This window comes from Pandoraea sp. LA3, from assembly GCF_022696215.1.
Taxonomy (GTDB): domain Bacteria; phylum Pseudomonadota; class Gammaproteobacteria; order Burkholderiales; family Burkholderiaceae; genus Pandoraea; species Pandoraea capi.
Genome location: NZ_PTPY01000041.1, coordinates 228,388 through 284,374 on the forward strand (window position 1 = coordinate 228,388; position 55,987 = coordinate 284,374).

The following is a 55,987-nucleotide window of genomic DNA, read 5'->3' on the forward strand; positions in this document are numbered from 1 at the left end:
TCGTTCACTTGCGATGCGGGGATGATCAGCACGCCGTCGTCGTCGGCGACCACGAGATCGCCCGTGGCCACGGGCGCGCCGCCAAACTGAATTGGTGCACCGATGGACGGCACGCTCGCCTTGATCGTGCCGCGCATGGAAATGCCGCGCGTGAAGACGGGAAAGCGATGCGCGGTGAGTGCCGCGATATCGCGCACGCCGCCGTCGATCACCAGACCGGCCACGCCGGCAGCCATGGCCGCCACCGTCAGCACTTCGCCCCAGTAGCCGGCCACGAAGCCGCCGGTCGATACCACGAGCACACTGCCGCGCGGCACCTTCTCCATGGCGAGGTGGATGGCGAGGTTGTCGCCGGGGGAGCATTCCAGCGGGAAGGCCGGGCCCGCCACCGACGCGCCGGGCCAGACGGTGCGGATCTGCGCATCGACCGCGCTCGTCGACAGCCCCGAGGCTTCGAAGAGGGTCGACGTGCCGAGCTTGCGGGCCTGTTCGAGTTGCGCGGCGTCGTAAGTCGTGGTGCTCATCATGCTTTCCTTTGCAGCGTGTGGTAGCTAAAGGCGGTGCGGGCTTCGCCCAGCGTTGCGCCGCCGGCAATGCGTTCGCGAATGGCGCCTTCGATGACTTCGATGTCGTGCGCGATCTTCGCCACTTCGCGGGCGCGGGCACGCGGCACGATGACGACGCCGTTGGCGTCGGCGATCACGATGTCGCGCGACGCGACACGCACGGTGCCGACGGACACCGTCGAGTTGACGGACTCGACTTGCACGCGGTCCTTGCCAGTGCGCATGAAGCGTCCGGCCGTGAACATCGGGTAGTGGTCGCCGAGCGCCTTGCTGACGTCGCGGCAAACGCCGTCGATGACCGTCGCGGCGATGCCGCGCAGCCCTGCGTACTGGGTCATGATGTCGCCCCAGACGGTGCAATCGGTGCGCCCGTCGTTATCGAGCACGATGACGTCGCCCTCGGCCACATCATCGATAAAGTCGCCCACGGTGCCGGCGGGGACCGTTGCCGGCACGTACTTCACCGTGAACGCCGGGCCGACGACAGGCTTCGAATAGTTCGCGAGCGGCGAGATGCCGAGCGCCTGGCCGTGCAGTCCGAGCCGGTCGAGGGCGTCGGAAACGCCCGGGGTATCGAGGCCTTCGAAGAGGGCAACCAGTTCGCGGTCTTCCGTGCTGGCCTGGCGAGCTTGCGTCATAGGGGAATCTCCTTGGCGTGTTGAGCGTGTCAAGTGTGCTGAACGAGGTGAAGGGTTAATGCGCTTGCGATGCGTGAATGGCGTCGAATTCCTTGTCGTGCATGACGTCGGCGACCGGACGGCCAGCGCGTACGGCGGCCACCATGCCGTCCTGGCGGCGGGCGATGCGCTCGCCGAGATCGAGCACTTCACCGATGCGCGCGGCGGGCACGAACACCGTGCCGCAGCGGTCGGCGATCACGTAGTCGTCTTCATGCACCGTTACACCGGCCATCGTCACGGGTGTGCCCGAGTCGACCTGAACGACGCGATTGCGCGCGCTGATCATCGTGATGCCGCGTCCGAAGACCGGATAGCCGACCGATTCGCTGCCTTCGATATCGCGGCTCAGGCCGTCGATGATCGAACCGCGCACGCCACGTGCCGTGGCGGCGTTGGCGAGGATGTCGCCCCAGCAGGAAACGCCGTCCTTGCCCCCGGCGATGACCAGCACGCGGTCGTCGGTGGTCACGGCATCGATGACCGGCGAGATCAGATGGACGGTCGGCTTGGCTTCCGTCTTGGGGCCGAGCTGAATGGTGCTGGCGCGGCCGACGATCTTGGGGCATTCCCAGAGCGGGCGCAGGCCGTAGGTCGCGCCGGGCAGGCCGAGGAAGTCGAGGGCGTCGGAGACGGTGTTGGTGTCGAGCGCGGCAAGGCGATCGAGGATCGAAGGCTGGGACATCGCGATGAGGACTCCTGTGAACGTGCAGTCATCGTCACGCGTCGTCTCTGATATGTAAATTTTGATCTGAGTATCTTAGTGATACGATTTTCGGAATACTGAATCTGCGCGCGCTGCGCCAATATCCCCATGAGCACCATCGACTTTCGCCTGATCCGGCAGCTCTGGATGTTCCTCGCAGTCGCCGAGGAACAGCATTTCGGGCGCGCTGCTGCCCGGCTGGGCATGTCGCAGCCGCCGCTCACCGAGCAGATCAAGGTGCTTGAACACTCGTTGAAGCTGCAACTGTTCGAGCGCTCGCGACAGGGCACCCATCTGAGCCCGGCGGGCGCGGCGATCCTGCCGGCGGTGCGGCAGTTCGCCAGTCAGGTCGAGCAACTGGAGCGCATCGTCAGGGAGGTCGCCGCCGGCCAGTCAGGCGTGCTGCATGTGGGGGCGATCACCTCTGCGATGCTCGAAACGGTGCCGCCCATCATCGATCGTCTCAAGGCGACCCATCCGCATCTCACCGTGTTCGTGCGGGAAATCGACAGCGTCGAAGCCGTGCCGGGGCTGGAGGTGGGCGAGCTGGACCTGGCGTTCGTACGGCTCGATGGCGACATCGGCAGCGGGATCGCGACACTGCCGCTGTCGGAGGATCGGCTGGCGGTCGCGCTGCCGATGGGCCATCCGTTGGCGGCGCTGCCGCGCGTGCGTCTGCAATCGCTGGCAGCCGAGCATCTGGTGATGTCGGCGCGGCAGGTCAGTCCGGTGTATTTCGACATGCTCACGGCGGTGTGTCGCGCGCATGGCTTCGCACCGCGCGTGCTGCACGAGGTGCGCTCCGTGACGTCGCAGATCGCCTATGTGAGCTGCGGGCAGGGCGTGGCGCTGGTGCCGGCGTCGATGCGCAAGCTCGCCCCTGCCAATGTGGTGATTCGTCCGCTCAAGGAGAAGGTGACGGTGGTGACGGCGGCGCTGGCGTGGAACGCCAACCGGCATCACCCGATGGTCGACGCCGTAGTGGCGTGGCTCAGGCAGCGGCCGGCCCGCTCAGGCCGCTCGTCAAGCTCGGCGAGTTCAGCGACTTCATATAGTGATCCGCCTCCTGACACGCCAGCTCCGCCACGAAGCGGATCGCGTCGGACGCGCGATTCTCGACGTAGCTGACGACCAGCCCCTGCAAGGGCAGCGGGTGCTCGCTCGCAATGACGCGAAGCTCCCCGGCGTCGATCTCGCGCAGCACGGGCGGCAGCGGAATCATCGCGTTACCGAAGCCCGAGCGGACCAGTTGGATGATGGCGGCGATCGAACTCACACAATGCACCTTCCCCAGCGGCATGCCCGCACGACGGTACAGATCCTTGAGCACCAGATAAGGCTGTGAGCCCTTGCTCAGCGTGATCGTGGGCTGACTCAGAATGAGCGGGAGATTGCTGTCCAGCGTGCGTGACGACTGCGCGGCCCCGACCCATCCCATCGGCATCGGCAGACAGGCCTTGCTGACGATACCCTCGCCGATCATCTGGTCGGTCTGAAGTGCGATATCGACGTCGCCGTCGCGCAGGCTGCGATGCAGCCTGCTGGTCGATTCCGAGCTGAACTGCAATTCGATGCCGGGATACGTGGCGTGCAGATGCTGCATGAAGCCGACAAGCCAGGTGTGCACCACGCTTTCGATGGCGCCGATCCGCACGCTGCCCAGCAAATGCCGATCCGTGCGGCCGAGCTGCATCATCTCGCGTTGCAGTTCCAGCATGCGCTCGCCGTAGCTGATCAGGCGCAGCCCGACCGGCGTCAGGCGGATCTCGCCCGGTCCCCGGTCGAACACTCGCGCGCCCAATTCCTCTTCGAGCGACGCAATACGGTTCGAAATCGCCGCCTGCGTGACGTGCAGGCGTTCGGCTGCCGCGCGGAAACTCCCCAGCTCCACGGCCAGCAGAAAACTCTCGAGGAAGCGGGTGTTCATGATGGTCTCCGTATTCCACTATTCGAGCATTCGACGATTCGACGCCCGGTCGAGGTATTCGATGTGTTCTACGAGCACTCTCGAACGCCGAAATTTCCCCGTCAATTCTGAAGTCCGTAACGGCCTGATATGCCGGGGCTATCAGCCGGGCGTTTTCCGAAGACGCTGACTCACAAGAAAAATCTATCGGGCCCCCGCAGAAAAACCCGTTTGCGACCGGTTTATTGGCTACTGACGATAGCGTCACCCTAGCGAAACGACAGAGGCGCATATGAACCCGGTAACACAGCAAGGCATGTTGTTCGTGGCTTCGGACATTCTCGAAGCCGATGAAGCGGATTTCAACGCGTGGTATGACCGAGAGCACGTCGAGGAGCGTGTGCGCATGCGCGGCGTGATCTCGGCGGCGCGATATGTCGCGTTGCAGGGACGTCCCAAGTATCTGAGTCTGTACTGGGCCGAGTCCATTGGGGTGTTCGCCTCGCCGGCGTATGCGCATGCCTTCCAGCATCAGACAGCGTGGTCGCAGCGCACGTTGCCGAAGATGGTGGCGCCCACGCGTCGCATCGGCGACGTCAGTGCGAGCGTAGGGCTGGGCAGCGGCGCCTACGTGGCGACCCTGTCGCTGAACCTGCCGGACGATCCGCAGGCACTCGCCGAGCGCTGTGCCGAAGTCGGCGCGCGCCTGTCGGAGGACCCCGGCTTCGTGCGTGCTTACCTGCTCAGCCCGAACGACGAGCTAAGCCGTCCGCTGCCGCAGGAAGACCTTGCCACGCGCCGCATGTACCCGATCTTCATCGTGGAGAGCAGCAGCGAAGTGTCCAACACCCACGCGGCCGACTTTGCCGCGCAGGCGCTCGACAGCCGCCCCGGCGAAGTTGCGCGTTACTGCCTGACGTGGAAACTCTCGGCAACGGAGCTGACGTGATGGAAAACACTGGAACGATCATTCAATCCGCGCCGGAAGTGCAGACGTCCGGCGGCCATCGTCCCCGCATGGGACGCCTCGCTGCCGCGAGTTCCATCGGCACGACGCTGGAGTGGTACGACTTTACCGTCTACAACCTGATGGCGGCGCTGGTCTTCAACGCTGTCTTCTTCCCCTCGTTCGACCCGCTCTCGGGCACCATCCTCGCGTTCTCGACGTACGCCGTGGGGTACCTGTCGCGTCCGTTCGGCGGCTTCCTCTTCGGGCATCTCGGCGACAAGCTTGGCCGCCGCTTCGTGCTGGTCGCGACGCTCGTGTTGATGGGAGCGGCCACCGGACTCATGGGGCTGCTGCCCGGTTACAACACATGGGGCGTGTGGAGCCCGGTCCTGCTGGTGTTGCTGCGCTTCTTCCAGGGCGCGGCCATCGGCGGCGAATGGGCCGGGGCCGTGTTGTTGTCGATGGAGCATGGCAAACCGGATCAGCGCGGCAGAAACGCGTCGTTTGCGCAGATGGGCCCGGCGTGCGGCACGTTGCTCGGTGCGGGTTTCATTGCCGTGGCGACCATCAGCATGTCTGCCGAGGCGTTCCAGAGCTGGGGCTGGCGCATTCCGCTGTTGTCCAGCGCGGTGCTGGTGGCCTTCGGTCTGTGGCTGCGTCGCGGCGTGGACGAGACGCCCATGTTCAAGGCGCTGGAGCGCAGCAATCACAAGTCGGACATGCCGATCAAGGAAGTCTTCTCCGGCTATTGGCGGCGTTTGCTCATCGCGGGCGGCGTGCGTATCGGGTCCGACATCGTCTACGGCCTGCTCGTGGTGTTCACGCTGACGTATGTGACGGAAGTGCTGCACCTGCCGCGCTCGCTCGCACTGCTCGCCACCATGTCGGGCGCGGCGATCCATGCCGTGTGCGTGCCGCTGTTCGGCGCGTTGTGCGACAAGCTCGGGCGACGCGTCGTCTACGGCGCGGGCACGCTCGGCTCCATCGTGTGGGCATTCGCGTACTTCGCGCTGATGGACACCCGTGAAGCGGTGTGGATCGTGCTGGCGGTCGTCGTCGGCATGTTCTTCCAGGCCATGATGTATGGCCCGCAGGCATCGTTCGTCACGGAGCAGTTCCCGACGCGCGTGCGCTATGCCGGGGCGTCGCTGGCGGCCACACTGGGCGGCATTCTAGGCGGCAGCTTTGCCCCGCTCATCTTCACCTCGCTCTACAAAGCCTTTCACGACTGGACGTACATCGCGCTTTACATCACGGCAGGTCTCGTCGTCACGCTCGTCGCGTTGATGGCGGCGCGCGAAACGGCCGGCAAACCGTTGGAAGAGTGAGTCATGAGCGTACTGACGGTTGAACGCACGGCGCCGCAGACGGCGGCGCCGCAAGCCAGACAGCGTGACGATGTGACGCGTGCGGGTCCTGCCATCGACGCGGCCGGGGAGGGGGCGCTGCTTTTCAATCCGGCCAGCGGCGAATTCGACGCCGTGATGCAGCGCCGTCTTCAGGCGCTCGCCAGACGCGTCATGGCGCAGTGCGAGGGCGACGCCACGGCGGAAGTCGTGCTTGGTGTGAACAACGTGATGTTTCTGTTCGATCCATTGCGGCTGCATCCGGACGCGGCAACGGCCGCATTGCTGCGCCTGTGGGAGACGACGGAGCCGGGGCCGTTGTCGGACCGTCTCATCGAGATTCCCGTCGTCTATGGCGGCGAAGCGGGAGAGGATCTGATCACGCTCGCCTCGGCGCTGGGGCTGGAGGTGCGCGAGTACGTGCGTCGCCACAGTGATGCGTCGTACGAGGTGGCGTGCATCGGGTCGATGCCGGGCTTCGCCTATATGACCGGCCTGCCTGCGGAAATGGCAGTGCCGCGTCGCAGCGTGCCGCGCATGAAGACGGCGGCGGGCACGGTCATCATCGGCGGCGCGCAGGCCGGTGTCATGCCGTGTACCGCGCCGTCCGGCTGGCATTTGCTCGGGCGTACCGACGCACAACTCTTCGATCCCGTGCGCTCGCCGCCGTGCCTCATGGCGCCCGGCGACCGGGTTCGATTTACGGTAGCGGGGATTGCATCGTGATCGAGATTCTTTCCAACGGCGCGCCTAACCTCGTTCAGGACGCGGGACGCCAAGGGCATCTGGGTTTCGGCGTGAGCCGTTCGGGCGCGATGGATGCGCTCGCCCTCGCGCTCGGCAACGCGCTGACCGGCAACGATACGAACGACGCGGCCGTCGAGATCAGCCTGTTTCCGTTTCGCGTCCGGTTCCAGCGCGACATGTCGTTTGCCGTGACGGGCGCCGATTGCGTCGTGCGACTGGACGACGTGGCGCTGCCGCCCTGGTGGAGCCGCACCGCGCGCGCCGGACAGACGCTGGTGATCGAGCGTCCGAAGCGTGGCGGCCGGGCGTATCTGAGTCTGGCGGGGGGCGTCGACGTCGAACCGGTGATGGGATCGAGATCGACAGACCTTAAGGGGGCTTTCGGCGGCTTCGAGGGACGTGGCTTGCGACGTGGCGACGTACTTGCCGTGCGCGAGGCCGCCGAGCGTCCCGTGCATGCGACGGGACTGGGTGTGGTGCCGGCTGAATTGCCTGCCTTCTGGCAGGCACTCGGCGAAGGGCTGGTGACGGTGCATGCGGTCGCGGCGGCCGAATACCGGCACTTCACCGAAGGGGCACGGCAAGCGTTCACTGGCGAGGCGTACGAGATCACGCCGGAGGCGAACCGCGTGGGTTACCGCCTGAGCGGCCCAGCGCTGACGCTCGCCGCGCCGCTCGAACTGTTCTCGCACGGCATCGTGCCTGGCACCGTGCAGGTGCCGCCGTCCGGCCAACCGATCGTACAGCTCGCGGAAGCCAACACCTGCGGTGGCTACCCGAAGATCGCAACCGTCATCGAGACGGACCTGTGGAAGCTTGCGCAAGCCCCGGTGGGATGCCGGATTCGCTTCGCGCTGGTCGACCTCGACGAGGCGCTCGAACGGCGCCGCGCACGCACCCGTGAAATCGAAAAATTCCAGCAGACACTCGCGCTCATGTCCTCGCGCGGCTGAGCCGACGCGTGTGCACGAGAGAAATATCCCTACCAAAGGACACCGACAATGAACACCTACCACCAAGCGTCGCAAGTGCAGCCGTCGTTGCAGATCGATCTGAACTCCGACATGGGCGAGGGTTACGGCGCCTATCGCATGGGCGACGACGAAGCCATTCTGGACATCGTGTCGTCCGCCAACGTGGCGTGCGGCATGCACGCGGGTGACCCCGAGATCATGGCCCGGACGTTCGGCATGGCCAAGGCGCGCGGCGTGGCCGTGGGCGCGCATCCGGGCTTCCCCGACCTGTGGGGCTTCGGCCGACGCATCATCCCGTTCACGCCGGGCGAGATCGAGCGTCTCGTCGCTTATCAGATCGGCGCCGCACAGGCGCTCTCGGCCTATGCCGGTCATCCGATCACGTACGTGAAGGCGCACGGCGCGATGGGCAATCTGACGCAGACCGAGCACGACATCGCCACCGCGATTGCGCGGGCGATCAAGGCCGTCGATCCCGAACTCGTCTGCGTGACGTTCGCCGGGGCGCTGATGCAGACGGTGGCGAGCGAGATGGGCCTGCGCGTCAAGTGCGAGGTGTTTGCGGACCGCGCTTACGACGAAGCGGGGCATCTGGTGCACCGGAAACTGCCGGGTGCCGTGCTGCACGACACCACGTTTGCCGCCGAGCGCATGCTGCGCATGGTCAAGGCCGGCGCCATCGAAACCGTCTCCGGCAATCTGCTGCCGGTGCAGATCGACACGATCTGCGTGCACAGCGACACCCCCGGGGCGATCGAGATGGCTGCGAAGGTGCGTCAGGTCCTGGAAAGCAACGGCGTGGCGATCCGGTCGTTCGCCTGATACACCAGCCACAGAGGCGTCACAGAGGCGACAAAGAGTGAAAAAGAGGTGAAACCCGCATGAATCACGAAGCACTGGCGCCGTTGCTGCGGCTGCTCGAAGGCACGTCCGTCAGCGAGATCGAGCATGACGACGGGCGCACCCGCATCCGACTGACTCGGCAGGTAAGAGGGGGCATCGCGGCGCGTGCGCCTGTCGTTGCCACTGCCGCCCCCATCGAATCCGTCCCCACCGAAGGTTCTCAGGCCCGGCCAATGACGCCGCCACCGGTGCCTGCCGCAACCCGGCACACCGTCACGGCGGGCCTCGTCGGTACGTTCTATCGTGCCTCTGCGCCCGACCAGCCGCCATTCGTATCGGTCGGCGATGTCGTTCAGGAAGGACAGACGCTCGCCATCGTCGAAGCGATGAAGTTGCTCAACAGCATCGATGCGGATCGCGCGGGTCGTCTGGTGGAGATCGCCGCAGACGATGGGACCGCCGTGACACCGGACACGGTGTTGTTCGTCATCGAACCGCTGGAGACCGAGCATGTTTGATACGGTACTGATCGCGAATCGCGGTGAGATCGCGTTGCGGGTGCTGCGCGCCTGCAAGACGCTGGGCCTGAAGACCGTTGCCGTGTATTCGGAGGCGGACGCATCGCTGCGGCACGTGCAACTGGCCGACCGCGCCATCTGCATCGGCCCTGCACCGTCGCCGAAAAGCTATCTCGCGAAAAGCGAAATCATTCTTGCGGCGAAGCTCGCCGGCGCAGGGGCGATCCATCCGGGCTATGGGTTCCTGTCGGAGAACGCCGATTTTGCCGCGATGGTCGAGCGCGCCGGACTGACCTTCGTCGGCCCGAGTTCGTCGGCCATTCGCATGATGGGCGACAAGGTCAGCGCCAAGCAGGCGATGACGCGCTCAGGCGTACCGTGCGTGCCCGGCTCCGAGGGCGCGCTGCCGGACGGCAAGGACGCCGGCGCGGCCATCACCGCAATGGGCGCGCAGGTCGGCTATCCGTTGATCGTGAAGGCGGCCGGTGGGGGCGGCGGGCGCGGCATGCGCATCGTGCGCGCACCGGAAGACCTGCTGAACGCGGTGGCGATGACGCGCGAAGAAGCCGGACGCGCCTTCGGCAATCCCGAGGTCTATCTCGAACGCTTCCTCGAAGGCCCGCGTCATATCGAGATTCAGGTGCTGGCGGACCGTCACGGCAACGCTGTGTGGCTGGGTGAGCGTGACTGCTCGATGCAGCGACGCAACCAGAAGATCATCGAGGAGTCCCCGGCTCCCGGCATCGACCGGGCCGAGATCGCGCGTATCGGCGCGCTGTGCGCCAAGGCCTGTCGCGACGTGGGCTACACCGGCGCAGGCACTTTCGAATTCCTGTACGAAGCCGGTGCGTTCTACTTCATCGAGATGAACACCCGGGTGCAGGTCGAGCATCCCGTGACGGAACTGGTGACGGGCATCGACATCGTGGCGGAGCAACTGCGCGTGGCGGCGGGTGAGCCACTGTCCGTGCGGCAGGAGGACATCCGATTGACGGGGCACGCCATCGAGTGCCGGTTGAACGCGGAGCATCCGTGGACGTTCCTGCCATCGCCGGGGACCGTGACACAGTGGCTCGCACCGGGTGGGCCGGGGGTGCGCGTGGAATCGCATCTGTACCCGGGCTACACGATTCCGCCGAACTACGATTCGCTCATCGGCAAGCTGCTCACGCACGGCGCTACGCGCGAGCAGGCCATCGCGCGCATGAAGGTCGCGCTCGGCGAGATCGGTATCGGCGGTGTCGAGACCACCGTGCCGCTGCACCGCGTGCTGATGGACGAGCCGGGCTTTCGTCAGGGCGGTTTCGACATCCATCACCTTGAGCGCCTGATCGAGAGCGGCGCGCTCGCACCGGAGCGACAAGCATGACACTGGACGACATCGGGCAGATCCTCGCCACGCTCGAAGCGAGCGACGTCACCGAATGCGAAATGACGAGCGGCGCGCATTCCCTGCGGGTTCGCTTCGACAGAGCCCTGCCGCCGATGGCGGCGGGTGACGGCAGCATCGGCAGCACGGGCATTGCGACGTCTGCGAATGCCGTTGCCGAAGCTGTGCACGCGTCAGGGCTGCCAACGACACCTATCAAGGCGACAGCGACCGGCGTGCTGCGTCTCACACATCCGCTCGCAGACACGCCACTGGCGACGGGCGCGAACGTCAACGCCGGGCAGCGCGTGGCCTATCTCGACGTCGATGGCGTGCTCAGCCCGGTCGTGTCTCCGGTCGACGGGGTGATTTTGTCAGTACCGGCGGCCGACGGCGATTGGGTGGCGTACGGCACACCGATCGCCGACGTGCATTCCTGAGCCGCCTCGCTGCGCCGCGCGTATGAGCTCAGATGTGACGCAGACGCCGGGAGTACGACAGCCCGTATGACGGCGAGCGGAACAGCAGGATCGGATCGTCGCTCGGTTCGATGCCGTCGGCCATCACCAGCGGATCGAAGTTGATGCCGTAGCTCGGGGCATGTTCCTGCGGCTGGGCGGCGTTCAGCGTCAGCGTACCGGCGACGAACTCCTGACGCTCCTTCGGCCAGAGCACGGTCGGGTCGATGACGGGATCGCCCGGCTCGCCGATCGCCACTCGCATGTCCCACTTCGCCGGCCCCTTGTGCAGGCGCTCCATGAGCCGTGCGTGCAGGAAGTCGCGGGGCGCGTTGGCGAGTTCGTCGTCGCTCAGCGAGCGTTCGCCGTCACGCGGCACGAAGCGCCACCGGACCATCGTCACCTTGCCCTTGGCATTGACGAACTTGAACGTGTGAATGCCGTAATAAGCCGCGCTTGCGTAGCTCCACGGCGGGTTCACCGTGCCCAGGAAGTGGGCCTGCGACGCGTGGTCCGGGTGCGTGGCGAGGAACTGCTTGAAGACTTCCGGATTCGGCTTGCCGGTGGCGGCATCGGGCGTCAGCGCGAAGAACTTGTCGATGAAGGTCTTCGGCATCGTGGCGAAGAACATCGGCGTGTGCAGCATCGTGATGTGATGCAGGCTGCCGTCCGGCAAGCGGAACTGAAGTCCGAGACCGCGCGTGCTGCGCTCGGCGTCTTCGGCTTCCGGATTACCGCCGGCGATGGAGAAGCGTCCGACCACATCGATAGCCTTGCCGGAGAACAGGAGCGAGCGCGAGTAGGGCGAGGCGGCTGCCGGGTTGCCCACGAACGTGCCCGTCACGCCGATGCCCTTGGTGTGATTGCGTCGCTCGCCGGGGTGTACGCCGAACGCACTCTCGAGCGCGTCGAGCGCGTGCTGCGAGGTTGCTTCGTTGTACTCGTTGCCCATGCCTTCGCTGGCGGGCGCCGGCGTGTCGGCGTTCGCCGTACCGGGCACCGCAGCGGGCAGGCCGACGACGGCGCCGGCCATCGTCAGACGGGTGGCCGTGGAAAGGAAGGAACGGCGGCTGTTGTTGGCTTCGTTGCTGCTCATCTTGCGTGACTCCATTGAGGGGGTTCAATGGAGCAAACACGTCCGTTGCGTGCTTAATCCCGGTTTTTGCCGTGTATTCCGGGAGAATTTTGTAATGGTTTATGTTGGAATGTGTTGCCGCGGAACTTCGCTGCACGCGCGCGAATGGCTTGACCGGATGGGCGGCTCGGCGAGCCAGCATTGCATTCCCGATGTGCGCGCATAAGCTTCGCATAAACAATTGCTTAGCCGGTGCCGGACGCAGTCGTAGGATCGGATCTTTCCCTCGGTTCCTACCGCGCCCGCATGTGAAGGCCGTCATCATGGCAAATTCGTTCCGTCTCCCGCAGTGGTTTTCCTCCCTTGCTTCCTCCCAAACTCAGCCTCATCCGTCTCAAGGTCCGCGCCTGCTGCCCAACCGGTTGCCGCGCAAGCTCCTGACGCTTGGCGCGGCACTGGCCGTGGCGGCTGTCGCGTTGCATCTGCGCCCGGCGCTTGCCGCGCCTGCGTCCGGCGATCCCGTCTGGGTCGGGGTGTCGGGACCGGTGACGGGGCAGAACGCGCAGTACGGTTTGCAATGGAAGCGCGGGTTCGACCTCGCGCTGGACGACATCAACGGTGACGGCGGCATCAAGGGGCATCCGCTCAGCCTCGACTTCCAGGACAGTCAGAGCGATCCGCGTCAGGCGGTTGCCATCGCCCAGAAGTTCGTGGGCGATCCGCGCATTCTCGTGGAACTGGGCGACTTCTCCAGCCCCGCGTCGATGGCGGCCTCGCCGATCTATCAGCGCGGCAAGCTGATTCAGTTTGGCTTCACCAACTCGCATCCCGACTTCACCAAGGGCGGGGACTACATGTGGAGTACGTCGATCAGTCAGGCAGAAGAACAGCCGCTGCTGGCTGACTTCGTGGTGCGTCAGCTCGGGCTCAAACGCGTGGCCGTGCTGTACCTGAACACGGACTGGGGACGCACGAGCAAGGATCTGTTCACGAAGGCTGCCGAGCAATACGGCGCGAAGGTCGTGGCGGCCGAGGGCTATCAGCCTGACGAAAAGGATTACCGCTCGACGCTGGTGCGCGTGCGCGATGCCAAGCCCGATAGTCTGGTGCTCATCTCTTACGCGCCGGATGGCGCGCAGATCGTGCGTCAGGCGCGTCAGGCCGGGGTGACGCTGCCGACCATCGGCGCAAGCTCGCTGTATTCGCCCAAGTTCCTCGAACTCGGTGGTGCGGCGGCGGAAGGCGTGCATCTCGATTCGAACTTCTTCCCTAACGATCCGCGCCCCGAAGTGCAGCGCTTTGTGACCCGCTATCGCGCGAAGTACCAGCAGGAGCCGGACGCCTTCGCGGCACGCGCCTACGACGCCCTGCTCGTGACGGCCACCGTGTTGCGCGAATTCGGCGCCTCACGCGAGGCGGCCCGCAAAGGCTTTGCGCAGGTCAAGGATGCGCCGAGCGTCGTCTTCGGCAAGGTCGCCTTCGATCCGCAGACCCGTCGCGTGGCGCAGGCGAAGAACGTTCACCTGATCGTCAGGCAAGGTCAGTTCGTGGTGTGGCAGGGCGATGCGCCCAAGGTCGCGGCGAAGTGAAGTCGACGAAGACAAGTTCGACGAAAGCGAGCACGACGAAGTCGCAACGGCTCACGTCGCAAAGTTCTGGATGATGTCATGGGTTCATGGTTCGACTACACGATCAACGGGTTGATCGTCGGTAACATTTACGCGCTGCTGGCGGTAGGTCTTGCGTTGATCTTCGGGGTGTCGCATCTGATCAACTTCGCCCACGGCTCCGTCTACTCGGTCGGCGCCTTTCTGGGATGGGGGACGATTACCTATCTGCACATGCCGCTGCTGGCGACGCTCGCCATCGTGGTGATCGGGTGTGCGTTGCTCGGTGCCGCGATCGAACGGCTCGCGTTGCGTCCGTTGCAGAACGCACCGCGCATCGCGCCGCTGCTCGCCACCATCGGCGTGTCCATCGTGATCGATCAGTGCGTGCAACTCGGCTTCGGCGCCGATCCGCGCGCGCTGCCGAATCCGCTGCCGGACTGGCGGTTGTCCATCGGCGGGGGCAGCATCGGCGCGCTGGATCTGCTGATTGCCGGCGTGGGGATCGGTACGGCGGCCATTCTCTTCGGCTTTCTGCGCTTCACGCGACTGGGCTGGGCGGTGCGCGCCACCGCCCAGGACCGCGACGCCGCCCGACAGATGGGCGTGGACGTCGATGTCGTCAACAGCACCGTATTCGCGATTGCCGGTGCGCTCGGCGGTGTGGCCGGTGTGCTCGTCGGCATGTACTACAACAGCATCGATCCGTCGATGAGCTATCAGGCCACGCTCAAGGGCGTGGTGGCGCAGGTGATCGGTGGCGTGGGCAACGTGCCCGGCGCGATTGCCGGCAGCCTGCTGCTGGGCGTGATCGAGAGTTGGGGCGTGGGATTGCTCGGATCGAGCTATCGGAATCTGTTCGCGTACGTGTTGCTCATCATCGTGCTCGTGTGGCGTCCGAACGGGTTGTTCTCGCGTGCGGCGGCGCGTCCGCCCGAGCCGCTCACGGGCACCTTCATTGCACCGAGTCGTCCGGTGGTGATCCGCCCGCGCTGGTGGGTGCTGGCGTTCGTCGTGGCGGCGCTGTTGCCGCTCGCACCGACTGCGGTGGTCGGCGACTACCTGCTGCGCACGTTGACGAATGCATGGCTGTACGGCCTGCTGGCGCTGTCGCTCACGGTGGTGGCCGGCACTGCCGGGCAGGTGTCGCTGGGGCAGGCGGCGCTGCTGACGATCGGCGCGTACGCGTCGTCACTGCTGGCGCTCGATGCGGGATGGCCGGTGCTCGGCGCGATTCTCGCCGCGAGCGCGGTGACCGGCGTGATCGGCGCACTGCTCGTCTGGCCCGCGTTCCGGCTGCGCGGTCATTACGTCTCGATCGCCACCCTCGGCATCGGGGAGATCGTGGCCCTCGTGGTGCTCAATGGCGGCAACTTCACGCGCGGCCCCATCGGGGTCGCAGGCATTCCGCCGCTGTCGCTGGGCGGCTTCGAAGTGCTCGACGTGCGCGGCCAGTACTGGATCGCGCTGACCGTGCTCGGGGTGCTGTCGTTCACGCTGTGGCGGTTGCTCGGCTCGCATCTCGGGCGCACGTGGCGCGCCATGCGCGACGACGATGTGGCCGCGCGCGCGCAGGGCATCGCGCTCGATCGCTATAAAGGGTTGGCCTTCGGCGTGGCCGGTGCGGTGGCGGGCATGGGCGGCGCGATCATGGCCCACGTCTTCTCGTACATCAATCACGAGACGTTCACGTCGCAGGTGTCGGTGCTCGCGATCACGATGGTCATTCTCGGCGGGCTGGGCAATCTGGCCGGCGCGGTGCTGGGTGCGCTCGCGCTCATCGGCCTGCCGGAGTGGTTCCGGGGCCTCGCCGACTATCGCATGCTGATTTACGGATTGGCGCTGTTGCTGCTGATCCGCTTCCGTCCTCAAGGTCTGCTGGGAACCCGCTGATGGCTTCGCTTTTACAGATAGATGGCCTCACGCGCCGCTTCGGCGGGCTGACGGCGCTCGCACCGCTGACGCTTCATGTGCACGAGGGAGAGCTCGTGAGCGTGATCGGCCCGAACGGTGCGGGCAAGACGACCTTGTTCAACGTGGTGAGCGGGGCGGATCGGCCGGATGGCGGCCGCGTCACGCTGGCCGGGCAGGACATTACGGGCTGGGCGCCGGAAGCGGTCGCCCGCGTCGGGCTGGCGCGCACGTTCCAGCACGGACGCGTCTTCGCGAACCTCTCGGTGCTCGACAACGTGCTCGTCGGCGCGCACACCCGGCTGCAAGCCGTGATCCCGGGAAGCGGGCGGCGCGGACGGAGCGGACGACGAGGCGTGGCGCGCTGGCTGGGGGCGCTGGCAGAACTCGGGCTGGCGCTGGTGCGCCCGCCTGCCGTGCGCGCGGAAGAAGCCGCGCTGCGTGAACAGGCGCTCGCGCTGATCGCGCGCTTCGGTGAGCGGCTGACACCGCGTCTGGACCATCCCACGCACAGCCTGTCGTATGCGAACCGCCGACGCGTGGAGATTGCGCGGGCGCTCGCGTCGCAGCCGCGCATTCTGCTGCTCGACGAACCGACCGCCGGTATGAATCCGAGCGAGACGGCGGAAATGCAGGCACTCATTGCCGAACTCAAGTCAGAAGGCCACACGATTTTGCTGATCGAGCACAAGCTGGAGATGGTCATGGCGTTGTCCGACCGAGTGATCGTGATGGACGACGGACACAAGATCGCCGAAGGCCTGCCGGAACACGTGCGGCAGGACCCGCGCGTGATCGAGGCTTATCTCGGCACGCGCTACGCCCAGCAGGCGGCGGGCGCGCAACGCGATAACGATCGCAAGAGGGAAGCCGCATGAGTTTGCTGGAACTGTCGGGAATCGACACTTTTTACGGGCCGTCGCAGGTCCACTTCGACCTTGGCTTCTCGATTGACGAAGGCAAGATCGTCTGCCTGCTGGGCGGCAACGCCAGCGGCAAATCGACGACGATGAAGATCGTGCTGGGCCTGCATGCACCGCGTCGCGGCACGGTACGCTTCGCGGGCGAGGACATCACGGGGCTCAAGACACCGGCCATCGTCCGGCGCGGCATCGGCTCGGTGCCGGAGTCGCGGCGTCTGTTCGGGGCGATGACCGTGCGGGAGAACCTGCTGATGGGCGCGTATTCGCGACGCGACAAGGCGGCGATTCAGGATGACTACGAGCGCATGCTGTCACTGTTTCCGCGCCTGAAGGAGCGGCTGACGTTTGCCGCGGGATCGCTCTCCGGCGGAGAGCAGCAGATGGTCGCCATGGCGCGTGCGCTCATGGGACGGCCTCGCCTGCTGTGCATGGACGAGCCCACGATGGGTCTGTCGCCCCGCTATGTCGACCACGTGCTCGAATTGATTCAGACGGTCAACCAGAGCGGTGTGACGGTCTTCATGGTCGAGCAGAACGCGAACCTCGCACTGGCGATTGCGCACGACGCCTACGTCCTGCAAACCGGACGCATCGTGTTGCATGGCGACGCACGCACGTTGCTCGACGATCCCCGCGTTCAGGACGCGTACCTCGGCGGAAATCCCGCGACTGCCGTTCATTAAAGGGACATAAGCGAAGCGATGACCTCGCTTCGCATGACGCGCATTGGCTTCGGGTTGAGCATTGGGATGGGAGTGGTTGGGAATACATTTCGAATTCCTAACTAAAAATAATGTGGACCATGAAAATCCCAAACTCCCCCAATCTGTCTGCCGATCTCGCAAATCATCCCGCACCCGCAACGCCGCATCCGGTGACGCCGCCGGTGAGTTTCCCGGCCGAGTCTTCGGCGTCTTCCTCCGAACCGCTCAAACCGTTCCAACCGCTTCGTCCTTTCGGTCCCGCGGTGTCGGGCACGGCGTCGCGCAGACCACGCGCGGCGCTGCCTACGCCGGTGGAACGGCAGGCGTCGTCGGCGTCCCTGGCTTCCTCGATGTCTTCAGCGACCTCGGCGGCATCGGTCGAAACCCCCGAGGCACGTGCGGAACGGCAGGCCGGTGTCCATGCCGTCGTCTCCGAATACTTCATGCGTCACGCCACCGATGGCGAGGACTCGAATCGTGCCGCACTCGCCGCGCAGATCGACGATCGCGTCGCGGGGTTGATGGAAATGGGAGAAACCGGCGAGAGTGTGGCCGCCACCTTCTCGAAAGCGCGTTGGCACGACATCGGCAGCGAAGGCGCGCGGGGTTTCGTCGGCTCGGTGCCTTTCGGTGTGGCGTCTCGTCTGCTCGACACGCTGCCGGGCATTGGCGACACCGTGGTCGCAGGGATGAACGCGTTGCCGGGTCTGCGGCATGCGCCGGACACCTTCAAGGCGGGCGCAGCGGCGGGTATGGTCTCCGGCGCCATCGATCACGTGGGATCGCAGGCCTTGGGCCCGGCGATGACCGACACGCAATGGCTCGCCGCGCCGCACGCCGCGCTCGAAGGGGCGATGCCCGAGGCCAAAGCCCGGGCGGAGGCGGGCATGTTGCGTGCCGTCGGGCAAAGCGCCGCGTCGATTCAGACGTTCACCGCGCGTAACGTGGTGCGCGGTGTCGTCGGACCGACGATGACGGCACTGGGCCACGCGGCGGCGGCCGCAGAGACCGACTCGTGGCTGGCCGCGATCGGCTCGCCGTTGGCGGGGGCGGGGTTCAACGTCGGCAACCGGCACTTCGCCGAGCGCGACCATCGCGTCGGACCGGAGTACCTGCTCGGGCGCACCGACTGGAAAACGCAGTATCAGGCGCTCAAGGCGGCCACGTGGACGGGCGCGGCGGCCAATGGCGCAGGGCGTGTGGCGAAGGCGCTGGTCAATACCGTGGAGGCGACGCTCAGCGCACCGCAGACGTTGCTGTCGTCCACGAGTCTCGCGATGAACGTCGGCGCGCTGGGGGCCGGGTTGGGCGCGGTCACGATGGCCACGACCGGGGCGGGCGAACTGGCCAGGCACGCCGGTGCGGGCGAGGCGGGTGTCTCGGCCGCGCGGCATGCGGCACGCACCGTCACGTCGGCGGGCGTATTCGCTTCGTGGACCACGGCCGCCATCGTCACGCAACCCGCCGTCGACGCCGCGCGGGGTGCCTCGGCCGCCATCGGCAATCTGGTGCATAAGGGCGTATCGACGGCGGTCAACGCCGGGGGGGATGCCATCGGCAAAGGCGCGCAGGTCATCGGTGAGCAGGCGGAAGCCGGGGCAAATTACCTCGGGCCGAGGCTGAGCACGGCGCGCGACACCCTGCTGCGCCGGCGGACCAACGCCACGCCACAGAACGTCGAAGACGGGGAGTCGCATGAGATGCCCGTGGTGCCGGAATAAACCCCGATCCTCAAGTGTTTCACTGGCAGTCGCCGCGAGTGCGATCTCAATGGACTGTGCCGGAACACTGATCGGGGGTAACGAAATGACTATCGTACGGCGTCTCGTCGTCACGCTGGGGGTGGCCTTGTTCGCGCTGGCGTTTGTCGGCGGATACGGCTTGCTGCAACTGGGGCATGCGTTCAACCGCATCGAAGGGCTGGAGACGCAGACCATCCCCGGTCTGCAATCGATGTCCATGGCGCTCGACGATGTCGGCGACATGCGGCTGAACGTCTACCGCTATGTCGTGGACGGTGTCGACGACGCGAGCCGTCAATCGATGGAAAACACCATCGCTGACGCCGACCGTCGTTACGATCAACATCTCGGTGAATATCGCTCACACGGTTTCATCGACGCCGCCGACCGGCAGTTGTTCGATGCCGATCTGGCGAACATCGCCGCCTATCGGCAGGCGCGCCAGACGTTCTTCGCGCGCATGCGTGCCGGCGACCGGGACGCAGCGCTCGGCATGTTGCACGACAGGGGGGATGTCCACACGGCAGCCGACAACCTCAACAAGGGCCTGCACAGGCACCTTGCCTACAACGTCGAGCAGGGGCAGACGGTGCGCACCGAGAATGCGCAGGCCTATCGCATGGCGACCGGCGTCATGGCGGCGATCGTGCTGGCGGCGCTGGTCCTGACAGGGGCGCTGGGTGCGCGGCTGTATCAACTGATCCGGGACGGCTTGCAGCGGCTTCAGCGCACTTTGCAGCACATGAGCGAATCGCTCGACCTGTCGCAACCGGCGAGCGTGGCGCGCATGGACGAGATCGGTCTGACGGCCGTCGCGCTGAACCAGTTGCTCGAACGCATCTCGGTCGTGATTACCGAAGTGCGCACGTCGAGCGATGCCGTCAGTGTGGCGTCCCAGCAGATCGCCGCCGGCAACATCGATCTGTCGTCGCGCACGGAGCAGCAGGCCGCGTCGCTCCAGCACACGGCGGCGAGCCTTGGCGAGATCACGGAGACGGCGCAACGCAACGCGGACAGCGCGAATCAGGCGAATACGCTGGCGATCGACACCTCGAGAATTTCGGAGGAGGGGCATCGGGTCGTCAGGCGGATGGTCGAGACGATGAGCGATATTTCGTCGAGCGCGTCGCGTATCGCTGAGATCACGAACCTCATCGAAGGCATTGCGTTCCAGACCAATATCCTTGCGCTCAATGCCGCCGTCGAGGCGGCGCGCGCGGGCGAGCAGGGACGGGGCTTCGCCGTGGTGGCTGCCGAGGTGCGCAACCTCGCGCAGCGCTCGTCGAATGCCGCCAGGGAAATCAAGGGGTTGATCGAACAGTCCGTCGTGACCGTGCAAGCGGGGTCTTCACAGGCAGAGGAAGTCGGGCGGGTGACGGCGTCGGTGCAACAGGCGGTGACGCGTGTCATGGGTATCGTCGGGGAAATCGCCTCGGCGTCGGACGACCAGGGGCACCGCATCCAGCAGATTCATCAGGCCATCGGGCAGATCGACGAAGTCACTCAGCAAAATGCCGCGCTCGTCGAGGAGGCGGCCGCAGCCTCCCAGTCGCTCGACGAGCAGGCCACCCGCATGCGCGGCACGGTCGCCGTGTTCACGGTGGCTGCGGCGGCGTGAATGGGCGAATGGGGGATTGGCAGGCGCAGAGGAAGGTCAGCGCACGCGGAGTCCCCACAGGGCGTCGAGCACGTGCCGGGTCGAGCGTTCGAGCGTGCCGGTGGCGTGTGCGATGCCCAGCTCCCGCCACAGCGCCGGACGTAGCGCACGCATGGCAATGCGCTCGTCGGTATGGGGTGTCGTGGCCTCGTGTGGCAGCAGGGCTGCGCCGTAACCAGCCGCCACGAGACTCTTGATCGCATCGTTGTAGTTCAGCTCAATGCGCGGCGTCGGACGATGGCCCGCCACGGCAAACCACTCGGCGGTCTGGCGCGACAGGCGTGTGGTGCTGTCGTTCAGGATGAGCGGCTGACCGGCCAGCCAGTCGGGCGTTACGGTCTTGGGGCTGGACCAGTGCGCGGGCACGAAGGCCATGACGGGATCGCGCCGCCATTGCCGGATCGTCAGCCCCTTGACCTCCGGCTGCGGCAGGGCGACCAGCCCCAGATCCAGCGCGCCGCGGTGCAGGCGGCTGAGCGTTTCCTGAGACGTCAGAATCGCGACCTGAATGTCGATGTCCGGATGATCCAGCCGAAGCGTTTCGAGCGCCTGCGGCAGGATATGCGCGATGGCCCCGGTGGACGCGCCGATCCGCACGCGTCCGGCCAGCCCCTGCGCATGACGCTCGATGTCCTCCAGCGTGCGCTCGGCATCCGCCAGCAAACGCCGGGCGCGCTCGACCAGCGCCTCGCCGACGGACGTCGGCCGTACATGCCCGCGCTTACGTGACAGCAGTTGCGCCCCCACGCGGGCTTCCAGATCCGAGATGTGCAGGCTGACGGTCGGCGGCGAGAGATGCAGCGCCTGCGCGGCGTCGGCAAACGAGCCGCTGTCGGCCACGGCAACGAGCGTCTTCAAGCGGTCCAGGCTGATCTCTCGCATCGCAATGTCCTGATTCAGAAAAATGGAATTTCAGGTTCATGAAATTCAACTTTTTTTATTTTACCCGCAGCGCGAAGATAACAGTTCGATACGGTTCACGAATGAGAGATAGGGGTAATCGGACATGGCTTCTCCGCTGATTTTTATCGATGGCGATCAGGGCACCACGGGCTTGCAGATTCATGACAGGCTGCGCGGGCGCACCGATATTCAACTGGTCACGCTGCCGGACGCGCATCGCAAGGATCCGCAACGCCGTGCCGAAGCGATCAACGATTGCGATATCGCGATTCTTTGTTTGCCGGATGCCGCGGCGCGCGAGGCGGCGGCGTCCATCGTCAATCCGCATGTGCGGGTCATCGATGCCAGTTCTGCCCACCGCACGCACGCCGAGTGGGTGTATGGCCTGCCGGAACTGACGAAAGCGCAGGCATCGCGCGTTGCGAGCGCCCGCCGCGTCTCGAATCCCGGGTGCTATCCGACGGCCGCCGTTGGGCTACTGCGGCCGTTGCTCGATGCCGGGCTGATTCCGCGCGACTACCCTGTGAGCATCAACGCCGTGGCGGGGTATTCCGGTCGCGGACGTGCGGGCGTCGACGAGCATGAAGGACCGAATGCGATAAGCCGTTCGCAGCACCGCGTGTACGGCCTGGAACTGGTGCACAAGCATGTGCCTGAGATCCAGCAGCATTCGGGACTGGCGTTCCGGCCAATGTTCATCCCTTCGTACAGTTCGTACCGGCAAGGGATCGTGCTGACGATTCCGCTGGAGACGCGTCTGCTGGCCCCGGGCGTGGACGGCGAGACGCTGCACCGCTGCCTGTCGGCTCACTATGCCGATGAAAAATATGTGCAGGTGATGCCGCAGGAGGTATCGGGCGTTGTGAAACAGCTCGATCCTGAAGCGTTGAACGGGACCAACCTGATGCAGTTGAGCGTCTTCTCACACAAGGAAAACGGCCAGATTCTGCTGGCGGCGGTGCTCGACAACCTCGGCAAGGGCGCGTCGGGGGCGGCGGTTCAGAATCTGGAACTGATGCTCGGACAGTGAGCGTTTGTTGCCGACGAGGGTGACTGGACGGTGTTGTATCTCCGGCCGCTGCCCTTTTTTGTTCATGAGGATGCGGTATCGTGGGGGCCTTCCGTCATTCGTAGTTGAAGTTGCCACATGATTCCGCGTCACTCTGATCCCGCGTTTTTCCAACTCCTCGCGGATAGCCATGCCCGACTGCTTGGCCGCCCGCTAGTCCCTGAAGACATCCCTGCCGAGCAAGCCGTCGAATGGCTTTACGAGCGTGCTCCGTTCGCAGTGCTGGCCCACAACACGGCAACCGATCCAGTGTTCATGTACGGCAACAAGGCCGCGCAGCGTCGTTTCGGTTACGACTGGAACGAGATCACGGCGCTGCCGTCGCGGCTCTCGGCCGAAGCCCCCAATCGCGAGGAGCGTCAGCAGTTTCTCGAACGCGTGCAGCGTCTGGGCTACGAGTCGGGTTACAAGGGCGTGCGTATCACCAAGACCGGTGAGCGATTCATGATCGAAGAGGCCACGCTCTGGCAACTGATCGATGACGACGGCAAGCTGCATGGGCAAGCCGTCGTCATTCCGCGCACCAGCGATCTCTGAGCGTTCCTGCGTGTTTCAGTGCGTGATTCAGGGCGTCATCATCACGCGCCCGAACGCCTTTCGCGACTGCACGTAGGCGTGCGCGATCTGCGCCTGATCGAGCGGGAAGGTCTGGTCGATCACGACCTTGAGCTCGCCATCGGCGACGCGACGAATCAGCGCGTCGACGACCGCATGCACACGGTCGTGCTCACGATCCAGACGCGTCGGGAAATACACGCCGTGCACGCTCTGATTGCCGCGCCATAGGCTGACCGGGTCCAGCCGGGTGGTATCGCGCCCGGATACGCCTACGGTCACGATGCGTCCACCATAAGCGAGTGCCGCCACGCCACGCACGAGCGTGCTCCCCGCAATGCTGTCGACGATGAGGTCGACGCCTCGCCCTCCGGTGAGCATCTTCACGCGCTCGACGAAGTCGTCGGCGGCGTAGTTGATGTCGGCGCTCATGCCGAAAGGCGTCAGGCGCGACAGCCGCTCGTCGCTGGACGCCGTCGCGTAGACCGTGGCGCCGGCGGCGCTTGCCAACTGGATGGCCGCAAGCCCGAGCGCGCCCGCCCCGGCGTGCACCAGCACGGTCTGCCCGGCCTGAAGGCCGCCGGTGTGGAACAGGCATTCATGCGCGGTGCCCCATGCCACCGGAATCGCGGCAGCGGCCATCAGATCGAGCGTATCGGGCACGACCCACGTATCGGCCGCCGGTGCTGCCACGCGCTCGGCGTGCGATCCCCATGCAAGCACGGCAACGACACGCTGCCCCACCTGACGGTTGCGCACGTGCGCGCCAACCTCGCAGACGATGCCCGCGCATTGATAGCCGACGATGTGAGGCACGCGCGCCAGTGGACGAATCTCACGATTGATGAGATCGCCGCCCTCGAGCGAGATGGCCTGAATGTCGATGACGACGTCATCGGGGCCGCAGACGGGATCGTCCACGGATTCGAAGCGGAAGACCTCGGGGCCTCCGTTCACGTAATACACGGCTGCTTTCATTTCAGTGTTTCTCCTGTGCTGCGATCATTGCGCGGCAATTGGCACGATCGAGCCAATGCGCCAGCCCTCGGTCGTGCGCACGGCGACTTCATAAACGAGATAGGGGGCGGTTCGCGCGTCGGCATCGGTGTGTCCCAATGTGATTCGCGTGGGTGCATACAACTGGGCGACATCGGGCGTCAGTGCCACGATGCGCAACTGCGCCATATCGGGCTCGAATTTCCAAACGCCTTTGAACGTCTCGCGGAAATGCTCGACCAGCGCCGCTTTGCCCCAGTAACGGTAGGCACGCGCGACGAAGACGACGGGGTCCGTGCCGTCGGACGACGGGTTGGCCAGTACCGATTCGAACGCGGCAAGATCGTGTGCGGTGGCGGCGTTCGCCTGCTTCGCGAACAGTGCCGTCACCTGCTCGCGATCGCTGTCGCTGAAACTCGTCGCTGCGTGGCTCGACTGCGGGAGGACCGACATCGCGCACGCGAGCGCAACGCCGAATGTCGTGAGGGTTTGCCGGAGCATCGTCGACCTCCTTATTGCGCGGGGACGGGAAGAATTGCCGTGAACTTCCAGCCTTGCGGCGTGCGAACGGCAAACTGGTTGATGAGGAACGGGGCCGTGACGGCAGGTTTGCCCGGTCCGCCGAGCGTGACTTGCGTCGGCGCGTAGAGTTGGGCGGTGTCGTCGCTCAGCGGAATCACCTGAATCTGGGCCGCATCCGGTTCGAGGTGCCATGTCCCGGCGAAGGCTTCGCGGAAGTGCTGCATGACGGCGTCCTTACCCCAGAAGCGATAGGCCCGCGCGACGAACGACACGGGGGACGGGCGTCCGGCATCGCTGTCCGCCAGAACGGTGCCGAGCGTCGCGATGTCGTGGGCGTTTTCGGCCGCGACTTGCGTGAGAAACAGCGAGCGGACGCGCTGCTCGTCGTTCGGCGACCAAGTGGCGGCAAACGATACGCTGGCATGCATCATGGCGAGCGCCATCATCGGAAGCAACGTGCAACTACGAAGGGAATACCGCATAAATATCCTCATATGCCCGTATTTGAGAAATGAAAACGCGGACTGGGCGGCCCGCGTGATCCGGTGTGTGCTTATCGACGTTCGGTAGCGTCGTTGTCCTGGAGGTCGAGCGCGGCAATCCGCGCCATGACACGGCGCATGGCGAGCGCGTCTTCCTTGCCGAACAGGGTTTCGAACTGTTTCTGCGCGCGGTTCCACGCGAGTTTGCCTTCGGCTTCGAGGGCCGTGCCTTCGTCGGTCAGCGTGACTTCGCGCTCGCGCCGGTCGCGTTGCCCGACGCGGATCGCGATGAGTCCGTCGCGCTCAAGCGGGCGCAGATTGTGACCCATCGTCGCGCGATCCATGACAAGCGTCTCGGCCAGATCTGCGATGGTCGACGGTCCCCGCGTCGCCACGAGATTGAGAATGGCGTATTGCGTGCCGCGCAACCCCGTTTCGGCCAGACACGTGTCGTAAAAACGCGTCACGTGCCGCGCCGCTTTGCGCAGGGCCGTGTTGTTGCACACGCCGGGGACCGGATTCGATGCGTTCATACGAGGTTTCATGCTCAGGGTGAGACGATGTCCGGATTATGTGGGCATATGCCCGTATAAGTCAAACGACGAAAAATAAGATCGACGCAAGGAGAGGTCTTGCGTCGATCGGGGGATCAACGGGCTTCCAGCATCGCCAGACACGCTTGTGTCATGCGTTCGCACAGCACCGCGCTGCCGAGCCCATTCGGATGGAGGCGCGACGCGTCGAGCAAAGGGTTGGGGCCGTCGTGGCGGTACTGCGCGACGTCGCCGAATGTCTGCTGCAAATCCACCACCGACAAACCGTGACGCGCGGCGACGGTGGCTGCGGCGTCCTGATAGGCCGACATCGGACGCGTACGTCGTTGCGGCTCGTCGCCGCTGTTCTCAGGCGAGCACGCGAGCGTGAGTCTCATCGACGGCAACTGGCTGCGCAGACGCTCGACGATCTCGTCGAGATGGGTACGGTAGGTGGCCGCGTCGAAATCGCGTTGATCGTTGGTGCCCAGCAGGAGCACTGCGGCGTCGATCCCCAGCGAGTGAACACCCGTGAACCAGGAGGCCGAGCGCATGGCGGCAAGCCAGTCGGCCGTGGTGCTTCCGCCCGCACCGAGATTGTGGACACGGATGCCGGGTGTGTCGGAAACGTTGGTCATATCGGCCATATTGGCGCGATGTTCGATGCCGGACAGCGTGACCGTGCCCTGCGCCACGGCGATATCCAGCGTCCATGCGCCCGTTTCCGGGAAGTCCTGCAAGGCATACCGGGATTGACCGGCCCCGCCGCCGAGCGTCAGACCGTGCCAGCGTCCGCCGTTCCATCGGTAGTTGATGGCGCCACCCGCGAAGGCATGCAGCACGACCGCAGATGTCGCGTCACCCAGCCACGTCACGTGAATCAGATCGCCGGGCGTGTCGCTCACGCTGGTACAGATGTCCGGCGTTGGCTGATTGCGGACGTTGGTCCGCCAACTGCCGACCCCGGACTGATGCCATCGGTCGGGCTCGGCAGAGCCGCCGCGCCGATCCGTGTCCGTGGTGTACGACAGACCGCACCAGCCGCCGCCGGCGTCTCCGAAGCGTTCTCGTAACGTACGTGCGAGTTGAGGGACGAAGTAGGTGGGCGCGCGACCGGTTGCCGCGAACGGCAGTCCCGAGCCGCGCACCCAGCTATCGCCCAGCAGTGCGAGGGTGCGCGAAGTTCTGGGCAAACGTTGCATAACGCAAGGCAGAGTGGCGATAGGCGCAGACGATATCAGAACACGTGACGAATGCCGACCGTCGCGCCGACCTGCGAATTGGTCGACGACGCCGTCAGGTTTGCCACGGCCGCGACAGCCGCTTTGCCCGTCGAATCGACGCCCGACGCGCGCTGGTACACCATCACGGCATACAGATCGGTGCGCTTCGACAGGGCATAGTCCGCCCCGAGGTTCCACTGACCGTAGTTCGCGCCGGACACGCTGCCGACCGAATTGCCGCGCGTGAGCGCGTACGACAGGGCGAGTTGCACCACCGGAATCGGACGCCATGCGACGTTCAGCTCATACGTGTTGAACACGGCAGTGCCTGCCAGCTTCAGCGGATTCAGGCCGTTGCCCGGCGTGCCGCCCAGATGCTGGAATTCGACGTTCGTGTAGATCCCGCCGATACGCACGGTGCCGATCTGATACGCCGCGCCGGCCGCGACGACCTGCATCGTCTTGGCAGACGCAAAGCCGCTGTACACCGGGCTGTTCATGTTGAGCGAACTGGTCGACGTGGCGTTGTTCGCGCTCGGGTTCACGCCCCAGTTGGCGTAGTTCGGGTTGCGCACGTTCTGATAAGCGACACCGGCGTCGAGCGGGCCGTTGCGATACGCACCGGCGAGGCTGAAGCTCTGGCTGCTGCTGAAGTCGCCCGCCTTGTTGCCGAAGCTGTAGGCGGATTCGAACGACAGACCGTTGAAGTTCGCGCTCGAATACTTCACGACATTGTTGGTACGGTTCGAGCCGCCGAGGTTATCCAGATCGCCCGGGTGTGCGCCGTACACTCCGGCCCACGACTTGACCACATCACCGCGCGCCGATCCCGTGGCGGAGTAGCCCGCCATGTAATCCGTGAGGGCGTCGTACTGACGTCCCAGCGAGAAGGTGCCGTAGCGGTTGGCCAGCCCGACCGTCGCACGTCGGCCGAACAGCGAGCCGCCCTGACCGAGGGCGCCGGTGTCGATGCTGTAGCCGCCTTCGAGACGGAACACGGCCGACAGCCCGCCACCGAGGTCTTCCGTGCCTGCGATGCCCCAGCGGCTGCCTTGCAGGTTGCCCGAGGCCAACTGGTATTGCGACGCGCCCTTTGCGTTGTTGTTGTAGACGAATCCGTTGTCGATCAACCCGTACAAACGGACATTGCTGCTCTGTGCGAAAGCGCTGCCGCAAACCAGACAACTGGCGAGCGCAATCGCCGGCATTCCATACTTCATCGTGACATCTCCAAGGGACCTGAACCCGCGACGGCGCAGCGCGGCGAGTCGGCTGCGCCATGCGGGGTTGTTGTAAGAGTGATTCGCAAGTCGAGCGTCCGTCGCTGGATCGACGGGCCGCGCGTCAAGCGGCAGCGGGCCGCCAGCGTTGACGAGGGCAGAGTTTTCAAGAAAAAGAAATGTCGCGGAAGCCAACTTCTACGGTTCACGATCGATTTTTCCGATAGGGTTTTAGTCTTCGGGAAAACCCTGATTTGAGCCTGTTTGGAGGGAATCGCCGCCGACAACGCCGATGGGACTTCGCGGCGCGCGCGCTCCGGCAGATGCACGGTTTTTCTGCGGGCGCGAGGCGTCGTGATCGGCAAAAGCGATACCGATCGCCGAGTCCGTGCTTCCCGGGCGAGATTTGGCCTCTTACGATGATTGGGTGTCATGGTGCCGACATGTGCCTTGCATGCAGGAAACCCATGAAAATCCAGCCAGATTCAGGACTTGACGAGACAAAACACGATGAATGCCAATGAAGCCTTTCCGCTGGTCGATGTGAGCGGCGGCCCCTTCGAGCGGGGTCTTGCGCACGGACGTCAGGTGCCCGAGCGCGTGGCGCGCAGTCTGGCCCTGTATCGCTCGCAACTCGATAAGCGCGGTGTGTCGCACGAGCGTCAGCGTGCTCTGTCCGCACGCATGGTGCCGATCATCGAAGCGTTCGATGCGAGCTATCTCGAAGAGATGCGCGGCATTGCCGAAGGTGCAGGGCTCACGATCGAGGACATCGTGCTCATCAACTGCCGCACGGAAATGATGTACGGCCACGATGAGATCGGCGAAGCCCGCAAGGCGCTCGACGACGGGTGTACCGGGCTCATCGTCATGCCGTCGTCCAGCGCGACCGGCCGCCTGATGCACGCACACAACTGGGACTGGCGTGCAGAGTGCGCCGATACCGGCATCGTGCTGCGCATGCGTCGCGAGGACGGTCCCGACCTGCTGGTGTTCACCGAGGCCGGCACGCTGGGCCGTCATGGCATCAACAGCGCAGGGCTCTCGCTCTCCGGCAACTTCCTCACGTCCGATCGCGATTACGTCAATGCGAGCCAGGCGGACACGCCGCTCGCCCTGATTCGCCGTCGCATGCTCGACTCGACCAGCATGGCCGACGCCATGAAGGCGCTGTGGAGCACGCGTCGTTATGCGTCGAACAATCTGATGCTTGCCGACGCCAAGGGCGAAGCCGTCGATCTCGAATGCGCGCCGGACGAAATCTTCTGGCTCACGCCGCAAGACGACGTGCTGGTGCACGCCAACCACTGGATGTGCCCGGTAGCGCGCACCAAGCTGCGCGATCTCGGTCTGGCCAAGAGCCCGGACTCGATCTACCGCCAGCGCCGCGTCACGCAGGCGCTGCAAGACGCGCGTCGCACGCAGGGCAAGATCGACTGGAACGTCATCAAGGCGGCGCTGGCGGACGACTTCGGCGCACCGGTCGGCGTGCTGCGCGTGCCGCGCAAGGTCAGCTTCGACAGCATTGCCGCGACGGTCTCGACCACGCTCATGGACGCCGCCGAGGGCGTGCTGTGGATCGCGCGCAAGCCGTACGAATCTCGCGAATTCGTGGAATACCGCCTGCGCTGAGATCGCCAGCCGGTCGTTCAGACGCGCCGCGTGACGTCTTCAGGAGACGACGTCCCGGCGCCGGCTCTTTCTATCCCAACGATTTCCGATGTTCCCAAAAACAATGACGACAACGTCGCGTCCCGGCATACGTGCACGTCTGCGCGGCGCGACCCTTGCCGCAGCCGCCACGACGCTCGCCGCCCTCGCACTCGCGGGCACGGCAGTCGCGCAAACCGACGCAGGGCAGGCACAGCAGGCATCGCCGACACCCATTACGCCAGCCCCGCATCGCGAGATCCGCTTCGCGCTCAGCACCGACACACCCACGTCGATGCCGGGCAGCATTCTGCGCAACACCGCGACCGACACCATCCTCGCGCACGTGGTCGAGTCGCTCGTTGCGCTGCGCGCCGACATGAGCATCGGGCCGATGCTCGCCGACTCGTGGGACATCTCGCCGGACGGCAAGACTTACACGTTCCATCTGCGGCACGGCGTGAAATTCCACAACGGCAAGACGGTGACTGCCGCCGATGTGAAGTGGAGCTACGAGTACTTCATGAACCCGAAGACCGGGTTCTACTGCCGCCGTGCCTACGACGGCCATGCCGGCGCCAAGGTGCTGGGCGTGCAAGCGCCGGATCGCAATACCGTGGTGTTTTCGCTCGACAAACCTTCGGCGCTGTTCCTCAACCACATGACCGACCCGCGCTGCCCGATGGCGGTGCTCAGTCCGGAAAGCGTGGATGCACAGGGCAAGTGGGTGCATCCCATCGGCACGGGACCATACCGGTTCAGCGACTGGCAGCCGGGGCAGTATGTGCTGCTCAAGCCGTTCGAGGGGTACCAGCCGCGCAAGGAAGAGGCCAGCGGTCTGGCGGGCAGCAAGATCGCTCACGCCGACGTGCGTTTCGTCGTGATTCCCGACGAGACGTCGCAACTCTCGGCGCTCATGGCCGGGCAGATCGATGCGATGAACATGTCGGAGCAGATCGTGCCGCCGAAGGATCCGGGCTGGCATATCGTCGCCGGACCTGGCGCCGATCCGGCCACGTTGCTGATCCAGAACCGCGATCCGCTGCTCTCCGACGTGCGCATGCGACGCGCCATCGCACTGGCTGCCGACTTGCCAGGCATCGCGAATGCCGTCACGGAAGGGCGCACGGGCTACAACCCGTCGCTCGTGCCCAACGCCAGCGCGCTTGCAACCGACGTCACGAAAGCGGGTTACGTGCAGTCGTTGCCCGAGGTCAAACGTCTGCTCAAGGAAGCGGGCTATCACGGGCAGACGATCACGCTGGAGACGAACCGTCGCTACTCGCACATGTTCACGATGGCCGTGTACCTGCAATCGTTGCTCTCGCGTGCCGGGATCAACGTCAAGTTGCAGGTGGTCGAGTGGGGCAAGCAACTCGCCGACTACCGCGCGGGCCGTTTCCAGTTGATGGCCTTCGGCTACACCGCGCGTACCGACCCTGCGCTGATCTTCGCCGACGTGCTGGGCGACAAGTCGCGCAACCCGCTGGTGCAGTGGGAAGACCCGGATGCGCTCGCGCTACTGCGCAGCATCTCGGGCGAGACCAACGAAGCCGTGCGCGCCAAAGTGCTCGCCGAACTGCATCGACGCATGCTGGCCGACGCGCCGATGCTCGTGCTTTACGACTCGCCGGACCTGATTCTGGTCAGCTCGCGCCTGCATGGCGTGACGACCTGGCCGCTGCGTCTGAAGCGCTTCTATAACGTGACGAAGGACTGAGGCCATGCCGACGTATCTGTTCAAACGTATCGCGATGGCATTCCCCACGGTGGTGATCGTGGCGGTGCTCGTCTTCGCGATGATCCGCGCCATTCCGGGCGATCCGGCCACGCTGATGCTGGGCGACATCCACGACCCGGCATTGCTCGCCCACCTGCGCCATGAGTTCGGTCTCGACGAGTCGCTGCCCATGCAGTTCCTGCACTGGATCGAGCATCTGCTGCGCGGTGATCTGGGCATGTCGATCGCGCGTCATCGTCCGGTCTCGACGCTCATCGCCGAGGCGTTCCCGGTGACGGCGCAGATCGTGCTGAGCGCGACGGTAATCGCGTGTCTCGTGGCGATTCCGGCGGGCCTGTTCGCCGCATGGCGTCAGAACCATCGCAGCGATCTGGCTGTCGTCATGACGACGATCCTGCTCGTCTCGATCCCGAGTTTCTGGTCCGGCATTCTGCTGATCTGGGTCTTCGGCGTGAAGCTGCACTGGTTGCCGACGTTCGGCTATCAGACGTTCGCGCAGGCCGGTTGGGGGTCGCTGAAGTACCTCGTGCTGCCGGTGATTGCCGTGAGCCTCGGGGAAATTGCGGTCGTCACGCGCATGATCCGCGCAAGCAGCATCGACGTGCTGCGTCTCGAATACATCGCCCACGCGCGGGCGAAGGGGCTCAGCGAGCGACGCGTGCTCGCCCGTCACACGCTGCCGAACGCGTTCGGTCCGGCGCTTACCGTGATCGGTCTGGTCGTGGGGCACTTGCTCGCGGGCGGCGCCGTGATCGAAACCGTCTTCACGTTGCCGGGCATGGGGCGTTTGCTGGTCGAGAGCATTTATGCACGCGACTACCCCGTCGTGCAGGGATGTCTGCTGGTGATCGCGCTGATCTACGTCGTCATCAACCTGATCGTGGATCTGCTCTATCCGCTGTTCGACCCCCGACTCAAACACTGAACGCCATGAAATCTTTACATCGCGCCAACCTCTGGATTGGCGGCTTTCTGGTCGGGCTGCTGGTGCTGATCGCCGCGGTCGATCTCGTCTACACCCCCTATAACCCGATCGACGTGGATCTCTATGCCCGCTACGCCGCGCCGAGCATGCAGCACTGGTTCGGCACCGACGCCTTCGGTCGCGACGTCCTTTCGCGTCTGATGGCGGGCGCCGGCGTGAGCATCACGGTCAGTCTCGCGTCGGTAATGCTGGCGCTGGCCGGCGGCACGCTGATCGGCGCCATTTGCGGCTACGTCGGCGGCTGGCTCGACCGTATCGCCGGCATGCTGGTCGACGCCCTCATGGCATTCCCCGGTCTGTTGCTGGCGCTGGGCATCATGACGGTGCTCGGGCCGTCGAAGTGGGGCGTGGTGCTCGCGCTCGGACTGGCTTACACGCCGTCCGTGAGCCGTATCGCCCGTGGCGCCGTGCTGTCGTTGCGCACCCGCGATTACGTGATCGCCTCGCGCACGATGGGCAATTCCGAAGTCTGGACGTTCATCCGGCACGTGCTGCCGCATTGCGTGCAGCCGCTGCTGATCTTCTCGACGTCGCTGTTCGGCTCGGCTTTGCTTGCCGAGAGCGCGCTGAGCTTTCTGGGGCTGGGCGTACCCGCACCGGAACCGACGTGGGGCGGCATGCTGGCCGATGGCCGCTCGTCCATCGAGCAGGCGTTCTGGCTCGTGCTGTTCCCCGGCACGGCGATCTCGCTGGCGCTGTTCGGCATCAACCTGCTGGGAGACGCCGTGCGCGACCTGCTGGACCCCCGCATGAAGGAGGCGAAATGACCTCGACATCTGATAAACACAAGGCCGCCCAGGCGGCTGAAGCTGGCGCGTTGCTCTCGATCAAAGGGTTGCGCATTGCGTTCCCTGACGGGCAGGGCGGACAGCGTGACGTCGTGCGCGATATCGATCTGTACCTGCGCCCCGGCGAATCGCTGGCCATCGTCGGCGAGTCGGGCAGCGGCAAGACGCTCATCGGCAAGGCGCTGCTGGGCCTGCTGCCGGATTCGGCGACCGTGCAGGCGAAGTCCATGCAGTTCGATGGCCGTTCGTTGCTCGATCTGACACCGCAGGCGTGGCGCGAGCTGCGCGGTACCGATATCGGCATGGTGTTCCAGGAGCCGATGGTGTCGCTCAACCCGGCGATCCGCATCGGCGAGCAGATGGTCGAGGCGCTGGTGCGCCGCCGTGGCGTGCCCGAGGCGCAGGCGCGCGAGAAGGCCATCGCCATGCTCGAACGCGTGCGTGTGCGGGACCCGAAGGGCTGCATGAACCGCTTCCCGCACGAGTTCTCAGGGGGCATGCGTCAGCGCATTCTGCTGGCGGCCGTGATGCTGCTCAAGCCGCGCCTGCTGATCGCGGACGAGCCGACGACGGCGCTCGATTGCGTCGTGCAAAAGGAAGTGCTCGACGTGATGATCGGCCTCACACGGGAAGAGGGCACGGCGCTGATCTTCGTGAGTCACGATCTCGCGCTCGTTGCCGCCTACACCGAACGGGTGATGGTCGTGCGACGCGGCGATCTCGTCGAAACCGGCCCGGTGGCGCGCGTGCTGGCGCATCCGTCCAACGACTACACGCAGCGCCTGCTCGAATCGCTGCCGCGTCGCGATGCGCGCGGTACCGGCGACACGGCGAACGAGGCAGATACCCAGGCCGGCGAGCGTGTGCTCGAAGTCGACAAGGTCGCCATCGACTATCTCGTGCCGACCCGCCTGTGGGGCAAGACCCGTGTGCCGACGGTGTTCCCGTGCTCGTTCTCGTTGCGCGCAGGACAGACGCTTGCCATCGTCGGCGAATCGGGCAGCGGCAAGACGACCATGGCCAAGGCCATCATGGGCTTGCTGCCGCTCGCGGGCGGCGAAGTCAAGGTGCTGGGCAAGCCGTTCCCCGGGGACGGCACGCGCAGCGAGTTGCGTGAGGCGCGTCGCTCTATCCAGATGGTGTTTCAGGACCCGTACTCGTCGCTCGACCCGCGCATGCGTGTCGAGGCACTGGTGCACGAAGCGCTGCGGCTCGACACGTCGCTCACCGCTGCTGAGCGTCGCGAACGGGTGGCGCAGGTGCTGGAAGACGTGGGGCTGAGCGGCTTCGGGCCGCGCTTCGTCCACCAGCTCTCCGGCGGACAACGCCAGCGCGTGGCAATCGCACGGGCGCTGGCCAGCCATCCCGCGATCATCGTGGCGGACGAACCGGTCTCGGCACTCGATGTCACCGTGCAGAAGCAGGTGCTCGAAATGCTGGTCGCGTTGCAGGCGCGGTATCGCTTCGCCTGTCTGCTGATTTCGCACGATCTGGGCGTGGTCGAGCAACTGTCCGATCACGTCATCGTGATGTTCCGGGGGCATGTCGTGGAGTCGGGCACGCGAGACGCGATTTTCGATATGCCCGCACACCCTTACACGCGGCGTCTGTTGCAGGCGGTGCCGGAGTTGCGCGGCAATCGTGAGACGGGCTTCGCGGTGCAAACGCGCGCGCTCGGTCCGCACGATGCCTCGCTGCCGTACTACGACCCCGAGCGTTCGCCGCAGGCGATGCCCACGCTCGCAAGCGTGGCGGGCAGCGTGGACGAGGCGCATCGCGTGGCCGTGCTTGCCGCCTGATGTTCGCCCCCCGGGGGAATCGGTTTTCCGATGCCCCCGGGTGATTGGCAAAGATGATCCTGATCGGTGCGGCCGCATTCCTGAGCGACGCCCGTCTGCCTACACTGACTCATCGGCCGGTGCTTTCACGATCCGGCCCTGGCTATACCTGTACGACCTGATTCGATTTCATTCATGCAAAGCGTAACCCACCCCCTGCCGTTCGTTGGTACCGGCACCGCGCAATCCGTCGTGGCACAGCACTTCGGTGAGGCGAACTGCGGGCGCAAGGTCTATGTGCAGGCCGCGCTGCACGCCGACGAGATCCCGGCCATGCTCGTCGCCACCCGGCTTCGCGAGAAGTTGCTCGTGCTCGAAGCGCAGGGTCGCCTGCGCGCGGAAGTCGTGCTGCTGAGCGTGGCGAACCCGCTCGGTCTGAACCAGTGGTTGATGGGCGCGCCGCAGGGGCGCTTCGAGCTTGCCAGCGGTCGCAACTACAACCGCAGCTTCCCGATGCTGTCCGACGCCATCGTGAAGTTGCTGGAACAGCAGCCGGAAGCGTTGACGGACGACATCGCGCGCAATCGGGATCGTGTGCGTGCCGCATGGCGCGAGGCGTTGCTGGCGCGTCCCGTCACCGATGCCTTCGGGGCGCTCCAGTCGCTGCTGATGCTTCAGGCGCATGACGCCGACATCGTGCTCGATCTGCATTGCTCGCGCGAAGCGACGATGCATCTTTACACCGGCGACGAATGCTGGCCCGCCGTCGAGCCGTTGGCCCGTTATCTCGGCTCGAAGGCGAACCTGCTGGCGCTGGACTCGGGTGCGCACTCGTTCGACGAAGCGCAGAGCTACACGTGGTATCAGCTTCGCCAGCATTTCGGCGCGACGTATCCGATGCCATCCGGCCCGGTGTCGGTGACGGTCGAGCATCGCGGTCAGCGCGACGTCTCGTACGAGCAGGCCGAAGCCGACGCCAGCGCCATCCTCCAATACCTGACCTACACGGGCGATGTGGACGGGCAAGTCTCGCCGCTGCCCGACTTGCCGTATCCGGCCACGCCGCTCGCCGGCAGCGAACAGTTCCGCGCACCGTGCGCGGGCGTGCTCGTGCATCGGGCCGTACTCGGCGCGCTGGTCGAGATCGATCAGCCGGTCTTCGACATCGTGGACCCGGTCACGGGCGACATCACCACGCTGGTGAGTCGCACGCAGGGCGTGATGTACATGCGACGCGACGTGCGCTTCGTCAACGCGGGCGACCCGCTGGGGCGCGTCACGGGGCATCGCTCGCAACGCACCGGCATGCTGCTGGGCGCGTGATCGGCGCCCGATCCATCGACTTCGACACTTCCGTCATTTTCGCCAAGCCAGACGCCAATGTAGGCCGAACCTGATTCTGACAACGAGACAATTCATGACTCGCTATATCGACATTCACGACGTTCAAAAGCTGTTACGAAAAACCGGTGTCGCGCCGTTCATCCAGACACTGGCCGATTACATCCGCAACGACTACCTGCGCTGGCCCGAGTTCGACAAGTCGGCGCGTGTGGCCAACCACTCCAAGGACGGCGTCATCGAACTGATGCCCGTGTCCGACAGCGACCTGTACGGTTTCAAGTACGTCAACGGTCACCCGATCAATACGCGTCGCAATCTGCTGACCGTGATGGCGTTCTCGGTGCTGGCCGACGTGCACACCGGCGCGCCGCTGCTGCTGTCCGAATTCACGCTGATGACCGCGCTGCGCACGGCCGCCACGTCGGCGCTCGCCGCGAGGATGCAGGCACGCCCGGACAGCCGTGTGATGGCCCTGATCGGCAACGGCGCGCAGAGCGAATTCCAGGCGCTCGCGTTTCACGCGATGCTGGGCATCGAAGAGATCCGTCTGTTCGACGTCGATCCGGATGCCACCGCCAAGCTCGTGCGCAACCTCTCGAACGTGGCCGGCCTGCGCATCGTGTGCGCCGCCTCAGCGCGCGACGCCGTGCGCGGGGCGGACATCGTGACGACCGTCACGGCCGACAAGGCGAACGCCACCATCCTCACGCCGGACATGATCGAGCCGGGCATGCACCTGAACGCCGTTGGCGGCGACTGCCCGGGCAAGACCGAATTGCATACCGACATCGTGACGGCGGCGCGCGTCATGGTGGAGTTCGAACCGCAGACGCGTATCGAGGGCGAGATTCAACATCTGCCCGAAGATTCGCCGGTCATCCATTTCTGGCAAGTGCTGTCGGGCGAAGTGGCGGGACGTGAGACGGCCGAACAGGTCACGGTGTTCGACTCCGTGGGCTTCGCGCTCGAAGATTTCTCCACGTTGCGCTATTTGCACGACCTCGCGCGCGACGCGGGTGTGGGCCGTGTGATCGATCTGATCCCCGAACTGGACAACTGCAAGGACTTGTACCAGCTCGTCGCACCCGTGGCGACGCAGGCCAGCGCGGCCGTTCGCGCCGCCTGACTTCCGGGAAGGGCTTGGGCGCCGGGGTAGTGCGGTACGATGGCGCGTTTGCGGCGCAAGCGAACCGGCCAGGGCATGACTGCCATGCCCGCGATCCTCGCGCCGGCCCGTCAAGACGATGAGAGGTCCCATGACATTAGTCCAGCTTCGAGTGTTCTGCGCTGTGGTGGAGCAGGGAAGTTTTCGCGCCGCGGCGCGCACGCTCGACATCGCACAAAGCACCCTGACGCAGGCAATTCAGGGCCTGGAGGGCGAGTTGGGCGTCACGCTGCTCAACCGCTCGCATCAGGGCATCAGCCTCACGCCCATCGGTGAGCGCTTTCTGGTGCGCGCCAACGCGATCCTGCGCGACTGCGAACTCGCGTCGCAGGACGTCATGCAGTCGCGCGGTGAAGAGGAAGGCAACATCACGCTCGGCGTGACGTCGGAACCGCTGGCCGAGTTGCTGCTGCCGGTGGTCAAACGCTTTGTCGAGCGCTTTCCCCGCGTGAAGGTGCATGTCACCAGTGGCTACACGAAGATGCTGATCGAGCGCATTCGCGATGGACGGCTCGATTTCGCGCTCGCGCCGCTCGCCCCGCAGGTGAGCGACGTCGATCTGTCCATCGAGCGTCTGTACCGGTCGGTGCCCAGCGTGATCGCGCGCAAGGGGCATCCGAAGGCGCACGTCACGTCCATTCGTGATCTGGTCGATTGCGAGTGGGTGAGTATTCGTCCGGCAGGCATTGTCGGGGGCGCCGAAAATCGGCTGATCAGCCTGTTCAATACTGAGAATCTCGGCGCACCGAAGATCGTGCTGACGGCGGAGTCGCTGCTGGAGACGCTTCACATCGTCTGCGAGTCCGACTATCTGACGATCGAACCGCGCGTGCTCTCCGAGCTGACGCTGTTCTCCGGCGCGCTGACGAGCATTCCGATTCGGGAGGCGTTCGATCCGCGCGACGTCTGTCTCGTGGCTCGCCGCTCGGCGCCGTTCACGCTGGCCACGCAGGAACTGGTGTCGATGCTCGTCTCGTACTCGCGTCTGGTGCACGGGCCTGCGGCGAGGAATACGGCGGGCTGACGCTGCGAGCTAAAAATCGCGAGGCGTCTCGCGCCTCGCTCCCTTGCGCCTTCCCTACCGGCTGCCGTCGCCCGTTCAGGCGATCATCTGACGAGCGCGTAACCACGTCTCGTAAAAGGCCGGCCATTCGGCGGTCGGCGTGCCCGGCCTCCCCATACCGAAACCATGACCTCCGCTGGCAAGCGGATGGAACTCGACCGGCACCCCGGCCTGCTCGCAGGCGCGCTTCATGATGCGGGTGTTCTCCGGATTGGAGATGGGATCGTCGTCCGCCTGCGTCAGAAAGACCGGCGGGCACCCGTGCTTCACATGCGTTTCCACGGACCACTCTGCGCTTTCCTGCTTCGTCGGATGATTGCCGACGAGGATACGACGCGTGGACGTGTGGTCGTACGGCGGCAGCAGGGTGATGACAGGATAGATCAGCGCGGCGTTGGCCGGTCGCGCCGAATGCGTGTCGATGTCGTCGACCGGACGATACGACGCGAAGCCCGAGCGCGTTGCCGTCAATCCCATCAGATGTCCGCCTGCGGAGAAGCCGAGGACCCCGACGCGCTCCGCGTCCAGCCCGCGCTGGTGCGCTTGCGAACGAATGATGCGCATGGCGCGTTGGGCGTCCTGCAACGGCGCGAGCGCGCCGTCGACCCATTCCTCGTTCGGCAGACGGTACGCCAGCACGAACGCGGTGACACCGCGCTCGGCGAGCCACTGCGCGGCGGGAATCGCTTCGGAACCCATCTGTTCGCGCTTGTAACCGCCGCCGGCCGCCACGAGCATCGCCGCGCCATTGGGACGTTCAGGGACATAGACGTCGAGATACGGTGCCACGACATTGCTGACGGCGCCCTTGGCACTCGTTTCCACGCGACCGCCGGGGCCGCCACCACCGGGGGGCATGCCCGGCCATAGCAGGATCTGCGTCGCACGCGTATCAAAGGCTCGCGGGGCGGCGCGCAGGGAGCCAGCCATTGCGGCCATGCTTGCCAGGGTAATGGAGCGCAGCAGCGTGCGTCGGTTCATCGTCATCGGGGTCTCGCTCGGGCAAACGCGCGCATCGCGCAATGACGGATATTCTGCGCGGGACAAATCCCGATGGCACGCCCCAACGAATTGACGTCGCGTTGAGGGGGATAAATGTCTCGGCAGATTACAAGGCCGACCGGGACGCGCGGCGTCACGGATCGGCACACAAGCTCACGTTCAGACGGCGTTCAGCGCGCTGATTTCATCGTACTGACTCGACGGCGATTTCGGCGTGTTTATGGAATTCGGCGAGCGCGTCGGCCTCGGCCGGTGCGTCGGTGACGAGGGTCCACGCGCGCTCCAACGGGGTCCAGTGCTGCTGGCTCGCGCGGTCGAGCTTGTTGGCCGTCACTAATACATAGACGCTGGCCGACTGGCGAATGATGCATTCCTTGAGCCATGCCTGTTCCGCCGAGGCTTCGCACAGACCGCGACCGGCGACGACGCCGTCCGCACCGAGAAAGGCCTTGTCGACGGACACGCGCGAGAGCGCAAGCTGCGCCAGCGGCCCGAGCACGCTCATGCTCGACGGGCGCACGTCGCCACCGATCAACGTGACGGGCACCTTATTGGCGGCGAGCGCGCCCACGGCCAGGAGGTTGTTCGTCACCACCTGAACGTTTTCGCGTCCGGCAAGAAAGCGCGCCATCGCTTCGGTCGTGGTGCCGCCATCGAGAAAGATGGTGTCGCCGTCGGCCACATGCGCGACGGCGGCGCGCGCGATGGCGTCCTTCTGCTCGCGGAAACTCTCGCGTCGCAATTCCAGCGACTCTTCGGGTTCATGCATGCGCACCGGCGCGGCCGCGCCGCCGTACGTGCGCACGATGCGCCGCTCATCCGCCAGCGCGCGCAAGTCGCGCCGCACGGTCGCCTCCGACATGCCGAAGTGCGCGCACAGCGCCGCGACATCGGTCATGCCCGACAGGACAGCTTTGAATATCGCCTCGCGGCGGTTGGCTACTTTCATGGAAGTTCAGTCAGCGGATGGATGCCGTAGGTCTGCACAGCCGGACGCTACGAAATTGCCCACAGGGCACCCGCAAAGGTGCCGAAAGCAGGATCGCCATGCGGCGCGCATAGTGTAGCTTGCCGCGTCCGGAAATCGATCAGTGAGCAAGGGGCGTGGTCGTCGAGCGGTGCCAGTGACTGGCATCGATCAAAAATGATCGATTCAATCATTTTGACGTGGCTCGATGATGCCGTTTTGATCGATTTCACCCGAGGATAAACCCCTAGTCACAAAATTTGCACATTTTTCTGGCAGCGATTAGACTTCCGTCTGCTCAAATCGATCAAAAAAATGATCGATTAATCAATATCGATATCAGTCGGGAGACAACAATGGCTCAAATTCGTATCAAGCGCGGGATCGAGCGCGTGCCGGGCGGGATGATGATTGTCCCCCTGCTGATCGGCTCCTTGATCGCCACGTTCATGCCGGGCATGCCGAAGTTCTTCGGCTCGTTCACGAATGCGCTGTTCACGGGCGCGCTGCCGATTCTGGCGGTGTTCTACGTCTGTATGGGCGCGAGCATCGACGTGAAGGCCACGCCTTACCTCATCAAGAAGGGCGGCGCGCTGTTCGCGGCCAAGGTGGGCGCGGCGATCGTCGTCGGTATCGTGCTCGGTCACTTCCTCGGTGAAGCGCCGGTGTCGTCGGGCATGTTCGCCGGCATCTCCACGCTGGCCGTGGTCGCCGCAATGAACGACACCAACGGCGGCCTTTACATGGCGCTGATGGGGCAATACGGCCGTTCGGAAGACGTGGGCGCCTATACGATCATGTCGCTCGAATCGGGCCCGTTCCTGACGATGGTCACGCTGGGCGTTGCCGGTCTGTCGGCGTTCCCGTGGCCGACGTTGGTGGGCAGCATTCTGCCGCTGGCCGTGGGCATGCTGCTGGGTAACCTCGACCGCGAGATGCGCGACTTCCTCGGACGCGCCGTGCCGGTCATGATCCCGTTCTTCGCGCTGGCGCTCGGCGCCGGCCTCGATCTGCACAAGGTCTGGCAAGCCGGTCTGCTGGGCATCCTGCTCGGTTTCGCCGTGGTCGTCGTGACGGGCATTCCGTTGTACATCGTCGACCGTCTGACGGGCGGCACCGGGGTGGCCGGTACGGCCGCCGCCAACACGGCGGGCAATGCGGCAGCGGTGCCTGCGCTGATCGCGGCAGCGAACCCGGTTTATGAAGAAGCGGCCAAGAGCGCAACGCTGCTCGTGGCCGCCTGCGTGGTCGTGACGGCCATCGTCTCGCCGATCCTGACAGCCGCCGTTGCCAAGCGTGCCATGGCGCGCAGTGCGATGGCAGGCAAGGGGGCGGTGCAGTGAGTGTTCTGATTGTCGCCGACGATCTGTCCGGCGCTGCCGACTGTGCCATCGGCTTTACCAATGCCGGACGGCGTAGCGTGGTATCGCTGGATGTCGACGGCTTCAATGCCTCGGCGCAGGTCGTTGCGATCGACACGGATACGCGTCGTCTCGCCCCGGCCGACGCAGCGGCGCGTGCCGTTGCCGCCTGGCAGCGACTGGCGGCCCCGGGCCGTCGTCTCTACAAGAAAATCGACTCGACGTTGCGTGGCAACTGGGTCGCAGAAGTCGCGGCGTTGCAGCCGCTCGCGGGGCTTGCGATCGTCGCGCCCGCATTCCCGGCCACGGGCCGCACCGTGCGCAACGGCGAAGTGTTCGTGCGCGGCGTACCGCTCGCCGAGACGGACACCTGGCAGCTTGAGCACGAAGGGCAGGAGGCACGTCTGGCGCCGATGCTGGCCGCGGTTGGTATGACGTCGCGCGTCGTGTCGGCCAGCGCATTGCGTGGCGAACTCGCGCAAGTGCAGGCGGCGCTCGGTGAAGCCATTGCGCAGGCGCGCGAAGATGGCGTCACCGCATTGATCGTCGATGCGCAGACGGACGACGATCTCGCCATGCTCGCGCGCGCCAGCGCGACGCTCACGGATATCTTCTGGGTCGGTTCGGGCGGTCTCGCGCGCGAACTGGCCGAATTGCCGGTGTTGTTCGAGACGCCGGAAAGCGCTGCGCTGACGAGCGAGATCGAGAAAGCGGAAGCGACAGCGAACGACATGACGAATGATCGTCGCGCTGGCGCCGGCCGCATCCTGACGCTGGTCGGCAGTCTGTCGGCCGTTTCGCGTCAGCAGTGCGCGCGGCTGTGCGAGGACAACGACGTTGTCGAGTGGATCGTTCCGCCGGAGGTGCTGCGCGCTGGCGCGTCGCATCCCGAGAGCGAGGGCTGGTGTGCGCGCATCGGCGAGGCGATCGGGCAGGGCACCGATCTGCTGGTGCGCATCGGACGCGACGATGCGTTCGATCCCGCCGAAGGCGCGCAGCTGTCGGCCGCATTGGCGGCGCTGATCGCACCGCATTTCACGCAATTGTCAGGCTTGATCGTGACGGGCGGCGAGACCGCGCGAGCGATGCTGAGCGCTGCGAACATCGGTGCTTTGGAACTGCTCTCTGAAGTCGAACCGGGTGTGGCCGTGGGGCGACCCGTCAACGGCACGCCGATGCACGTCGTCACGAAGGCCGGTGCCTTTGGTGGCGAGGCTGCGCTTCACAGTGCCTATCGGCATTTGCGCGCTGCGGCGCGTGGGTGAGCGATACCGTCAGCACAACAGCAACACATTTGGATATCGTTCCGGCCATCGCAGTGACAGGCCGGACACCCCCAACGAAACGGATAGGAACGCAAACGCCATGAACCCTTACCTCCCTGTCATTGGCATCACCATGGGTGATGCGGCTGGCGTCGGCCCGGAAATCATCGTCAAGAGTCTGGCGCACGAGAGCGTTTATGCGCAGTGCCGTCCGGTGGTGATCGGAGACGCGCGCCGTCTCGAACAGGCCATCGCGATCGTCAAGACGCCGCTGACCGTGCGTCGTATCAAGACGGTCTCCGAGGCGACGTTCGCGCGTGGCGTGATCGAGTGCATCGACCTGAACCTGATCCCGGAAGACCTGCCGTTCGGCGAACTGTCGGCCATCGCGGGCGACGCCGCGTATCAGTACATCGCGCATGCGGCGAAGCTCGCCGAAGCCGGTGAGATCGACGCCATCTGCACGGCGCCGCTCAACAAGGAAGCCCTGCACGCAGGCGGTCACAAGTTCCCGGGCCATACCGAGATGCTTGCGCATCTGACGGGCGTGGACGAAGTGTCGATGATGCTGGTCGCGCCGCAACTGCGCGTGATTCACGTCACGACGCACATCGGGATCATCGACGCCATCCGCAAGATCGAACCAGGTCTGGTGCAACGGACCATCGAGCGCGGTCATGCCACGCTGGTGAAGGCCGGTATCGCGAACCCGCGCATCGCGGTGTGCGGCATCAATCCGCATGCGGGTGAGAACGGTCTGTTCGGTTATGGCGAAGAGGAAGAGAAGATCGTGCCGGCGGTGCAACTGTTGCGCGAGCGCGGCTGGGACATCGAAGGACCGCTGCCTGCCGACACGCTGTTCTTCCGCGCCGGTCGCGGCGACTTCGACCTCGTCGTCGCCATGTACCACGACCAGGGCCATGGCCCGGTGAAGGTGCTGGGTCTCGAGGCTGGCGTGAACGTGACGGTCGGCCTGCAAGTGGTGCGCACGTCGGTCGATCACGGCACGGCATTCGACATCGCTGGCAAGGGCATTGCCGACGAAGGCAGTCTGCTCGAAGCGCTGCGTCAGGGCGCTGAGCTGGCCACGCGCCGCGCGTGATGCGGATGAGGGGCAGCGGCGCGCAAGCCGTCGTCGTCCCTCACTCGATGCCCATATGCCCGCGATCGTTGATTTCGCGGATGAGCGTGCGTAGCGCACCGACGAGACGCTCGGTCAGCCCTTGGGGCGGACGTTGCGCCGCCCACACCAGCCCCACATCCATCGACGGCACGCCCGTGCCCAGATCCCGTCGCAGAATCCGTCCGCCATCGATCGACCATGGCCGGTAGACGAGATCCGAGAGAATCGATACGCCATACCCCTGCGCTACCAGACTGCGAATCGACTCGATTGAGCGTGTGCGGAAGTGCACCACCGGCTCGACCTTTGCCGCATGCCAGTAACGTTCCACCGTCTGCACGTGCTCGTCCATGTCGAGCAGCAGGAAGCGCTGGCCGCGCACGTCGTCGAGCGTAACCGTCGGTTTGTCCAGCAGCGGATGCCCCGGACTTGTCCATAAACGGCGCGTCGAGCGCAGCAGCGTGTGTGAGACGAGACCGTCGGCGACGACGTTCGATACCAGCAGCAGCGCGAGATCCACATCCCCCGCGAGTACGCCCGCCTCCAGTTCCTGTCGGTCGCCTTCGATCAGCGTGAGTTCGACGTTGGGGAAGCGCTTCGACAGCGTGCTTGCGACCGATGGCAGCAGATAGGCGGAGATCGTCTCGGTGACGGCCAGACGCAACCGGCCGCCGGCGTCGTCGGGCAGGGTGCGCGCTTCATGCAGCGCATCGTCCGTGGCGTTGAGAATGCGGTAGGCATGTCGCAGGAAGCGCTCGCCGGCTTCCGTCGGTCGCAATCCTTTCGCGTGGCGCACGAACAGCGGCGTGCCCACGATGACCTCCAGGTTCTGCAAGGCGATCGTGAGCGACGACTGCGACGCGCTGCACCGCTCGGCGGCGCGCATCACTTGTCCCGTCTCGGCCACCGCCACGAAATACTCGATTTGACGCAGGGTAGGTTTCATTGAAAAAATCAATATTGCAAACTATATTTTTTATATTAGTAATAAAACTGCCCCCTGTATAGCATCGGAATATCAATTCCTATAGAGATGCACGGGACATGGTTCAGGAGGTCAAGCCCGGGTTCTGCACGCTGTGCCGATCCCGCTGCGGTACGCTCAATCGCGTGGAAAACGACGCGCTGATCGCGGTCGAGCCCGATCCGTCGCACCCGAACGGCGCCGCCATGTGCCGCAAGGGTAAGGCGGCGCCGGAGCTGGTGCATCACCCGGATCGCCTGACCACGCCGCTGCGCCGTAGGGCCCCGAAGGGCGCCGACGACCCGCGTTGGGAGCGCATCTCGTGGGATCAGGCCCTCACCGAAATCGCCACGCGTCTGGGCGACATCCGGCGCGAGAGCGGCGCTCATGCCGTGGCGTTCGGCGTCACTACCCCGAGCGGTACCCCGTTGTCCGACAGCATCGACTGGATCGAGCGCTTCATCCGGGTGTTCGGCAGCCCCAATACCGTCTATGCGACGGAAATCTGCAACTGGCACAAAGACTTCGCGCACGCGTTCACGTTTGGCTGCGGCATGCCGACGGCCGACTACGCGCAAGCCGACGTCATCATGCTGTGGGGCCATAACCCGACGAGCACGTGGCTGAGTCAGGCCAACGCCATCGGACGCGGACGCGCGCGCGGCGCCAGGCTGCTCGTCGTCGATCCGCGCAAGACACCGCTGGCGGGCGACGCCGATGCGTGGCTGCCGGTGCGTCCCGGCACCGATGCGGCACTGGCGCTTGGCCTCGCGCGTCGCCTGATCGACACGGGGCGCTACGACGACACCTTCGTGCGACGCTGGACCAACGCGCCGATGCTCGTGCGCAGCGATAACGGCCATTTCCTGCGGGCTGGCGAACTGGCGACGTACGACAGCGCGTTGCCGGATGCCTTCGTCATCTGGAACGAAGCGGCTGCCGCCCCGCTCGTCTACGACACTGCCCACGCGTTGACACGGGATGCCGCCAACTACGCGGCGTTGCGCGGCGAGTTCACGGTCGATGGCCGCGACGGCAAGCGTATCACCTGCCGTCCTGCGTTCGACCTGCTATGCGAAGGGCTGGCCCCTTACGACCCCGAGACGGTCGCGGAGCTTTGCGGCGTGACGCCCGAGCAACTCGACGCGGCGGCCAGCCTTTTCGACGGGGCGCAGCGCGTTGCGTATCACGCATGGTCGGGCGTGGCGCAGCATGCCAACGCCACGCAGATCGAGCGCGCCATCGCCGTGCTGTACGCGCTCACGGGCAGCTTCGACCGGCGCGGTGGCAATCGTGTGATGACGCGTCAGCCGGTGAACGCGGTCGCGCAACATGAACTGCTGAGCCCCGAGCAGCAGGCGAAGGCGCTGGGCATCGACGAACGTCCGCTGGGACCGCCCGCGCGCGGCTGGGTGACGGCACGCGACACCTATCGCGCGATCCTCGACGGCGAGCCGTATCGCGTTCGCGCCATGTTCTGCTTCGGCACCAATGTGCTGGCATCGCACGCCGACTACGAGATGGCGAAGCAGGCGCTCGAAGCGCTTGAGTTCCACGTGCACTGCGATCTGTTCGAGACGCCGTCGTCGCGTTACGCCGACATTCTCCTGCCGGTGAATACGCCGTGGGAGCGCGAGGGTCTGCGCCCCGGCTTCGAGATCGACGATCGGGCGGATGCCCTGATTCAACTGCGTCAGCGCATGGTGTCGCCGCGCGGCGAGTCGCGCAGCGACAACGACATCGTGTTCGATCTGGCCGTGCGGCTGGGCATGGGCGACGCCTTCTTCGGCGGCAGTCTCGAAGCCGCGTGGAATCATCAACTCGCCCCGACCGGGCTCGATGTGCAGACGCTGCGCGCACACCCCGAGGGTATTTCGCGTCCCCAACCGCAGTACGAACGCAAGTACGCGCGTAATGAGGCGGGTGGCGTGCGGGGCTTCGCGACCGAGACGCGGCGCGTCGAACTGTATTCCGAGCGTCTGCTGCGTCACGGCTACCCGCCGGTGCCGGTGCATGTGGCGCCACGTCATGTCACGCAAGACGAAGCGCAACGTTTCCCGCTCGTGCTCGGTTCGACCAAGAACGGTTACTACTGCCACAGCCAGCATCGCGGTCTCGCGAGCCTGCGCATGCGCGCGCCGGATCCGGTGGTGCATCTGCATCCGGCGCTGGCCCAGCGCAAGCAGATCGCGCAGGGCGACTGGGTGCGGGTGACGACCCCGGCGGGCGTCGCGCGGTTTCGCGCGGCGTTCGATACCGGCGTCGGCGAAGACGTGCTGCTCGCCGAGTACGGCTGGTGGCAGGCGTGCGACAGCGTGGGCCGACGCGGCTTCGTCATGACGGGCGAGCAGTCGAGCAACTTCAACGCGCTGGTGACCACGCGAGATATCGATCCGATCAGCGGGTCGTCGCCGTTGCGCTCGTTTCGCTGCGATGTGGCGCGCGACGCCGCGAGCGATCCGTCGCATCGTCCGTGGGACGGTCTGGCGCGCTTTCGTATCAGCGAACTCGCCGCAGCTGCCGACGGCGTGCGCGCCATCGCCTTCGAACCGTTGGACGATGTGGGGCTGCCGGACTATCTGGCGGGGCAGCACGTCACCGTTCGCGTACCGGTGCCCGGTCATGCGCAACCGGTCACGCGTGCCTACTCGCTCACCGGACCGGCGAACGAGCCGGGCCGCCGGGGTTACCGCATCGCCGTGCGTCATCAGCAGGGGCGCACCGCCGCAGGCGAACCGTTCGAGGGCATCGTCTCCAGTTGGCTCAACACCGGTGCGCGCGTGGGCGACGTGATCGAACTCGGCGCACCCTCCGGACGCTTCGTCATGCCGCTGCAAAGCCGTCAGCCTGTGGTGTGCTTCGCCGGAGGCATCGGCATCACGCCGTTCCTCTGCTATCTCGAATCGCTTGCCGAACAGGCTGAGCGGGGTGTCGGGCAGACACCGGAAGTCTGGCTGCATTACGCCAATCGCAGCGGCGCGACGCATGCGTTTCGCGAACGTCTGGCGGCGCTGGCGGCACGATTGCCGAGCGTGCATATCGTCAATTACTACGACGCGCCGCGTGACGTCGATGTGCTCGGGCGAGACTACGCGTCGTCCGAGCGTCTGTCGGCGGCGGTCGTGCCCGACACGCTCATCGCGCGCCGCGCGCGTGTCTACCTGTGCGGCCCGGAGCCGATGATGGCTGCCGTCATGGGCGGACTCGCGGCGCGCGGCATGCCGGCATTCGACATGTTCAAGGAAGCCTTCCGGTCACCGAGCGCACCGCGTGTCGATGCCGACGCCGCGTGGCCCGTCAGGTTCGCCCGTTCGGGCCGCGAGGCCGTCTGGACGCCGTCGCAGGGCAGTCTGCTGTCATTCGCCGAGTCGCTGGGACTGTCGCTGCCGAGCGGTTGCCGCGTCGGACAGTGCGAGAGTTGCGCCGTGCGCGTGCTCGAAGGTGAAGTCGATCACATGGGCGACGTGGCGCTCGACGAGCCGGGCATGTGTCTGGCCTGTCAGGCCGTGCCGCGCGAAGCCATCGTCATCGACGCCTGAGATTCCTTCCCTCCATCTTTTCCTGCCGCCCATTTCAGAGAGGAACCGACCCCATGAAAATCATCGACGCTGCCACGACCCGGGACGCCCTGGCATTCGGCCCGTTGCTCGACGCACTCAACGCCATGTTCGTGCAGGGATGCGAAGTGCCGCTGCGCCACACGCACGTCATTCCGGACCCGGCCACGGGCGCAGCCACCACGGTGCTCATCATGCCGGCGTGGCAGCCGGGCGGCTTCCTCGGCATCAAGACGGTCAACATTGCACCGGCCAACGCCCAGCGCGGTGTGCCGGGCCTGCATTCGACCTATTTGCTGTACGACGCCACGACGGGAGTGCCGCTCGCGCAAATGGACGGCAACGAGATCACCTCGCGCCGCACGGCCGCCGCGTCGGCGCTGGGCGCGGCGTATCTGGCGCGTGAAGACGCGTCGCATCTCGCGCTGCTCGGCGCGGGACGCGTGGGCTCGCTGGTGCCGCTCGCGCATCGCACGGTGCGCCCGATCGAGCGCGTGAGCGTGTGGGATCGCGATGCGGCCGCCGCAGCGCGTCTCGTCGACGGGCTGCGCGAGCAGGGCTTCGAGGCGCAAGTCTGCGAGACCGCTCGCGCGGCGGTCGCTGAGGCCGACGTGGTGACTTGCGCAACGCTGGCCACCGAACCCGTGGTGCAGGCCGAATGGCTCGCGCCGGGCGTGCATCTGGATCTGATCGGCAGTTTCACGCCGCAGATGCGCGAGGCGGACGACGCGTGCTTTGCCGGTGCGACGTTGTTTGTCGACACCGAAGAGGCGCTGGCGAAATCGGGCGAGTTGCTCGGGCCGATGTCGCGCGGCGTGTTCACGGCGCAGGACGTGCGGGGCACGCTCGCCGATCTTTGCCGAGGGGGGCGCATTCGTCGCAATGCCCGCGACGAACGCACCGTCTTCAAGGCGGTGGGCACCGCGCTCGAAGACCTTGCGGCCGCGATGCTCGTCTGGCGCGCCACGCAAGACCAGCAGGATCACTGAACGGCTACGGGCGTTCGGTACGTCAATCAAGCACACACTACAGCAAGGGGAACGCAGGAAATGAAACCGGGATCTTCACTATCGAGCACCACGCCGTCGCCGCAAGGCGGTGGCCTACTTGAACGTCTGGCAGCATCGGTCACGCGCTGGTCCGAACGCTGGTTTCCCGACGCCTATCTGTTCGCCGCCCTTGCCGTGGTCGTTTGCGCCGGCGGCGCCCTCGCCATCGGCGTGCCGGCCGTCAAGGTCGGTGTCGCATTCGGCGACGGCTTCTGGAGCCTGATTCCGTTCACGATGCAGATGGCGATCGTCGCCATCTCCGGTTACGTCGTTGCGGTCTCCCCGCCGGCCGCTGCGCTCATCCGCAAGATGGCCGCCGTGCCGCGCAGCGGTCGCAGCGCCGTGGCCTATGTTGCCTTCGTGAGTATCGTGCTCTCGCTGTTCAACTGGGCGATCAGTCTGGTGTTCAGCGGCTTGCTGGTGCGCGCCATCGCCCGGCGCGACGACATCCGCATGGACTATCGTGCGGGCGGCGCGGCGGCATATCTCGGCATGGGCGCAACGTGGGCGCTGGGGCTGAGTTCGTCAGCCGCGCAGTTGCAGGCGAATCCGGCGAGCCTGCCGAAGGCGATCATCGAGATCACCGGTGTCATTCCGTTCTCGGACACGATCTTCCTGCCGCAATCGATGGCGATTGCCGCCGTGCTGACGGTCATCTCCGTGATCCTCGCGTACTACTCCGCGCCGCGCGACAACCGAGCGACGGTGGCCGCCGACCTCGGTGTGTCTCTCGACGATGCCACGAAGTCGTACGGACGTCCGCAACGTCCCGGCGACTGGCTCGAATACAGCCCGCTGGTGACGGTGCTGATCGTGGCGTTGGGCGCGCTGTGGATCGGTCATGAGTTCACGACCAAGGACCCGCTGCTGGCGATCTCGAATCTGAACACCTATAACTTCCTGTTTCTGATGCTCGGGATGTTGCTGAACTGGCGTCCGCGCCGCTTTCTCGACGCCATCGCCAAGTCGGTGCCGTCGGTCGCGGGCGTGCTGATCCAGTTCCCGCTGTATGGCGGTATTGCCTATCTGCTGACGAAGGCGCCGGGTCTCGACGGGCAGACGCTCTCGCATCACCTGTCGAGCTTCTTCGTGGCGATCTCGTCGCAGGAGTCGTTCCCGGGCGTGATGGGCGTGTATTCGGCGGTGCTGGGCTTCTTCGTGCCGTCGGGCGGTGGCAAGTGGATCATTGAAGCACCGTACGTGATGCAGGCCGCCAACGATCTGCATGTGCATCTGGGCTGGGCCGTGACGGTGTATAACGCGGCCGAAGCGCTGCCGAACCTGATCAACCCGTTCTGGATGTTGCCGCTGCTGGGTGTGCTCGGTCTGCGGGCTCGCGACGTGGTCGGCTACACGTTCACGCAATTGCTGGTGCACTTCCCGGTGGTCATCATCATGCTCTGGTGGCTCGCCCAGACGCTGACCTATCATCCGCCGGTCATGCCCTGATGTGACACCACGTCATGCCGCGTCGTGTCGTGTTCAATCACGGCCGACGTCAAAGGCAACGGCAAAAGCATCAGCAAAAACGCCTCCCGGGCACACCGGGAGGCGTTTTGCACTTTCACACACCGCGCGAGCGGAACGACGGGGTCAGTCGGCGCGGGGGAAGTCCAGATCCGTGTCGTTGATGCGGTTCACCAGATTCGTGAACGTGATGCCCGACATCACCAGCGCGATTTCGATGATCTGACGTTCGGTGAAACCGGCGTCGCGCACCCGTTGGTATTCGCTGTTGCCGAGGGTGCCGTTCGTGGTCACCAATGTACGGACGAAGTGCGCCAGCGCGTCGCGACGGTCGTCGCCGGACACCACACCGGCGCGCACGGCACGCATGGCCTCCGGTGCAAGACCGGCCATCTTGCCGACCATCGTGTGGGCCGCCACACAGTAATCGCAACCGCCGACTTCGCTGACCACCAGACGGATCGTCTCGATGTCCTGCTTCGCCAGACTGGTCTTGCCGATGACGGCGTCGAGGCCGAGTGCGGTCTCCAGGGCGTCCGGGGCGTGGGTGCCGATCGTCAGGAAGAGGTTAGGCACCTTGCCCATCCCGGCCTTGATCTTGGCGAACAGTTCGGCGGTGCGACCGGTGGCGTCTTGGGGCGAAACGGTGGAAATGCGGCTCATGGTGTGACTCCTTCAGTGGGTTGGAAATACCGCGACAGAGTGGCGACGGCATGGATGTCATCTTAGGGAGGATTGGTGATATCTTTAATGCCTGTTTTTCTCTGTATTATGCTCAATCGTCTCAAGACGAATTCTGGAGCTCACCCCTATGAATCTGCTGGATCGCCTACTGACACTGATTCCCGTGACCGGACAGCTCGATTTCCGCTGTCATTTCGGCACCCCGTGGCGGATCGACGAAGCGCGTGCGCCCGACAGTCAGATCGCCTGGCACTTGTTGCTGAGCGGCACCGCTACCGTCGAGCACGGCGATGGGCCGCCAGTCGTGATGACGGCGGGCGATATCGTGATGTTTCCTGCGGGGCATGCGCATTCGCTGCATGAGGGGGAAGGGCGTCAGAAGGACCCGCCGCACTTCGAAGCGGGCGCGGGTTTCACCATCTTGCGTCAGGGCAACGGCGATTCGGCCGACGTGCTGTGCGGACGCTTCTTCTTCGGCACGGTGCCGTATGGGCTGATTCAGACCTACCTGCCGTCGCGCATGGTGGTGCGAGGGGGGCGGCAGGCCGATGGGCAGGCACCGGCGCCGGGCAGTATCGGCGACCGGCTGGCGCGGCTGATCGCGCTCATGCGTGACGAAACGATGGCGCAGGAGGCCGGATGCGAAGCGCTCGTCGGCAATCTGTCGGGGGCCTTGTTCGCGATGACGCTGCGCGCGGCAAGCGAGAGCGATAACTCGCCGCGCGGCTTGCTGGCCCTCGCGCGCGAACCCCGTCTCCAACCGGCGCTGTCGGCAATGTTCGATACGCCGGAGCGTGCGTGGTCGTTGCCCGATCTGGCCGAGTTGTGTCACATGTCGCGCGCCACGTTCTCAAGGCGCTTCGATGAGGCGCTCGGATGCTCGGCGCACGACTTCCTCACCGAGATTCGCATGACGCTCGCAGGCCGCAAGCTTGCGCATACGACGGCATCCGTCGCCGACATCGGCGAATCCGTCGGCTACCAGTCCGATGCCGCATTTCAGCGTGTGTTCAAGAAGGTCGTCGGCGTGACGCCCGCGCAGTGGCGGGCTCAGGCGCGACAGGCGGAGCGGCGCTAAAGCCGCTGGCGCGTTCGGCCGTCAGGCGGCGTCGCCACGGCACACCATGACGATGTGCTGACGCAACCAGCGATGTGCGGCATCGGCGTCCATGCGCGGATGCCACATCAACGATACGGTAACCGGAGCGGTTGCGACGGGCAGCGTGAAGCTGTGGAAGGGAGCGGGCGAGGCCGGTCCTCGCCGTGCGTGCGGCGCTTGCAGCAGCGACACCGGCACCAGCGCGATCAGATCGGACGCTTGCGCCACCGCCAGCGCTGCCGGAAAACTGGGGACGACGGCGACGATCTGCCGTTGCTGCCCCAACGCCGCGAGCGCTTCGTCGACCGGTCCGTCGCCAATGCCCCGGCGCGATGCCACGACGTGCCCGAAGGCGACGTATCGTTCGACGCTAGGCGGGGTATCGCTGTGGCTATCGGACGAAGTGCCGGACCACATGCCGGTCGTCAGCGGATGACCCGAGCGCACCGCACCGACAAACCGGTCGCGAAACAGCGCTTGCACGCGAATCTCCGGTCCCATGTTGCCCGCGTCTCCAACGGCACCGAGTACGCCGATTTCGAGATCGGCACGCCCCTCGCGCAGCGGGTCCGCGTGCTTCTCGGCCTTGGGCAGGAACCGAAGACCCACATGCGGCGCGACGTCTGTCACCGCCGCGAGCAGGCGCGCGCCGAACGCCTCCACAAAGCCATCGTTCGCCCGAATCGTGAATGTCCGTTGCAGGTTCGCCAGATCCAGCGACGCCGCCGCAGGCGTCAGTAGGGCGCGGGCCTCGTCGACGGCGCCGCGGCTGCGCGAACGCAGGTGTTCGGCATGCGGCGTGAGCACCATGCGTCGTCCCGCACGCACCAGCAGCGGGTCGCCGGTGACGTCTCGCAGACGACGCAGCGTGCGGCTCATGGCCGACGCACTCAGCCCAAGTTGCCGCGCGGCACCTGCCACGCTCGCTTGCGCGAGCAAGGTGTCCAGCGCAACGAGCAAATTCAGATCGGGGTCGGACATCGGCGTTTCCAGTCGTGATGGCGCGTGCACGGGGCTTGGCACGAGATAAGGCGTTTTGTGCATGTTATCAGTGCAATCGCTGCGTCTTCCGCCAGGTATCCCGTCCTTCTATATTTCTCTGCGGGTCGCGTCGCACGGCTGCCCGGCATGCCGCCGGTGGCTAAGGCGCGACGCGTGTAGCGACTTTGAAGAGGAATGGCATATGCAAAAGACAACATCTGAAACGACGCGCCGGAAAACGGCATTGGTGATCGGCGCTTCGCGCGGGCTGGGATTCGCGATGGTCGAAGGCTATCTCGAACGCGGCTGGCACGTGATCGCGACGGGGCGCGAAGCCTCGTGCGCCGCGCTCAATACATTGGCCGCCAAGGCGAACGGCGCGCTGGAAGTCGAGACCGTCGACATGACGGTGCCCGCGCAGGTCGAACGCCTGCGCGAGCGGCTGTCCGGGCGGTGTCTGGACTTGCTGTTCGTCAACGCCGGGGTGAAGAACGACGACCGGGAAACGATTGCCGACGTCTCCACCGACGAGTTCGTGCGCGTGATGGTCACGAACGCGCTGAGTCCGATGCGGGTGATCGAGGCGTTCGAGTCTCTGGTGCCCGCGAGCGGTACGCTGGGTGTCATGTCGTCCGGACAGGGCAGCCTCACGAACAACACGAACGGCAATTACGAGGTGTATCGCGGCAGCAAGGCGGCGCTGAACATGTTCATGCGCAGCTTCGCCGCGCGGCATCGCGACGACCCGCGCGCGCTGTTGCTGATGGCGCCCGGTTGGGTGCGCACGGACATGGGCGGTGCCGGGGCGCGGTTAAGCATCGACGAAAGCATTCCCGCGCTGATCCACACCATCACCGCGCACGAGGGCCGCGCCGGGCTGCATTACGTGGATTACCTCGGACGCACGGTGCCGTGGTGATCGCTTCACCGGCGACCCGTGCGTTTGCGGTGCGCACAGCGGGGTTGCGCGCACACCGTACGACGCTCGATCACTCGCCGCGCAGGGCTGCCGCCTGACGTTTCCACAGCGTCCAGGGCCGCTCCATCACGCCGAGATTGGTCTGCGTGGCGCGCTTGCCTTCTTCTTCGTCCAGATACGTCACGTCGCCGCCGAGCGCGATAGCCTTCGCTTGCATGCCCGCGTTGAGTTCGGTGTAGATCGCGCGATAGACGGCGGCGGGCAGCGAGGGTGCCGTCGCCACGAAACCGTGACCCCGCATGAGGGCGACGTCCGAGTCGCCCAGCGACTCAGCGAGCGCTTTGCCCTGTTCGCCGTTGCGCACGAGCATGTCCGTGCAGCCGAAGCAGTGCCGGATGTCGAACACCGGCGCGCCGCTGCCGAGAAAGCCGGCCATGTGATACACCGGGCGCAGTCGTACCGATGATGCCGCGAACGGAATCACGGACGGCGAGTGGCTGTGCACGATGGCCTTGACGTCCGGGCGGGCGCGATAGATCTCGCTATGAATCCACGTCTCGAGATAGCGCTTGCGCGTGTCGCCGTCGACCGGCTGGCAATCGAGGTCGAGCGTGAGGATGTCGTCGGGCGAGACGAGTTCGGGCGCCATCGATTGCGCGATCAGGAAATGCGCCGGATTACGCGGATCGCGCACGCTCACGTGACCGAAGCCGTCGAGCACTTCGTGATGGGCGAGGACGTGATTGGCGGCAGCGAGGTCTTCGCACAGTTGCGCGATCGTCATCGCATCGTGTTCGGTCTCTGCGGGAACGTAGGGCGCAGGGGAGGTATGGGCTTGCATGATGGTGTCGGAG

At 65.4% G+C, this 55,987-nt stretch carries 51 protein-coding genes and 1 pseudogene (1 of these 52 cut by a window edge); 33 read left to right on the forward strand and 19 right to left on the reverse strand.

The genetic code is table 11. The features are described from left to right. The 3 genes in view from C5N93_RS27565 to C5N93_RS27575 are tightly spaced (at most 55 nt apart) and all read right to left on the reverse strand, a layout consistent with a single transcriptional unit that may run on beyond the window. On the reverse strand, positions 1–524 hold the 5' portion of the coding sequence (locus tag C5N93_RS27565) for a dimethylmenaquinone methyltransferase (protein ID WP_242561773.1). Its footprint begins 118 nt before the window's first position; the window shows 524 of its 642 coding nt (coding positions 1–524); it begins with the start codon at positions 522–524; the stop codon falls past the left edge of the window. Then, positions 524–1,204, reverse strand: a complete 681-nt coding sequence (locus C5N93_RS27570; protein WP_242561774.1) for an RraA family protein — start codon at positions 1,202–1,204, stop codon at positions 524–526. Before C5N93_RS27570 ends, C5N93_RS27565 begins: the two co-directional genes overlap by 1 nt. A 55-nt stretch (positions 1,205–1,259) precedes the next feature. Then, positions 1,260–1,928 carry an RraA family protein gene (locus tag C5N93_RS27575; RefSeq protein ID WP_242561775.1) on the reverse strand — a complete coding sequence of 223 codons (669 nt, stop codon included), beginning with the start codon at positions 1,926–1,928 and terminating at the stop codon, positions 1,260–1,262. A gap of 129 nt (positions 1,929–2,057) precedes the next feature. Here C5N93_RS27575 and C5N93_RS27580 point away from each other — a divergent pair, with 129 nt between their 5' ends. Further along, positions 2,058–3,077 carry a LysR substrate-binding domain-containing protein gene (locus tag C5N93_RS27580; RefSeq protein WP_242561776.1) on the forward strand — a complete coding sequence of 340 codons (1,020 nt, stop codon included), beginning with the start codon at positions 2,058–2,060 and terminating at the stop codon, positions 3,075–3,077. Positions 3,078–3,087: 10 nt separating this feature from the next. Here the strand turns inward: C5N93_RS27580 and C5N93_RS27585 are convergent. Beyond that, a pseudogene (locus C5N93_RS27585) lies at positions 3,088–3,876 on the reverse strand (LysR family transcriptional regulator); the annotation flags it as partial. 271 nt (positions 3,877–4,147) lie between these two features. On the opposite strand from C5N93_RS27585, the gene C5N93_RS27590 reads away from it, so the two are divergent. The 8 genes from C5N93_RS27590 to C5N93_RS27625 all read left to right on the forward strand — a co-directional run bounded on the left by C5N93_RS27590 (position 4,148) and on the right by C5N93_RS27625 (position 11,041). Beyond that, a complete protein-coding gene (locus C5N93_RS27590; RefSeq protein WP_242561777.1) occupies positions 4,148–4,804 on the forward strand; it encodes a DUF4286 family protein in 657 nt (218 codons plus the stop codon). 68 nt (positions 4,805–4,872) lie between these two features. Next, positions 4,873–6,132: an MFS transporter gene (locus tag C5N93_RS27595; protein ID WP_240493643.1), complete on the forward strand. Its 1,260-nt coding sequence runs from the start codon at positions 4,873–4,875 to the stop codon at positions 6,130–6,132. A gap of 3 nt (positions 6,133–6,135) precedes the next feature. Further along, positions 6,136–6,876, forward strand: coding sequence for a 5-oxoprolinase subunit PxpB (gene pxpB, locus C5N93_RS27600; protein ID WP_242561778.1), 741 nt, complete (start codon positions 6,136–6,138; stop codon positions 6,874–6,876). Continuing rightward, positions 6,873–7,850: a biotin-dependent carboxyltransferase family protein gene (locus C5N93_RS27605; RefSeq protein WP_242561779.1), complete on the forward strand. Its 978-nt coding sequence runs from the start codon at positions 6,873–6,875 to the stop codon at positions 7,848–7,850. The genes pxpB and C5N93_RS27605 overlap by 4 nt, the downstream gene beginning before the upstream one ends. A gap of 48 nt (positions 7,851–7,898) precedes the next feature. Beyond that, on the forward strand, positions 7,899–8,693 hold the full coding sequence (locus tag C5N93_RS27610; protein WP_242561780.1) for a 5-oxoprolinase subunit PxpA: 795 nt from the start codon (positions 7,899–7,901) through the stop codon (positions 8,691–8,693). 59 nt (positions 8,694–8,752) lie between these two features. Continuing rightward, on the forward strand, positions 8,753–9,232 hold the full coding sequence (locus C5N93_RS27615) for a biotin/lipoyl-containing protein (RefSeq protein ID WP_242561781.1): 480 nt from the start codon (positions 8,753–8,755) through the stop codon (positions 9,230–9,232). Next, positions 9,225–10,601 carry an acetyl-CoA carboxylase biotin carboxylase subunit gene (gene accC / locus C5N93_RS27620; protein ID WP_242561782.1) on the forward strand — a complete coding sequence of 459 codons (1,377 nt, stop codon included), beginning with the start codon at positions 9,225–9,227 and terminating at the stop codon, positions 10,599–10,601. Before C5N93_RS27615 ends, accC begins: the two co-directional genes overlap by 8 nt. Then, on the forward strand, positions 10,598–11,041 hold the full coding sequence (locus tag C5N93_RS27625) for a biotin/lipoyl-containing protein (RefSeq protein WP_242561783.1): 444 nt from the start codon (positions 10,598–10,600) through the stop codon (positions 11,039–11,041). Before accC ends, C5N93_RS27625 begins: the two co-directional genes overlap by 4 nt. Positions 11,042–11,069: 28 nt before the next feature. Here the strand turns inward: C5N93_RS27625 and C5N93_RS27630 are convergent, their stop codons facing one another. Beyond that, the gene (locus tag C5N93_RS27630; protein WP_242561784.1) at positions 11,070–12,155 is read right to left on the reverse strand and encodes a catalase family peroxidase; all 1,086 of its coding nucleotides are present in this window, start codon (positions 12,153–12,155) and stop codon (positions 11,070–11,072) included. Positions 12,156–12,457: 302 nt separating this feature from the next. On the opposite strand from C5N93_RS27630, the gene C5N93_RS27635 reads away from it, so the two are divergent. From C5N93_RS27635 to C5N93_RS27650, 4 genes are all read left to right on the forward strand, one after another. Then, the gene (locus tag C5N93_RS27635) at positions 12,458–13,723 is read left to right on the forward strand and encodes an ABC transporter substrate-binding protein (RefSeq protein WP_242561785.1); all 1,266 of its coding nucleotides are present in this window, start codon (positions 12,458–12,460) and stop codon (positions 13,721–13,723) included. Positions 13,724–13,801: 78 nt separating this feature from the next. Further along, positions 13,802–15,634 carry an ABC transporter permease gene (locus C5N93_RS27640; RefSeq protein ID WP_242561786.1) on the forward strand — a complete coding sequence of 611 codons (1,833 nt, stop codon included), beginning with the start codon at positions 13,802–13,804 and terminating at the stop codon, positions 15,632–15,634. Further along, positions 15,634–16,530 (forward strand): ABC transporter ATP-binding protein, encoded by an 897-nt coding sequence (locus C5N93_RS27645; protein ID WP_242561787.1) that lies wholly within the window; start codon positions 15,634–15,636, stop codon positions 16,528–16,530. The genes C5N93_RS27640 and C5N93_RS27645 overlap by 1 nt, the downstream gene beginning before the upstream one ends. Next, positions 16,527–17,258, forward strand: coding sequence for an ABC transporter ATP-binding protein (locus C5N93_RS27650; RefSeq protein ID WP_069343667.1), 732 nt, complete (start codon positions 16,527–16,529; stop codon positions 17,256–17,258). Before C5N93_RS27645 ends, C5N93_RS27650 begins: the two co-directional genes overlap by 4 nt. A gap of 163 nt (positions 17,259–17,421) precedes the next feature. Here C5N93_RS27650 and C5N93_RS27655 read toward each other — a convergent pair whose 3' ends face one another. Continuing rightward, entirely contained in the window at positions 17,422–17,724 is a 303-nt protein-coding gene (locus C5N93_RS27655) for a hypothetical protein (protein WP_242561788.1), read from the reverse strand. Here C5N93_RS27655 and C5N93_RS27660 point away from each other — a divergent pair. Further along, positions 17,723–19,000, forward strand: a complete 1,278-nt coding sequence (locus tag C5N93_RS27660) for a hypothetical protein (protein WP_242561789.1) — start codon at positions 17,723–17,725, stop codon at positions 18,998–19,000. The genes C5N93_RS27655 and C5N93_RS27660 overlap by 2 nt on opposite strands. Positions 19,001–19,085: 85 nt before the next feature. Next, positions 19,086–20,639 (forward strand): methyl-accepting chemotaxis protein, encoded by a 1,554-nt coding sequence (locus C5N93_RS27665; protein ID WP_242561790.1) that lies wholly within the window; start codon positions 19,086–19,088, stop codon positions 20,637–20,639. 36 nt (positions 20,640–20,675) lie between these two features. On the opposite strand, the gene C5N93_RS27670 is transcribed toward C5N93_RS27665, so the two are convergent. Then, on the reverse strand, positions 20,676–21,560 hold the full coding sequence (locus C5N93_RS27670) for a LysR family transcriptional regulator (RefSeq protein WP_242561791.1): 885 nt from the start codon (positions 21,558–21,560) through the stop codon (positions 20,676–20,678). A gap of 124 nt (positions 21,561–21,684) precedes the next feature. On the opposite strand from C5N93_RS27670, the gene argC reads away from it, so the two are divergent. Together argC and C5N93_RS27680 are read left to right on the forward strand one after the other, a co-directional pair. Continuing rightward, positions 21,685–22,611: an N-acetyl-gamma-glutamyl-phosphate reductase gene (gene argC / locus C5N93_RS27675; protein ID WP_242561792.1), complete on the forward strand. Its 927-nt coding sequence runs from the start codon at positions 21,685–21,687 to the stop codon at positions 22,609–22,611. Positions 22,612–22,728: 117 nt separating this feature from the next. Beyond that, a complete protein-coding gene (locus tag C5N93_RS27680) occupies positions 22,729–23,187 on the forward strand; it encodes an MEKHLA domain-containing protein (protein ID WP_242561793.1) in 459 nt (152 codons plus the stop codon). A gap of 27 nt (positions 23,188–23,214) precedes the next feature. Here C5N93_RS27680 and C5N93_RS27685 read toward each other — a convergent pair whose 3' ends face one another. From C5N93_RS27685 to C5N93_RS27710, 6 genes are all read right to left on the reverse strand, one after another. Next, on the reverse strand, positions 23,215–24,183 hold the full coding sequence (locus tag C5N93_RS27685; protein WP_242561794.1) for a zinc-binding dehydrogenase: 969 nt from the start codon (positions 24,181–24,183) through the stop codon (positions 23,215–23,217). Between the two features lie 24 nt (positions 24,184–24,207). Beyond that, positions 24,208–24,702, reverse strand: coding sequence for a nuclear transport factor 2 family protein (locus tag C5N93_RS27690; RefSeq protein ID WP_242561795.1), 495 nt, complete (start codon positions 24,700–24,702; stop codon positions 24,208–24,210). Between the two features lie 11 nt (positions 24,703–24,713). Further along, positions 24,714–25,205 (reverse strand): nuclear transport factor 2 family protein, encoded by a 492-nt coding sequence (locus tag C5N93_RS27695; protein WP_242561796.1) that lies wholly within the window; start codon positions 25,203–25,205, stop codon positions 24,714–24,716. 71 nt (positions 25,206–25,276) lie between these two features. Beyond that, positions 25,277–25,738, reverse strand: coding sequence for a MarR family winged helix-turn-helix transcriptional regulator (locus C5N93_RS27700; protein WP_242561797.1), 462 nt, complete (start codon positions 25,736–25,738; stop codon positions 25,277–25,279). A gap of 116 nt (positions 25,739–25,854) precedes the next feature. Continuing rightward, positions 25,855–26,940 carry a GDSL-type esterase/lipase family protein gene (locus C5N93_RS27705; protein WP_242561798.1) on the reverse strand — a complete coding sequence of 362 codons (1,086 nt, stop codon included), beginning with the start codon at positions 26,938–26,940 and terminating at the stop codon, positions 25,855–25,857. A gap of 35 nt (positions 26,941–26,975) precedes the next feature. After that, on the reverse strand, positions 26,976–28,181 hold the full coding sequence (locus C5N93_RS27710) for a porin (protein WP_242561799.1): 1,206 nt from the start codon (positions 28,179–28,181) through the stop codon (positions 26,976–26,978). Between the two features lie 510 nt (positions 28,182–28,691). On the opposite strand from C5N93_RS27710, the gene C5N93_RS27715 reads away from it, so the two are divergent. From C5N93_RS27715 to C5N93_RS27750, 8 genes are all read left to right on the forward strand, one after another. Then, positions 28,692–29,813: a C45 family peptidase gene (locus C5N93_RS27715; RefSeq protein WP_242561800.1), complete on the forward strand. Its 1,122-nt coding sequence runs from the start codon at positions 28,692–28,694 to the stop codon at positions 29,811–29,813. 103 nt (positions 29,814–29,916) lie between these two features. Next, entirely contained in the window at positions 29,917–31,551 is a 1,635-nt protein-coding gene (locus C5N93_RS27720) for an ABC transporter substrate-binding protein (protein WP_242561801.1), read from the forward strand. A gap of 4 nt (positions 31,552–31,555) precedes the next feature. Further along, positions 31,556–32,497: an ABC transporter permease gene (locus C5N93_RS27725; protein WP_069343654.1), complete on the forward strand. Its 942-nt coding sequence runs from the start codon at positions 31,556–31,558 to the stop codon at positions 32,495–32,497. Between the two features lie 5 nt (positions 32,498–32,502). Continuing rightward, entirely contained in the window at positions 32,503–33,324 is an 822-nt protein-coding gene (locus C5N93_RS27730) for an ABC transporter permease (RefSeq protein WP_150722198.1), read from the forward strand. Then, entirely contained in the window at positions 33,321–35,144 is a 1,824-nt protein-coding gene (locus C5N93_RS27735; RefSeq protein WP_242561802.1) for an ABC transporter ATP-binding protein, read from the forward strand. Before C5N93_RS27730 ends, C5N93_RS27735 begins: the two co-directional genes overlap by 4 nt. 174 nt (positions 35,145–35,318) lie before the next feature. After that, entirely contained in the window at positions 35,319–36,446 is a 1,128-nt protein-coding gene (locus tag C5N93_RS27740; protein WP_242561803.1) for a succinylglutamate desuccinylase/aspartoacylase family protein, read from the forward strand. Positions 36,447–36,540: 94 nt separating this feature from the next. Then, positions 36,541–37,593, forward strand: coding sequence for an ornithine cyclodeaminase (locus tag C5N93_RS27745; RefSeq protein ID WP_242561804.1), 1,053 nt, complete (start codon positions 36,541–36,543; stop codon positions 37,591–37,593). 130 nt (positions 37,594–37,723) lie between these two features. Next, positions 37,724–38,656 (forward strand): LysR substrate-binding domain-containing protein, encoded by a 933-nt coding sequence (locus tag C5N93_RS27750; RefSeq protein ID WP_069343649.1) that lies wholly within the window; start codon positions 37,724–37,726, stop codon positions 38,654–38,656. Between the two features lie 75 nt (positions 38,657–38,731). Here C5N93_RS27750 and C5N93_RS27755 read toward each other — a convergent pair whose 3' ends face one another. Together C5N93_RS27755 and C5N93_RS27760 are read right to left on the reverse strand one after the other, a co-directional pair. Then, the gene (locus tag C5N93_RS27755) at positions 38,732–39,682 is read right to left on the reverse strand and encodes an alpha/beta hydrolase (RefSeq protein WP_242561805.1); all 951 of its coding nucleotides are present in this window, start codon (positions 39,680–39,682) and stop codon (positions 38,732–38,734) included. A 199-nt stretch (positions 39,683–39,881) separates the two neighbouring features. Next, positions 39,882–40,646: a DeoR/GlpR family DNA-binding transcription regulator gene (locus C5N93_RS27760; RefSeq protein ID WP_242561806.1), complete on the reverse strand. Its 765-nt coding sequence runs from the start codon at positions 40,644–40,646 to the stop codon at positions 39,882–39,884. Positions 40,647–41,020: 374 nt separating this feature from the next. Between C5N93_RS27760 and C5N93_RS27765 the strand changes: the two genes are divergently transcribed. From C5N93_RS27765 to pdxA, 3 genes are all read left to right on the forward strand, one after another. Continuing rightward, positions 41,021–42,007: a 2-keto-3-deoxygluconate permease gene (locus tag C5N93_RS27765; protein ID WP_242561807.1), complete on the forward strand. Its 987-nt coding sequence runs from the start codon at positions 41,021–41,023 to the stop codon at positions 42,005–42,007. Further along, the gene (locus C5N93_RS27770) at positions 42,004–43,290 is read left to right on the forward strand and encodes a four-carbon acid sugar kinase family protein (protein ID WP_242561808.1); all 1,287 of its coding nucleotides are present in this window, start codon (positions 42,004–42,006) and stop codon (positions 43,288–43,290) included. Before C5N93_RS27765 ends, C5N93_RS27770 begins: the two co-directional genes overlap by 4 nt. Positions 43,291–43,390: 100 nt before the next feature. Continuing rightward, a complete protein-coding gene (gene pdxA / locus C5N93_RS27775) occupies positions 43,391–44,392 on the forward strand; it encodes a 4-hydroxythreonine-4-phosphate dehydrogenase PdxA (protein WP_069343645.1) in 1,002 nt (333 codons plus the stop codon). A 40-nt stretch (positions 44,393–44,432) separates the two neighbouring features. Here pdxA and C5N93_RS27780 read toward each other — a convergent pair whose 3' ends face one another. Further along, entirely contained in the window at positions 44,433–45,359 is a 927-nt protein-coding gene (locus C5N93_RS27780; protein ID WP_150722191.1) for a LysR family transcriptional regulator, read from the reverse strand. Between the two features lie 98 nt (positions 45,360–45,457). On the opposite strand from C5N93_RS27780, the gene C5N93_RS27785 reads away from it, so the two are divergent. Genes C5N93_RS27785 through C5N93_RS27795 form a run of 3 tightly spaced genes read left to right on the forward strand, consistent with a single transcriptional unit; the run spans position 45,458 to position 51,432 of the window. Further along, positions 45,458–48,916: a molybdopterin-dependent oxidoreductase gene (locus C5N93_RS27785; protein ID WP_242561809.1), complete on the forward strand. Its 3,459-nt coding sequence runs from the start codon at positions 45,458–45,460 to the stop codon at positions 48,914–48,916. Positions 48,917–48,969: 53 nt separating this feature from the next. Next, positions 48,970–49,923 (forward strand): ornithine cyclodeaminase family protein, encoded by a 954-nt coding sequence (locus C5N93_RS27790; protein ID WP_242561810.1) that lies wholly within the window; start codon positions 48,970–48,972, stop codon positions 49,921–49,923. A gap of 60 nt (positions 49,924–49,983) precedes the next feature. Next, positions 49,984–51,432, forward strand: a complete 1,449-nt coding sequence (locus C5N93_RS27795) for a TIGR00366 family protein (RefSeq protein ID WP_242561811.1) — start codon at positions 49,984–49,986, stop codon at positions 51,430–51,432. A gap of 144 nt (positions 51,433–51,576) precedes the next feature. Here the strand turns inward: C5N93_RS27795 and C5N93_RS27800 are convergent, their stop codons facing one another. Beyond that, the gene (locus C5N93_RS27800) at positions 51,577–52,113 is read right to left on the reverse strand and encodes a carboxymuconolactone decarboxylase family protein (protein WP_242561812.1); all 537 of its coding nucleotides are present in this window, start codon (positions 52,111–52,113) and stop codon (positions 51,577–51,579) included. A 148-nt stretch (positions 52,114–52,261) separates the two neighbouring features. On the opposite strand from C5N93_RS27800, the gene C5N93_RS27805 reads away from it, so the two are divergent. Continuing rightward, positions 52,262–53,212 carry an AraC family transcriptional regulator gene (locus C5N93_RS27805; RefSeq protein ID WP_242561813.1) on the forward strand — a complete coding sequence of 317 codons (951 nt, stop codon included), beginning with the start codon at positions 52,262–52,264 and terminating at the stop codon, positions 53,210–53,212. A gap of 21 nt (positions 53,213–53,233) precedes the next feature. Here the strand turns inward: C5N93_RS27805 and C5N93_RS27810 are convergent, their stop codons facing one another. Further along, entirely contained in the window at positions 53,234–54,214 is a 981-nt protein-coding gene (locus C5N93_RS27810; protein ID WP_242561814.1) for a LysR family transcriptional regulator, read from the reverse strand. 202 nt (positions 54,215–54,416) lie between these two features. On the opposite strand from C5N93_RS27810, the gene C5N93_RS27815 reads away from it, so the two are divergent. Then, a complete protein-coding gene (locus C5N93_RS27815) occupies positions 54,417–55,133 on the forward strand; it encodes an SDR family NAD(P)-dependent oxidoreductase (RefSeq protein WP_242561815.1) in 717 nt (238 codons plus the stop codon). A 70-nt stretch (positions 55,134–55,203) separates the two neighbouring features. Here C5N93_RS27815 and C5N93_RS27820 read toward each other — a convergent pair whose 3' ends face one another. Next, a complete protein-coding gene (locus C5N93_RS27820) occupies positions 55,204–55,917 on the reverse strand; it encodes a class II aldolase/adducin family protein (protein ID WP_150722325.1) in 714 nt (237 codons plus the stop codon). Between the last annotated feature and the right edge of the window lie 70 nt (positions 55,918–55,987).

Excerpts from the sequence above, each read along its gene's own strand:
- C5N93_RS27640 (WP_242561786.1), top strand. The coding sequence starts at position 13,802 with ATGGGTTCATGGTTCGACTACACGATCAACGGGTTGATCGTCGGTAAC.
- C5N93_RS27655 (WP_242561788.1), bottom strand. The coding sequence starts at position 17,724 with ATGAAGTATTCGGAGACGACGGCATGGACACCGGCCTGCCGTTCCGCA.
- C5N93_RS27720 (WP_242561801.1), top strand. The coding sequence starts at position 29,917 with ATGACGACAACGTCGCGTCCCGGCATACGTGCACGTCTGCGCGGCGCG.
- C5N93_RS27715 (WP_242561800.1), top strand. The coding sequence starts at position 28,692 with ATGAATGCCAATGAAGCCTTTCCGCTGGTCGATGTGAGCGGCGGCCCC.
- C5N93_RS27705 (WP_242561798.1), bottom strand. The coding sequence starts at position 26,940 with ATGCAACGTTTGCCCAGAACTTCGCGCACCCTCGCACTGCTGGGCGAT.
- accC (WP_242561782.1), top strand. The coding sequence starts at position 9,225 with ATGTTTGATACGGTACTGATCGCGAATCGCGGTGAGATCGCGTTGCGG.
- C5N93_RS27710 (WP_242561799.1), bottom strand. The coding sequence starts at position 28,181 with ATGAAGTATGGAATGCCGGCGATTGCGCTCGCCAGTTGTCTGGTTTGC.
- C5N93_RS27665 (WP_242561790.1), top strand. The coding sequence starts at position 19,086 with ATGACTATCGTACGGCGTCTCGTCGTCACGCTGGGGGTGGCCTTGTTC.
- C5N93_RS27820 (WP_150722325.1), bottom strand. The coding sequence starts at position 55,917 with ATGACGATCGCGCAACTGTGCGAAGACCTCGCTGCCGCCAATCACGTC.
- C5N93_RS27625 (WP_242561783.1), top strand. The coding sequence starts at position 10,598 with ATGACACTGGACGACATCGGGCAGATCCTCGCCACGCTCGAAGCGAGC.
- C5N93_RS27735 (WP_242561802.1), top strand. The coding sequence starts at position 33,321 with ATGACCTCGACATCTGATAAACACAAGGCCGCCCAGGCGGCTGAAGCT.
- C5N93_RS27745 (WP_242561804.1), top strand. The coding sequence starts at position 36,541 with ATGACTCGCTATATCGACATTCACGACGTTCAAAAGCTGTTACGAAAA.
- C5N93_RS27570 (WP_242561774.1), bottom strand. The coding sequence starts at position 1,204 with ATGACGCAAGCTCGCCAGGCCAGCACGGAAGACCGCGAACTGGTTGCC.
- C5N93_RS27690 (WP_242561795.1), bottom strand. The coding sequence starts at position 24,702 with ATGCTCCGGCAAACCCTCACGACATTCGGCGTTGCGCTCGCGTGCGCG.
- C5N93_RS27765 (WP_242561807.1), top strand. The coding sequence starts at position 41,021 with ATGGCTCAAATTCGTATCAAGCGCGGGATCGAGCGCGTGCCGGGCGGG.
- C5N93_RS27730 (WP_150722198.1), top strand. The coding sequence starts at position 32,503 with ATGAAATCTTTACATCGCGCCAACCTCTGGATTGGCGGCTTTCTGGTC.
- C5N93_RS27785 (WP_242561809.1), top strand. The coding sequence starts at position 45,458 with ATGGTTCAGGAGGTCAAGCCCGGGTTCTGCACGCTGTGCCGATCCCGC.
- C5N93_RS27670 (WP_242561791.1), bottom strand. The coding sequence starts at position 21,560 with ATGCGAGAGATCAGCCTGGACCGCTTGAAGACGCTCGTTGCCGTGGCC.
- C5N93_RS27680 (WP_242561793.1), top strand. The coding sequence starts at position 22,729 with ATGATTCCGCGTCACTCTGATCCCGCGTTTTTCCAACTCCTCGCGGAT.
- C5N93_RS27755 (WP_242561805.1), bottom strand. The coding sequence starts at position 39,682 with ATGACGATGAACCGACGCACGCTGCTGCGCTCCATTACCCTGGCAAGC.
- C5N93_RS27695 (WP_242561796.1), bottom strand. The coding sequence starts at position 25,205 with ATGCGGTATTCCCTTCGTAGTTGCACGTTGCTTCCGATGATGGCGCTC.
- pdxA (WP_069343645.1), top strand. The coding sequence starts at position 43,391 with ATGAACCCTTACCTCCCTGTCATTGGCATCACCATGGGTGATGCGGCT.
- C5N93_RS27795 (WP_242561811.1), top strand. The coding sequence starts at position 49,984 with ATGAAACCGGGATCTTCACTATCGAGCACCACGCCGTCGCCGCAAGGC.
- C5N93_RS27725 (WP_069343654.1), top strand. The coding sequence starts at position 31,556 with ATGCCGACGTATCTGTTCAAACGTATCGCGATGGCATTCCCCACGGTG.
- C5N93_RS27660 (WP_242561789.1), top strand. The coding sequence starts at position 17,723 with ATGCGTCACGCCACCGATGGCGAGGACTCGAATCGTGCCGCACTCGCC.
- C5N93_RS27815 (WP_242561815.1), top strand. The coding sequence starts at position 54,417 with ATGCAAAAGACAACATCTGAAACGACGCGCCGGAAAACGGCATTGGTG.
- C5N93_RS27805 (WP_242561813.1), top strand. The coding sequence starts at position 52,262 with ATGAATCTGCTGGATCGCCTACTGACACTGATTCCCGTGACCGGACAG.
- C5N93_RS27575 (WP_242561775.1), bottom strand. The coding sequence starts at position 1,928 with ATGTCCCAGCCTTCGATCCTCGATCGCCTTGCCGCGCTCGACACCAAC.
- C5N93_RS27630 (WP_242561784.1), bottom strand. The coding sequence starts at position 12,155 with ATGAGCAGCAACGAAGCCAACAACAGCCGCCGTTCCTTCCTTTCCACG.
- C5N93_RS27760 (WP_242561806.1), bottom strand. The coding sequence starts at position 40,646 with ATGAAAGTAGCCAACCGCCGCGAGGCGATATTCAAAGCTGTCCTGTCG.
- C5N93_RS27610 (WP_242561780.1), top strand. The coding sequence starts at position 7,899 with ATGAACACCTACCACCAAGCGTCGCAAGTGCAGCCGTCGTTGCAGATC.
- C5N93_RS27615 (WP_242561781.1), top strand. The coding sequence starts at position 8,753 with ATGAATCACGAAGCACTGGCGCCGTTGCTGCGGCTGCTCGAAGGCACG.
- C5N93_RS27810 (WP_242561814.1), bottom strand. The coding sequence starts at position 54,214 with ATGTCCGACCCCGATCTGAATTTGCTCGTTGCGCTGGACACCTTGCTC.
- pxpB (WP_242561778.1), top strand. The coding sequence starts at position 6,136 with ATGAGCGTACTGACGGTTGAACGCACGGCGCCGCAGACGGCGGCGCCG.
- C5N93_RS27790 (WP_242561810.1), top strand. The coding sequence starts at position 48,970 with ATGAAAATCATCGACGCTGCCACGACCCGGGACGCCCTGGCATTCGGC.
- C5N93_RS27780 (WP_150722191.1), bottom strand. The coding sequence starts at position 45,359 with ATGAAACCTACCCTGCGTCAAATCGAGTATTTCGTGGCGGTGGCCGAG.
- C5N93_RS27685 (WP_242561794.1), bottom strand. The coding sequence starts at position 24,183 with ATGAAAGCAGCCGTGTATTACGTGAACGGAGGCCCCGAGGTCTTCCGC.
- C5N93_RS27590 (WP_242561777.1), top strand. The coding sequence starts at position 4,148 with ATGAACCCGGTAACACAGCAAGGCATGTTGTTCGTGGCTTCGGACATT.
- C5N93_RS27800 (WP_242561812.1), bottom strand. The coding sequence starts at position 52,113 with ATGAGCCGCATTTCCACCGTTTCGCCCCAAGACGCCACCGGTCGCACC.
- argC (WP_242561792.1), top strand. The coding sequence starts at position 21,685 with ATGGCTTCTCCGCTGATTTTTATCGATGGCGATCAGGGCACCACGGGC.
- C5N93_RS27595 (WP_240493643.1), top strand. The coding sequence starts at position 4,873 with ATGGGACGCCTCGCTGCCGCGAGTTCCATCGGCACGACGCTGGAGTGG.
- C5N93_RS27645 (WP_242561787.1), top strand. The coding sequence starts at position 15,634 with ATGGCTTCGCTTTTACAGATAGATGGCCTCACGCGCCGCTTCGGCGGG.
- C5N93_RS27750 (WP_069343649.1), top strand. The coding sequence starts at position 37,724 with ATGACATTAGTCCAGCTTCGAGTGTTCTGCGCTGTGGTGGAGCAGGGA.
- C5N93_RS27700 (WP_242561797.1), bottom strand. The coding sequence starts at position 25,738 with ATGAACGCATCGAATCCGGTCCCCGGCGTGTGCAACAACACGGCCCTG.
- C5N93_RS27635 (WP_242561785.1), top strand. The coding sequence starts at position 12,458 with ATGGCAAATTCGTTCCGTCTCCCGCAGTGGTTTTCCTCCCTTGCTTCC.
- C5N93_RS27740 (WP_242561803.1), top strand. The coding sequence starts at position 35,319 with ATGCAAAGCGTAACCCACCCCCTGCCGTTCGTTGGTACCGGCACCGCG.
- C5N93_RS27650 (WP_069343667.1), top strand. The coding sequence starts at position 16,527 with ATGAGTTTGCTGGAACTGTCGGGAATCGACACTTTTTACGGGCCGTCG.
- C5N93_RS27580 (WP_242561776.1), top strand. The coding sequence starts at position 2,058 with ATGAGCACCATCGACTTTCGCCTGATCCGGCAGCTCTGGATGTTCCTC.